This is a genomic window from Bacillus sp. AFS053548, from assembly GCF_002575105.1.
Taxonomy (GTDB): domain Bacteria; phylum Bacillota; class Bacilli; order Bacillales; family Bacillaceae_G; genus Gottfriedia.
Genome location: NZ_NUHI01000004.1, coordinates 1 through 57587, shown reverse-complemented (window position 1 = coordinate 57587; position 57587 = coordinate 1). Strand labels below are relative to the sequence as shown.

General features: G+C 33.4%; 55 protein-coding genes, 15 tRNA genes and 2 riboswitches. Of the genes, 27 read left to right on the top strand and 43 right to left on the bottom strand.

The genetic code is table 11. The features are described from left to right. Nucleotides 1-467: 467 nt before the first annotated feature. Both CN946_RS01865 and CN946_RS01860 read right to left on the bottom strand, forming a co-directional pair. Entirely contained in the window at nt 468-617 is a 150-nt protein-coding gene (locus CN946_RS01865) for a glycogen biosynthesis protein GlgD (protein WP_286131733.1), read from the bottom strand. Nucleotides 618-678: 61 nt separating this feature from the next. After that, nucleotides 679-948 (bottom strand): DUF2524 family protein, encoded by a 270-nt coding sequence (locus tag CN946_RS01860; RefSeq protein WP_286133786.1) that lies wholly within the window; start codon nt 946-948, stop codon nt 679-681. A gap of 186 nt (nt 949-1134) precedes the next feature. Here CN946_RS01860 and mnmL point away from each other — a divergent pair, with 186 nt between their 5' ends. The 6 genes from mnmL (at nt 1135) to CN946_RS01825 (ending at nt 6666) form a co-directional block, all read left to right on the top strand. After that, nucleotides 1135-2097, top strand: coding sequence for a tRNA modification radical SAM protein MnmL/YtqA (gene mnmL / locus CN946_RS01855; protein ID WP_098859650.1), 963 nt, complete (start codon nt 1135-1137; stop codon nt 2095-2097). Beyond that, nucleotides 2094-2669 carry a tRNA 5-(aminomethyl)-2-thiouridylate-methyltransferase MnmM gene (gene mnmM / locus CN946_RS01850; RefSeq protein ID WP_098859649.1) on the top strand — a complete coding sequence of 192 codons (576 nt, stop codon included), beginning with the start codon at nt 2094-2096 and terminating at the stop codon, nt 2667-2669. Before mnmL ends, mnmM begins: the two co-directional genes overlap by 4 nt. 197 nt (nt 2670-2866) lie before the next feature. Then, a complete protein-coding gene (locus CN946_RS01845; protein ID WP_098859648.1) occupies nt 2867-3343 on the top strand; it encodes a hypothetical protein in 477 nt (158 codons plus the stop codon). An 869-nt stretch (nt 3344-4212) separates the two neighbouring features. After that, nucleotides 4213-5376: a cation:proton antiporter gene (locus CN946_RS01835; protein ID WP_098859646.1), complete on the top strand. Its 1164-nt coding sequence runs from the start codon at nt 4213-4215 to the stop codon at nt 5374-5376. A 97-nt stretch (nt 5377-5473) separates the two neighbouring features. Further along, on the top strand, nt 5474-5803 hold the full coding sequence (locus tag CN946_RS01830; RefSeq protein WP_098859645.1) for a transposase: 330 nt from the start codon (nt 5474-5476) through the stop codon (nt 5801-5803). Next, entirely contained in the window at nt 5725-6666 is a 942-nt protein-coding gene (locus CN946_RS01825; RefSeq protein WP_141546847.1) for an IS3 family transposase, read from the top strand. The genes CN946_RS01830 and CN946_RS01825 overlap by 79 nt, the downstream gene beginning before the upstream one ends. Nucleotides 6667-6773: 107 nt before the next feature. On the opposite strand, the gene CN946_RS01820 is transcribed toward CN946_RS01825, so the two are convergent. After that, nucleotides 6774-7868 (bottom strand): tetraprenyl-beta-curcumene synthase family protein, encoded by a 1095-nt coding sequence (locus CN946_RS01820; RefSeq protein WP_098859644.1) that lies wholly within the window; start codon nt 7866-7868, stop codon nt 6774-6776. A 157-nt stretch (nt 7869-8025) separates the two neighbouring features. Here CN946_RS01820 and CN946_RS01815 point away from each other — a divergent pair, with 157 nt between their 5' ends. The 5 genes from CN946_RS01815 to speE all read left to right on the top strand — a co-directional run bounded on the left by CN946_RS01815 (nt 8026) and on the right by speE (nt 14078). Continuing rightward, on the top strand, nt 8026-8550 hold the full coding sequence (locus CN946_RS01815) for a gamma carbonic anhydrase (protein WP_098859643.1): 525 nt from the start codon (nt 8026-8028) through the stop codon (nt 8548-8550). A 457-nt stretch (nt 8551-9007) separates the two neighbouring features. Continuing rightward, a complete protein-coding gene (locus tag CN946_RS01805; protein WP_098859641.1) occupies nt 9008-9541 on the top strand; it encodes a phosphatase PAP2 family protein in 534 nt (177 codons plus the stop codon). 12 nt (nt 9542-9553) lie between these two features. Then, nucleotides 9554-10705 (top strand): glycosyltransferase family 4 protein, encoded by a 1152-nt coding sequence (locus CN946_RS01800; RefSeq protein ID WP_098859640.1) that lies wholly within the window; start codon nt 9554-9556, stop codon nt 10703-10705. 209 nt (nt 10706-10914) lie between these two features. Beyond that, nucleotides 10915-11751, top strand: coding sequence for an adenosylmethionine decarboxylase (gene speD / locus CN946_RS01795; RefSeq protein ID WP_098859639.1), 837 nt, complete (start codon nt 10915-10917; stop codon nt 11749-11751). Then, the gene (speE, locus tag CN946_RS23660; RefSeq protein WP_218012632.1) at nt 11748-14078 is read left to right on the top strand and encodes a polyamine aminopropyltransferase; all 2331 of its coding nucleotides are present in this window, start codon (nt 11748-11750) and stop codon (nt 14076-14078) included. Before speD ends, speE begins: the two co-directional genes overlap by 4 nt. A gap of 95 nt (nt 14079-14173) precedes the next feature. On the opposite strand, the gene CN946_RS01780 is transcribed toward speE, so the two are convergent. The 4 genes from CN946_RS01780 to CN946_RS01765 all read right to left on the bottom strand — a co-directional run bounded on the left by CN946_RS01780 (nt 14174) and on the right by CN946_RS01765 (nt 17040). Next, nucleotides 14174-14599 carry an OsmC family protein gene (locus tag CN946_RS01780; RefSeq protein ID WP_056473303.1) on the bottom strand — a complete coding sequence of 142 codons (426 nt, stop codon included), beginning with the start codon at nt 14597-14599 and terminating at the stop codon, nt 14174-14176. Nucleotides 14600-14637: 38 nt separating this feature from the next. Continuing rightward, nucleotides 14638-15333 carry a pirin family protein gene (locus tag CN946_RS01775; protein WP_098859638.1) on the bottom strand — a complete coding sequence of 232 codons (696 nt, stop codon included), beginning with the start codon at nt 15331-15333 and terminating at the stop codon, nt 14638-14640. A gap of 210 nt (nt 15334-15543) precedes the next feature. Then, the gene (gene fosB, locus CN946_RS01770; RefSeq protein WP_098859637.1) at nt 15544-15966 is read right to left on the bottom strand and encodes a metallothiol transferase FosB; all 423 of its coding nucleotides are present in this window, start codon (nt 15964-15966) and stop codon (nt 15544-15546) included. A 39-nt stretch (nt 15967-16005) separates the two neighbouring features. After that, nucleotides 16006-17040, bottom strand: a complete 1035-nt coding sequence (locus tag CN946_RS01765) for a DUF2332 domain-containing protein (protein WP_483295363.1) — start codon at nt 17038-17040, stop codon at nt 16006-16008. A gap of 119 nt (nt 17041-17159) precedes the next feature. Here CN946_RS01765 and CN946_RS01760 point away from each other — a divergent pair, with 119 nt between their 5' ends. Continuing rightward, nucleotides 17160-17669, top strand: coding sequence for a DinB family protein (locus tag CN946_RS01760; RefSeq protein ID WP_286133785.1), 510 nt, complete (start codon nt 17160-17162; stop codon nt 17667-17669). A 50-nt stretch (nt 17670-17719) separates the two neighbouring features. Here the strand turns inward: CN946_RS01760 and CN946_RS01755 are convergent, their stop codons facing one another. After that, nucleotides 17720-19027, bottom strand: a complete 1308-nt coding sequence (locus CN946_RS01755; protein ID WP_098859634.1) for an amidohydrolase family protein — start codon at nt 19025-19027, stop codon at nt 17720-17722. Nucleotides 19028-19100: 73 nt separating this feature from the next. Beyond that, nucleotides 19101-19200, bottom strand: a riboswitch (purine riboswitch). 97 nt (nt 19201-19297) lie between these two features. After that, a complete protein-coding gene (locus CN946_RS01750; protein WP_098859633.1) occupies nt 19298-19753 on the bottom strand; it encodes a MarR family transcriptional regulator in 456 nt (151 codons plus the stop codon). 161 nt (nt 19754-19914) lie between these two features. On the opposite strand from CN946_RS01750, the gene CN946_RS01745 reads away from it, so the two are divergent. Together CN946_RS01745 and CN946_RS23270 are read left to right on the top strand one after the other, a co-directional pair. Further along, nucleotides 19915-20889, top strand: coding sequence for a hypothetical protein (locus tag CN946_RS01745; RefSeq protein WP_098859632.1), 975 nt, complete (start codon nt 19915-19917; stop codon nt 20887-20889). 102 nt (nt 20890-20991) lie between these two features. Continuing rightward, a complete protein-coding gene (locus tag CN946_RS23270; protein WP_176522696.1) occupies nt 20992-21156 on the top strand; it encodes a hypothetical protein in 165 nt (54 codons plus the stop codon). A gap of 132 nt (nt 21157-21288) precedes the next feature. Here the strand turns inward: CN946_RS23270 and CN946_RS01740 are convergent, their stop codons facing one another. Continuing rightward, nucleotides 21289-22278, bottom strand: coding sequence for an NAD(P)-dependent alcohol dehydrogenase (locus CN946_RS01740; RefSeq protein WP_098859631.1), 990 nt, complete (start codon nt 22276-22278; stop codon nt 21289-21291). Between the two features lie 150 nt (nt 22279-22428). Beyond that, complete coding sequence (gene metK, locus CN946_RS01735; protein WP_098859630.1) at nt 22429-23625, bottom strand: methionine adenosyltransferase; 1197 nt, start codon at nt 23623-23625, stop codon at nt 22429-22431. Between the two features lie 208 nt (nt 23626-23833). Then, a riboswitch (SAM riboswitch) is annotated at nt 23834-23947 on the bottom strand. A 311-nt stretch (nt 23948-24258) separates the two neighbouring features. On the opposite strand from metK, the gene pckA reads away from it, so the two are divergent. Together pckA and CN946_RS01725 are read left to right on the top strand one after the other, a co-directional pair. Further along, complete coding sequence (gene pckA / locus CN946_RS01730; protein ID WP_098859629.1) at nt 24259-25845, top strand: phosphoenolpyruvate carboxykinase (ATP); 1587 nt, start codon at nt 24259-24261, stop codon at nt 25843-25845. 205 nt (nt 25846-26050) lie between these two features. After that, on the top strand, nt 26051-26581 hold the full coding sequence (locus CN946_RS01725; protein WP_098859628.1) for a hypothetical protein: 531 nt from the start codon (nt 26051-26053) through the stop codon (nt 26579-26581). Nucleotides 26582-26637: 56 nt separating this feature from the next. Here the strand turns inward: CN946_RS01725 and CN946_RS01720 are convergent, their stop codons facing one another. Further along, the gene (locus CN946_RS01720; protein WP_098859627.1) at nt 26638-27081 is read right to left on the bottom strand and encodes a carboxymuconolactone decarboxylase family protein; all 444 of its coding nucleotides are present in this window, start codon (nt 27079-27081) and stop codon (nt 26638-26640) included. A gap of 237 nt (nt 27082-27318) precedes the next feature. On the opposite strand from CN946_RS01720, the gene CN946_RS01715 reads away from it, so the two are divergent. From CN946_RS01715 to CN946_RS01700, 4 genes are all read left to right on the top strand, one after another. Continuing rightward, on the top strand, nt 27319-27807 hold the full coding sequence (locus CN946_RS01715) for an RrF2 family transcriptional regulator (protein WP_098859626.1): 489 nt from the start codon (nt 27319-27321) through the stop codon (nt 27805-27807). A gap of 175 nt (nt 27808-27982) precedes the next feature. Next, nucleotides 27983-28975: an ABC transporter substrate-binding protein gene (locus CN946_RS01710; RefSeq protein WP_420488215.1), complete on the top strand. Its 993-nt coding sequence runs from the start codon at nt 27983-27985 to the stop codon at nt 28973-28975. Nucleotides 28976-28987: 12 nt separating this feature from the next. Next, the gene (locus CN946_RS01705; RefSeq protein WP_098859625.1) at nt 28988-29752 is read left to right on the top strand and encodes an ABC transporter ATP-binding protein; all 765 of its coding nucleotides are present in this window, start codon (nt 28988-28990) and stop codon (nt 29750-29752) included. Next, on the top strand, nt 29745-30551 hold the full coding sequence (locus tag CN946_RS01700; RefSeq protein WP_286133784.1) for an ABC transporter permease: 807 nt from the start codon (nt 29745-29747) through the stop codon (nt 30549-30551). Before CN946_RS01705 ends, CN946_RS01700 begins: the two co-directional genes overlap by 8 nt. A 422-nt stretch (nt 30552-30973) precedes the next feature. Here the strand turns inward: CN946_RS01700 and ytkD are convergent, their stop codons facing one another. Continuing rightward, on the bottom strand, nt 30974-31453 hold the full coding sequence (gene ytkD, locus CN946_RS01695) for an RNA deprotection pyrophosphohydrolase (RefSeq protein ID WP_098859623.1): 480 nt from the start codon (nt 31451-31453) through the stop codon (nt 30974-30976). 166 nt (nt 31454-31619) lie between these two features. Between ytkD and ytzI the strand changes: the two genes are divergently transcribed. Further along, nucleotides 31620-31766, top strand: coding sequence for a YtzI protein (gene ytzI, locus CN946_RS01690; RefSeq protein ID WP_098859622.1), 147 nt, complete (start codon nt 31620-31622; stop codon nt 31764-31766). A 24-nt stretch (nt 31767-31790) separates the two neighbouring features. Next, a complete protein-coding gene (gene yidD, locus CN946_RS01685; RefSeq protein ID WP_056473280.1) occupies nt 31791-32045 on the top strand; it encodes a membrane protein insertion efficiency factor YidD in 255 nt (84 codons plus the stop codon). A 48-nt stretch (nt 32046-32093) separates the two neighbouring features. Here yidD and menC read toward each other — a convergent pair whose 3' ends face one another. The 6 genes from menC to CN946_RS01655 form a co-directional block, all read right to left on the bottom strand. Continuing rightward, on the bottom strand, nt 32094-33200 hold the full coding sequence (menC, locus tag CN946_RS01680; RefSeq protein ID WP_098859621.1) for an o-succinylbenzoate synthase: 1107 nt from the start codon (nt 33198-33200) through the stop codon (nt 32094-32096). 11 nt (nt 33201-33211) lie between these two features. After that, nucleotides 33212-34654 carry an o-succinylbenzoate--CoA ligase gene (locus CN946_RS01675; RefSeq protein WP_098859620.1) on the bottom strand — a complete coding sequence of 481 codons (1443 nt, stop codon included), beginning with the start codon at nt 34652-34654 and terminating at the stop codon, nt 33212-33214. A 407-nt stretch (nt 34655-35061) separates the two neighbouring features. After that, on the bottom strand, nt 35062-35880 hold the full coding sequence (menB, locus tag CN946_RS01670; protein WP_098429601.1) for a 1,4-dihydroxy-2-naphthoyl-CoA synthase: 819 nt from the start codon (nt 35878-35880) through the stop codon (nt 35062-35064). Further along, complete coding sequence (gene menH / locus CN946_RS01665; RefSeq protein WP_141546845.1) at nt 35877-36704, bottom strand: 2-succinyl-6-hydroxy-2,4-cyclohexadiene-1-carboxylate synthase; 828 nt, start codon at nt 36702-36704, stop codon at nt 35877-35879. Before menH ends, menB begins: the two co-directional genes overlap by 4 nt. A gap of 18 nt (nt 36705-36722) precedes the next feature. Further along, a complete protein-coding gene (gene menD / locus CN946_RS01660) occupies nt 36723-38462 on the bottom strand; it encodes a 2-succinyl-5-enolpyruvyl-6-hydroxy-3-cyclohexene-1-carboxylic-acid synthase (RefSeq protein WP_098859619.1) in 1740 nt (579 codons plus the stop codon). After that, nucleotides 38452-39858 carry an isochorismate synthase gene (locus CN946_RS01655; RefSeq protein WP_098859618.1) on the bottom strand — a complete coding sequence of 469 codons (1407 nt, stop codon included), beginning with the start codon at nt 39856-39858 and terminating at the stop codon, nt 38452-38454. The genes menD and CN946_RS01655 overlap by 11 nt, the downstream gene beginning before the upstream one ends. A 154-nt stretch (nt 39859-40012) precedes the next feature. Between CN946_RS01655 and CN946_RS01650 the strand changes: the two genes are divergently transcribed. From CN946_RS01650 to CN946_RS01640, 3 genes are all read left to right on the top strand, one after another. Next, nucleotides 40013-40936: a 1,4-dihydroxy-2-naphthoate polyprenyltransferase gene (locus tag CN946_RS01650; protein ID WP_098859617.1), complete on the top strand. Its 924-nt coding sequence runs from the start codon at nt 40013-40015 to the stop codon at nt 40934-40936. 99 nt (nt 40937-41035) lie between these two features. Continuing rightward, nucleotides 41036-41785, top strand: coding sequence for a TraR/DksA C4-type zinc finger protein (locus tag CN946_RS01645; RefSeq protein WP_098859616.1), 750 nt, complete (start codon nt 41036-41038; stop codon nt 41783-41785). Between the two features lie 107 nt (nt 41786-41892). Further along, complete coding sequence (locus tag CN946_RS01640; RefSeq protein ID WP_098859615.1) at nt 41893-42357, top strand: TspO/MBR family protein; 465 nt, start codon at nt 41893-41895, stop codon at nt 42355-42357. Between the two features lie 59 nt (nt 42358-42416). Here the strand turns inward: CN946_RS01640 and CN946_RS01635 are convergent, their stop codons facing one another. Next, nucleotides 42417-42617 (bottom strand): cold-shock protein, encoded by a 201-nt coding sequence (locus tag CN946_RS01635; RefSeq protein WP_056473269.1) that lies wholly within the window; start codon nt 42615-42617, stop codon nt 42417-42419. 473 nt (nt 42618-43090) lie between these two features. Between CN946_RS01635 and CN946_RS01630 the strand changes: the two genes are divergently transcribed. Further along, nucleotides 43091-43879, top strand: a complete 789-nt coding sequence (locus tag CN946_RS01630; RefSeq protein ID WP_098429608.1) for a TIGR00266 family protein — start codon at nt 43091-43093, stop codon at nt 43877-43879. An 81-nt stretch (nt 43880-43960) separates the two neighbouring features. On the opposite strand, the gene CN946_RS01625 is transcribed toward CN946_RS01630, so the two are convergent. The 8 genes from CN946_RS01625 to CN946_RS01590 form a co-directional block, all read right to left on the bottom strand. Then, nucleotides 43961-44755 (bottom strand): lipase family protein, encoded by a 795-nt coding sequence (locus CN946_RS01625; RefSeq protein WP_098859614.1) that lies wholly within the window; start codon nt 44753-44755, stop codon nt 43961-43963. 63 nt (nt 44756-44818) lie between these two features. Continuing rightward, complete coding sequence (locus CN946_RS01620) at nt 44819-47227, bottom strand: glycogen/starch/alpha-glucan phosphorylase (protein WP_098859613.1); 2409 nt, start codon at nt 47225-47227, stop codon at nt 44819-44821. A gap of 25 nt (nt 47228-47252) precedes the next feature. Further along, on the bottom strand, nt 47253-48686 hold the full coding sequence (gene glgA / locus CN946_RS01615) for a glycogen synthase GlgA (RefSeq protein WP_098859612.1): 1434 nt from the start codon (nt 48684-48686) through the stop codon (nt 47253-47255). Then, nucleotides 48680-49699, bottom strand: coding sequence for a GlgC family sugar phosphate nucleotidyltransferase (locus tag CN946_RS01610; RefSeq protein ID WP_097979327.1), 1020 nt, complete (start codon nt 49697-49699; stop codon nt 48680-48682). Before CN946_RS01610 ends, glgA begins: the two co-directional genes overlap by 7 nt. A gap of 48 nt (nt 49700-49747) precedes the next feature. Continuing rightward, nucleotides 49748-50875, bottom strand: a complete 1128-nt coding sequence (locus tag CN946_RS01605; protein ID WP_098859611.1) for a glucose-1-phosphate adenylyltransferase — start codon at nt 50873-50875, stop codon at nt 49748-49750. Next, complete coding sequence (glgB, locus tag CN946_RS01600; RefSeq protein WP_098859652.1) at nt 50823-52751, bottom strand: 1,4-alpha-glucan branching protein GlgB; 1929 nt, start codon at nt 52749-52751, stop codon at nt 50823-50825. Before glgB ends, CN946_RS01605 begins: the two co-directional genes overlap by 53 nt. Nucleotides 52752-53425: 674 nt before the next feature. Next, nucleotides 53426-54325 carry a DMT family transporter gene (locus CN946_RS01595; protein ID WP_098859610.1) on the bottom strand — a complete coding sequence of 300 codons (900 nt, stop codon included), beginning with the start codon at nt 54323-54325 and terminating at the stop codon, nt 53426-53428. Continuing rightward, nucleotides 54322-54876 carry a bifunctional transcriptional activator/DNA repair enzyme AdaA gene (locus CN946_RS01590; RefSeq protein WP_098859609.1) on the bottom strand — a complete coding sequence of 185 codons (555 nt, stop codon included), beginning with the start codon at nt 54874-54876 and terminating at the stop codon, nt 54322-54324. The genes CN946_RS01595 and CN946_RS01590 overlap by 4 nt, the downstream gene beginning before the upstream one ends. Before the next feature lie 356 nt (nt 54877-55232). Between CN946_RS01590 and CN946_RS01585 the strand changes: the two genes are divergently transcribed. Continuing rightward, the gene (locus tag CN946_RS01585) at nt 55233-55619 is read left to right on the top strand and encodes a hypothetical protein (RefSeq protein ID WP_286133783.1); all 387 of its coding nucleotides are present in this window, start codon (nt 55233-55235) and stop codon (nt 55617-55619) included. Nucleotides 55620-55954: 335 nt separating this feature from the next. Here the strand turns inward: CN946_RS01585 and CN946_RS01580 are convergent. The 15 genes from CN946_RS01580 to CN946_RS01510 form a co-directional block, all read right to left on the bottom strand. After that, a tRNA-Glu gene (locus tag CN946_RS01580) sits at nt 55955-56026 on the bottom strand. Between the two features lie 10 nt (nt 56027-56036). Further along, nucleotides 56037-56127 (bottom strand) — tRNA-Ser (locus CN946_RS01575). Nucleotides 56128-56133: 6 nt separating this feature from the next. Then, nucleotides 56134-56208, bottom strand: a tRNA-Asn gene (locus tag CN946_RS01570). Nucleotides 56209-56236: 28 nt separating this feature from the next. Next, nucleotides 56237-56313: transfer RNA gene (locus CN946_RS01565), tRNA-Ile, on the bottom strand. A 16-nt stretch (nt 56314-56329) separates the two neighbouring features. Next, a tRNA-Gly gene (locus CN946_RS01560) sits at nt 56330-56400 on the bottom strand. 6 nt (nt 56401-56406) lie between these two features. Further along, nucleotides 56407-56482, bottom strand: a tRNA-His gene (locus CN946_RS01555). A gap of 9 nt (nt 56483-56491) precedes the next feature. Next, nucleotides 56492-56564, bottom strand: a tRNA-Thr gene (locus tag CN946_RS01550). 88 nt (nt 56565-56652) lie between these two features. Next, nucleotides 56653-56728: transfer RNA gene (locus CN946_RS01545), tRNA-Phe, on the bottom strand. A gap of 8 nt (nt 56729-56736) precedes the next feature. After that, nucleotides 56737-56812, bottom strand: a tRNA-Asp gene (locus tag CN946_RS01540). Between the two features lie 3 nt (nt 56813-56815). Beyond that, a tRNA-Met gene (locus tag CN946_RS01535) sits at nt 56816-56892 on the bottom strand. Nucleotides 56893-57088: 196 nt separating this feature from the next. Continuing rightward, nucleotides 57089-57181, bottom strand: a tRNA-Ser gene (locus tag CN946_RS01530). Nucleotides 57182-57189: 8 nt separating this feature from the next. Then, nucleotides 57190-57266, bottom strand: a tRNA-Ile gene (locus CN946_RS01525). A 9-nt stretch (nt 57267-57275) separates the two neighbouring features. Further along, a tRNA-Met gene (locus CN946_RS01520) sits at nt 57276-57349 on the bottom strand. A gap of 38 nt (nt 57350-57387) precedes the next feature. Next, a tRNA-Ala gene (locus CN946_RS01515) sits at nt 57388-57460 on the bottom strand. A gap of 10 nt (nt 57461-57470) precedes the next feature. Further along, nucleotides 57471-57547: transfer RNA gene (locus CN946_RS01510), tRNA-Pro, on the bottom strand. Nucleotides 57548-57587 lie beyond the last annotated feature (40 nt).

The following is a 57587-nucleotide window of genomic DNA, read 5'->3' as shown; positions in this document are numbered from 1 at the left end:
GGCGAGACCTGAGCCTCCTCGTCACGTTCGTTCCTGCGGGGTCTCAGCCTTCCCGCATTTCCCATAGGAGTCGAGCACCCCTCCATTCCAATCAACTTATTCATCAAACAAGTCTACACTAAAAACCTAATTTAAAATCCTTTACTTTGAGTAAATAACAGTTTATTAATCAGTTTGTAGGTCAACTAAAAACGACATCAACTTTTTAACTAATCATATGAACTTTGTTCGAAAAATAAGGACTTAAGATTTTTAACCTCTGAAAAAATAAATAATTTTTAGAGTTTGTTGGGATTGTAAAACTACTCATTAAACATTTACAACCATAAATAAAACATCAAAAAATGACAAACTTATCATCAATAATGGTCACAGAATAGACGTTTTCCATATTGACAGTTCTATATTTCAACATACTTAAAAAAGAAGGCGCTGATGCCTTCTTTTAAGATTGCTTTTCTATTTCATTATCCCTGCTTTGATCTCTGTGGTTGACCTTTTTTAGCGTTATTTATTTTCACTTGGTCTACTGCAGAAAGTTCACCTGAGAACTCTGTATTCGTTTTATTTTTGGTTGTTTGTTCAGGGTTATTACTTTTTGATTTCTTTTTTACCACTTTTGGTTTCCTCCCAAGGATTGCATATTCTTGAACGTATTCTTGCATACTCTAATCTCCTTTAGTGCGGAGTTATAATCATCTGATGTTGTAGTTGTGTTAATTGTCTACGTAAACGATAGAACTCATCTTTATTTTCTGCATTTGCAAGGTTTGCAACTTTTTCAAGCTCAATAAGTGCTTCTTCAACACCTGCCTGTGCTTGTGAGTATTCAATATCATTATAATGCTCTTGTCTCATCCCAATTTCTAATTGTCCTACTGCGTAATCATACGCTTCTTTTGCTTTTTGTACTTGTTCTTGTCCGAATGCGCGATCTGTTATTCCCAAGAAAATACCTCCTTCAGACTTTAATGAAGTATCCGATATGTAGGTTACCTCAAGGATAGTATTTCCGAACCTTTCAATCGGAGTACAATCATTTCTTTACAAATAAGAAAGGTTTTTCCATTTGGTTTTCTTTTTAGAGCATGATAAAATCGATAATATTGACTTAAATTAAGGGAGGGATGAGGAATGACAAAAAACAATCCTTTTCCATATACAATAGATCATAAAAGATACCATTCGTGGAATTATCATTTAAGACAACAATTTGGCGAAAAAGTTTTTAAAGTTTCAATTGACGCTGGATTTGATTGTCCAAATAGAGATGGTACAGTTGCGTTTGGGGGTTGTACTTTTTGTAGCGCATCTGGTTCAGGCGACTTTGCAGGAGATCGAGCTGAGGATGTTGTAACTCAATTTCATAAAATAAAAGATAAAATGCATGAGAAATGGCAAAACGGAAAGTACTTAGGCTATTTCCAAGCATACACAAATACTCACGCACCAGTAGAAGTATTAAAACAAAAGTTCGAACCAATATTAGAGCAAGAAGGCGTAGTAGGTTTATCAATCGCAACAAGACCGGATTGTTTACCGGATGATGTCGTTGAATATCTTGCAGATTTAAATAAACGAACTTATTTATGGGTTGAATTAGGATTACAAACTGTTCACGAAAAAACTGCAAATATTATTAATCGTGCACATGATTATAAAACTTACGTAGAAGGCGTAGAAAAATTAAGAAAGCACAACATCCGTATTTGTTCACATATCATTAACGGGTTACCTCTTGAAACACCAGAAATGATGATGGAAACTGCGATGGAAGTTGCTAAGCTTGATATCCAAGGAATTAAAATTCACTTACTTCACCTACTAAAAGGTACGGCAATGATGAAGCAATATGAAAAAGGACTAGTTGAATTCATGGATTTTGACGCATATATTAAATTAGTCGTTGATCAGCTTGAAATCATTCCAAGTGATGTAATCGTACATCGAATTACTGGGGACGGTCCACCTGACTTATTAATCGGACCAATGTGGAGCTTAAAAAAATGGGAAGTACTGAATGCAATTGATCGTGAGTTTGAACGTAGAAATAGCTGGCAAGGTAAATACGCAAATAATCGAGTACAATTAACATGATTCTAGATCGTATTTTACCGTACGCTAGAAAGCTTCTCCAATCAACTGTTAAAGAAGGCGATATTACCATTGATGCCACAATGGGTAATGGTCATGATACAGTATTTTTAGCAAAATTGGTTGGTGAAACTGGACATGTTTACGGATTTGATATCCAAGAACTAGCTATTCAAAAGACGACTGAAAGAATAAACAATGAAAATTTAAGCAATCAAGTTACACTATTGCAAAGAAGTCATGCAGAAGTAAAAAAAGTAATCCCAACTTCATTACACGAGAAATTAAAAGGTGCAATTTTTAATCTTGGTTATTTACCTGGTAGTGATAAATCAGTTGTAACAGTCCCCGAGTCAACCATTTCTGCAATAGAACAAATACTCGAAATGATGGCTCCAGAAGGGATTATCGTAGTTGTAATTTATCATGGTCATGAAGGCGGAGAAGTTGAAAAAGATGCATTAATGAACTTTGCTCAAAACATCCCTCAAGACTTGGCACATGTATTAACTTATCGATTTATTAATCAAGCAAATAATCCTCCTTTTATATTAGCAATTGAAAAAAGGGCTTAAGAAAAAACTGTCTAATTTAAGACAGTTTTTTTATTTTCTCCCCCATTTTTTTTAAAAGTACTACATAGAATTTTGTTTTGACCCCCTCTTATCCATTATAAATACCTTAAAAATTCATTAAAAATTCATTAATGGTAAATTTTTCTTGGAAAATTGGTAAAGATAAAAAAATCAAACAAAGAAAGAAGGTTTTCAAAATGAAAAAAGCTATTTTTGCAGGTGCAGTAGTTAGTCTTTTTACACTTAGTACAATTACAGTAAATGCCGAAAACATCACGTCAGCAAATTATTATGTCCATCCACATCATGATCACGATGCAACAACAGAAGATGGTGAACATCATAGACATCATCATCACCATAAAGCAAATAAAATGTTAGAAAATCACAAAAAAGAAGTTGTTAAGTATATTTCAAATTACTTAAACCAACCTGAAGCTAATATAAATAAAGCTGTTGAGCAACATAAAATGGAAATGAAGAAGTTAGTTTTTATTGCAGTTGTAGCAAAACTTTCAAATAAACCTTTAGAGAATATCATCGCTCAAAAAGGTAAAACAAAATCATTCAAAGAAATATTAGATAATAATAATATTAAACGCGAACAATTTTTTGAAGAAATGAAAAGAGTTCATCGAGATATTTTTACTCAAATTGAACCAACTAAAAATTAAATTAAACAGAGCGCCTCTTAAGTTATTTACTTATTGGGCCTCTTTTTTTGTTTAAATTACTCGTTTTCTAATGAAGTTTTATAAACAAACCATCAAGTTTTTTATTAAGAACATATCCTTTTTAGTTAAAACATAAAATTTAATTATCTAGTAACTTTATCAATCTATAAATATTTACAAAAAATTATTAATACTATCTAATAACGGCGTATTCATGGAATCAATTGAATATTATGTAAAGATATAACCACTTAATTGATTTGTTCATACAAACCAATTCGTAGTTGATTGATCTAAACCAACTCTAGGGGCGTGAAGAGTTGACTACAAACCTAAACAATTGGAATAAAATATTTCGTAATGTTTTTCAGTTCATTTTACGGAATTCGAATTGGATATTATTATTAATTGGATTAATTGCATTCATCAATTACTGGTCAGTTTTTTATCTTGTTTCATTATACAGAGGATTTCGTACTGAATCTTCACAAGTTAATCAGATGACCCTTTGGGTAATTTATGGGTATTTCTACGGTTTCTTTGGGAGTATGATTTTAATTTATGTACACTCTTTCGTACTAAAACATATGTTATTTTTCCGAAAAATTAAAAGTGCCATTTCTTTTATACTCCTTCATTTTGCTTATTTTATTTCGCTTATTTTATTAATTCTATTAAACTAAGTTCCTATTTTTATTGTTAGCAATCTATTACTTAAGCTTGTTTTCTAATTCAATTTTAGTTTATACTTAGATTAAATTTAATGCATTGTTCGGAGGAGCCTGTCACGATAGGGATAAGTATGTACTATTTTACTTACCCTATTGTGGCAGGTTCTTTTTTTATGCGTTCAGACAGGAGATGAATTTATGCTTTACGTGCAACTTGCGATTATATTGATTGCCTCTAAAGTTTTTGGGGATTTAAGTACAAAGCTTGGTCAACCTGCAGTTTTAGGAAAGCTATTAATAGGAATCATACTAGGTCCAGCTGTACTTGGAATCATTACTGAAACAGAAACATTACATGAAATGAGCGAAATTGGTGTCATTTTACTTATGTTTATTGCAGGTTTAGAAACTGATGTTAATGAATTTAAACGAACTGGGAAAGCTTCTTCTTATGTAGGTGTACTTGGTATACTATTCCCTTTATTCTCAGGTTATCTTTATGGTATCTCCATAAACTTAAGTCAATTTGAAGCTATTTTTTTGGGACTGATTCTTTCTGCGACTAGCGTAAGTATTTCTGTGGCTACATTAAAAGAAATGGGTAAACTTAAAACAAAAGATGGTGCAACAATTTTAGGTGCTGCTGTAATTGATGATATTGTTGTCATCATAGCTTTAGCATTTGTTATGAGTTTCAGTGGTAGTGCCGTTAGTTTACCAATTCTTTTATTTAAAAAGTTTATATTTTTTACATTTGCCATATTAATAGGTTGGAAGATTGTACCTTGGTTCTTAAAAAAGTTTATAAAACTAAACGTTTCAGAAACACTAATCTCTGCTGCCTTAATAGTATGCTTCTTATTCTCAGCCTTTGCAGACCAAACAGGAATTGCTGCAATAATCGGAGCTTATTTCGCAGGAATATCGATATCCGTTACTAAGTTTAAACAAGAAGTTTTTGAAAAGGTCGAAACGATTGCTTACTCTGTATTTGTACCTGTGTTTTTCACTTTAATAGGTGTATCAGTTCAATTTACTGGGTTAAGCCATTCGATTCCGACTATTATTATGATAAGTATTATCGCTATTTTAACGAAACTAATTGGTGGAGCATTAGGAGCAAAATTGGCTGGATTTCCAACTAAAAATTCACTCGGAATTGGTTCAGCAATGGTATCACGAGGGGAAGTTGCCCTAATTATGGCATCAACTGGTTTAGCAAATAATCTTTTAAGTAAGGAAATGTTTGCGATCCTTGTTATAGTGGTATTAATCACAACAATTGTAACTCCACCACTTATGAAGATATTTTTCTCTGAAAAAAGTGAAGCTTTAAATAAAAAAAGTGAAGCTTTAAATTAATAAACGCGAAAAAGGATCGTTTGAAATTGTTATTATCCCCTTATAGTAGACAGTCAAAAAAAAGGATCGTACTGTCTATTATGGAGGGGATTTTTTTATGGGGAAAATTAGAAAAACTTATTCTAAAGAAACTAAGTTGAAAGCTATTGATTTGTACTTTGAAAAGGATATGGGGATTAGAACAATAGCTAAAGAACTAGATATAGGATATACGACCATTCAAAGATGGATAACTCATTACAAAAGAGAAGGAATCCAAGGATTAGAAGAAAAAAGAGGGAAATCAGACATTTTATTTAGAAGGAAAATCAAAAGAGATGATGAAAATGATGCTGAAAAGATCAACCGATTAGAAGCAGAGAACGCTTATTTAAAAAAGCTCTTAGCTGCGAAAAGGAGGATGATACAGGAAAAGAAAAATCAATAGAATACAGTATAATTCATGAGCTTAAGGATCAATTCACAGTTGTTATTTTATGTAAGATAGTAGGTGTTTCAAAGAGTGGGTACTACAAATGGTTAACACGTCAGAGTAGCCCTACTAAAAAAGATTTAGAAGATCAATCAATAGTGAAAAAAATTATTGAATGCCAACAAGATCCAGATATTAATTGGAGTTATGGCTATCCAAGAGTTAAAACTTGGCTGAGTAAGGTGTATGGACTAAAAGTGAATCATAAGAAAATATATCGTTTGATGAGATCAAATAAGATACAAGCTAAGATACGAAAAAAGAAATGGAAACACTTTGGACGCAAAGAAAAGTTTGTCCTTTCAAGAAACTATTTAAATAGAGAATTTTCAGCTAAACGTCCAAATGAAAAATGGGTAACAGATATTACCTACTTACTTTTTAACGGGAAGAAAATCTATTTATCTTCTATATTAGACCTATATAATAATGAGATTGTCGCTTATAAAATAAGTGAAAGAAATGACCTAAAGTTAGTGGCTGATACTTTAAAAGAAGCTATAAAAAATAGGGATGTAAGAGGTCTCATATTACATAGTGATCAAGGATTCCAGTACACATCAATTAGATATAACCAACTTTTAAACAGATACAATATTAAGGGAAGCATGTCTAGAAAGGGAAATTGTTTAGATAACGCATGTATGGAAAGTTTTTTTAGTCATTTTAAAACTGAATGTTTTTACCGTTATCGTTTTGAGACTTCGCAAGAGGTTAAAATAGCAGTAAAAAAATATATTAAGTTTTACAACAATAAACGATTTCAGAAAAAGTTAAATAACCTTAGCCCTATAGAATATAGGGCTAAGGCTGCTTAGATAATGTACCTTTTATTTAAGTGTCTACTTGACAGGGGTAAGACCAAATTAACGATCCTTTTTTACTGGAGTTTTCACATTGGTTTGCCTGTGTGGTGCATACCCCTTTATACTGATTCCTTGACCCTTCTATTGCTCGCCTTTAACTCTTTTAATTTAAAATATAACTTAGCATTTCCATAGAAAAAGAATGATGTTAAGCCACCGTTCTTAACAATCCCTCTTCTAATTCTTTTCATCTCGTCTGGTCCTGCCATTTTTTTATCAGCCAAATAAATACCTAGTAATCCTTGGCAGATCATTCGATGAAAACGATAGTCTTTTAAATCTTTTAAGGCTTGATCACTTTTAGTTGAAAAATACTCAATCCTATTTAACATGACATCTTTAGACGGGTAATAACTGCAGAAATTTAAATCTCCGCCTTCTTCGTCTTCCTTTTGATCAATTACATAATCTAGTAGTATATGAAGTCCTTGTACATAAGGGAAATAACTCTTATAGACTTGTTCAAATAATTTTTCAGAAATCACTTCGTTAAATGAATAAGAAACTAAACAAAAAATCCCAAGTGTTGAACCTGCGCACGCAGAGAATTCATACCATTCTAAGTCAGAAAGTTCTGGTTGATATTTTTCAAACCAATTTGTTAATCTAGGTACTCGTTCTTCTTTTTTTACATGCTTATGTATTTGTAACTTACAATAATAATCAGCAAGTTGAACTAAGTACTCTTTAATTCCCTCATAATGCTTCGATTGATTTAAACTACTATGACACTTTGAAACTAGTGCACGTAAATATCCACCATCGTCTTGTTCTTCTCGAAAGCGATAATACATTTGATCTGATTTTTGACATTTTACCGCATCAATCATTGACTCATGTAGTGCTTCAAAATCAACTGGATCAAGCGAAGTACTACGATCGCATAAATTATCCAAGTAATCACTAATTGTTTGATATGCAACGATAAATTCTATTACTGGTTTTAAATTCTTTTCAGAAAGTAATGCTAAAATTGCACCACCTTCACAATGGAATGTTTTTGTATCGATACTCATTAGTGCTTGTTTTCTAAGTTCTGGATCTGGGATTGTCGTTGCAAAATTTCTCCAATAGTTTAATTCCTGATGCACTAAAGGAAAAACAGCTTTATAAACTTTTGGCATTAATTGGATCGGATTTTTAGGTAGTGACATTTTTTCACTCCTCCCTATTTTTCATTAATTACATATTGTTAAAATAAGTTATACTCATATTGAAGTAAATATTATGGAGGTGAACTCGTTGCCTTGTTGTTTAGACAATTTCAACTAAACAATCATCGTATTTTTATATGCTTGGCAACGGTATAGTATGATATTACCATACAAAGGGAAGCAACCCAAAATCGAACCATCAGCTTTTATCGCTTCAACTGCAACTGTTACCGGTTCTGTCACAATTGGAGCAAATAGTAGTGTATTTTTTGGTGCAGTAATCCGTGGCGACGTTAATGATACAATCATTGGAAATGATGTAAATGTTCAAGATTTATCTGTTCTTCACCAAAGCCCAAAATGCCCTCTAATTTTAGAAGATGGCGTAACAATTGGACATAGTGTTATTTTACATAGTTGTACAGTTAAAAAGAATGCATTAGTTGGTATGGGTTCAATCGTTTTAGATGGTGCCGAAATCGGTGAAGGTGCAATGATTGGTGCAGGCAGCTTAGTTCCAGGCGGAAAAGTAATACCTCCTAACACATTAGCATTTGGTAGACCTGCAAAAGTAGTACGTGAATTAACAGAGGAAGACATCATTGATATGGATCGAATTCGTAGAGAATATATTGAAAAAGGACAATTCTATAAAAAAGTAGAAGAAAATCTGTCAAAATAATTTGAGGATATTTTACATACTGTGCTGTAATAATAGGAAAAAGAGAAGGACTGGATTAAAGCCTTCTCTTTTTTTGGGTTTACTGATAAATTTGGCCTGCTCTAATTTATTTTATGGTAATTTCATGTAATTACTGTTGTTTCGGCTCAGTTTATTTATGATTTGTGGTCTTTTTTGCAGATTTGCTAGTTTTATTTGTAGTTTCAGCTTTTTTATTTGCACCTTCAAGATTTTATTTGTAGTTTTAGCCTTTTTATTTGCACTTTCCCATTTTTTATTTGCACTTTTCACAAATTTATTTGATTTCAAGATTATTGTAAAACCTTGTTCCTCCCCGCTCCAATCCGTTTAATAAAAATTTACATATCTAAATTATTCATTTACAAAAGCTTCTATTTAAATCCATAAACCCTTTTTATAATGAAGTTACAAATATCAACATAATGGAGGATGAAAAATGAGCGCTATTCTTCAAAAGATTCACACATATGAATGTCAACTGTTTTATCGCGTTAATTCATTGTTCCAGAAGCGTTACTTGAATTTTTTCTTTCGTAATATTACACATCTTGGCGGAGCTACTTTTACAATTGCATCAGCATTAATTTTATTACTTTATTCCAAAGGTGAATTACATGAAGCATCAATCTTATGTTGTTGCACCCTTTCTCTTAGCCATATTCCTGTTCATTTTCTTAAACGTTTTTATCCACGTAAAAGACCTTATCTTAAACTAGAAGGTACTTTTGTGCTAAAAAATCCTTTAAAAGATCATTCCTTCCCTTCTGGTCATACAACGGCAATTATTTCTGTTGCACTTCCTATAATGATTTATTTACCATTTACGTCATTTATTTTACTTCCTTTAGTTTTGTGTGTCTCTTTCTCTCGAATTTATCTTGGCTTACATTATCCATCAGATGTGTTTTTCGGAATATTACTTGGTATATTTACTACATTTATTTCACAATTTTTTATCTATCATTTGTAAGGAGGAGAAGTTATGAGAGTAGCTATTTTTACAGACACCTATATTCCTCAAGTAAATGGTGTTGCCAAAACTTTAAATCGATTTACAAATTACTTAAAAGATCATGGCCATTCATATCATGTGTTTGCTCCTGAGGACTACGGTTTATCATCAACGCAAGATGTAACAAGATTAAAATCTGTACCATTTAAAATTTATCCTGAATGTAAAATTTCATTTCCAAACCTTTCTAAAATGAAAAAGACGCTTAAAGAATTTAATCCAGATATTATCCATATCGCAACACCATTTACGATTGGATTAAGTGGGCTCCATATTGCTAAAAAAATGAAAATCCCTTTGGTTGCTTCATACCACACAAATTTTGACCATTATCTTCAGTACTATAACTTAACATTCTTAGAAAATATTTTATGGAAGTATTTAGATTGGTTTCATAAACCGACTCAAAAAATATTTGTTCCTTCGAAGGATACATTCAATCATTTAGAGACAAAAGGTTTTAGCAATCTCTCTATTTGGACCCATGGCGTTGACTGTTCGATCTTTCGTCCAACTATGAATCATAATGAAATAAAACAAAAATATAATATTACGTCTAAATATACGGTTTGTTTTGTTGGCAGAATTGCACCTGAAAAGGATTTAGAAACCTTATCGAAAATAATAAACTACACTAAGCAACGTTTTAACAAAAATTTAACTTGGTTAATCGTTGGAGATGGCCCCAAAAAAGAAGAAATGATCAAGAAAACAGGTACTGATCAAATTATTTATACAGGCTACCTTCAAAAAAAAGACTTAGTTGAGATTTACGGTGTGTCTGATTTAATGGTCTTTCCTTCTGATACTGAAACATTTGGAAATGTAGTACTCGAAGCAATGGCGTGTGGAACACCAGTGATTGGTGCAAATGCAGGTGGAGTTAAAAATATAATTAGAGATTATTCAACTGGTGTCCTTTGTGAGCCACAAAATACATCTTCTTTTTGCCAAGCAATTGAGGATTGCTTACATGGAAGCGAGATGTTGAAGCATATGTCAAAAAAAGCAAGAGATTATGCATTAACACAGGATTGGAATAGTATCTTTAATCAATTAGTACTGGAATTTGAACTAATCTTTACACCACAACCACCAATCCTACTATCTAAAAAGGCTTAAGCATTTTCAGACTTTTTATTTTCTGAATATTTTAAATTAAACAACAAAAGACATTATCGATCAGTAACTCCTCAATCATCAACTTATGTGAATAATGAATAATTCAAAAACAAACAATATATATTGAGTAGTTACACTAGCGACTATTATACAGTCGCTTTTACTTTTCGTACGTACTTTTTTACTTTGTAAAATTAGGAGGACAATAGATGAATATTTCATCGTCAAATAATTTTCAACTTTATGGTTTTAATAACTTAACAAAATCACTAAGTTTTAATATGTATGATATTTGCTTTACAAAAACAAAAGCAGAACGTGAAGCATATATTCAATACATCGATGAACAATATAACGCTGACCGTTTAACAAAAATTTTAACTGAAGTTACACATATAATTGGAGCTCATATTTTAAATGTTGCAAAACAAGATTATGATCCCCAAGGAGCAAGTGTTACGATTCTCGTTTCAGAAGGTCCGGTTGATAATCCTTCATCTGAAAATTTTTCCGAATCACCTGGCCCATTACCGGAGCTAGTAGTAGCAGCTTTAGATAAAAGTCATATTACTGTTCATACTTACCCAGAATATCATCCGGATGATGGAATTAGTACGTTTAGAGCAGATATTGATGTATCTACTTGTGGAGAAATTTCTCCTTTAAAAGCCTTAAACTATTTAATTCACCAATTTGATGCCGATATTATGACAATTGATTATCGTGTTCGAGGATTTACTCGTGATGTTAGTGGTTATAAATTATTTATTGATCATGATATAAACTCAATCCAAAATTACATTCCTCAAAAAATAAAGGACATGTATCAAATGATTGATGTGAATGTGTTCCAAGAAAATATTTTCCATACGAAATGCAAGTTGAAACAATTTAATTTAGATAATTATCTTTTTGGTTACACAAAAGAAAAATTAGACGCGGATGAAATTTCACAAATAGAAGAAAAAGTGAAGTATGAGATGGATGAAATCTTTTACGGTAAAAATTTATGGAATGGTCCTGATGTGGAGGATATTGATGGATGATGGATCACAGTAAAACACCGCTTTTAACTGAATTAGTTCGTTATGCTAAGGAAGATATTACAAGCTTTGATGTTCCCGGGCATAAAAGAGGTAATTCACTCGAGGAATTAAGAGAGCTTTGGAGTGATATGGCTCTTAAGATGGATGTCAATTCTTCAAAGCGTGTTGATAACTTATCGCATCCAACAGGTGTAATCCAAGAAGCCGAAACTTTATTAGCAGATGCCTTTCATTCAGATAACGCTTATATGTTAGTAAATGGTTCGACTTCTGGGGTTCAATATATGATTATGAGCGCCCTTGAACACGGAGATAAAATTCTCCTACCAAGGAATGTACACAAATCCGCAATAAATGCTTTAATCTTAGCGGGTGCTAAACCAGTATTTATTGAACCAGAAATCGATTATGAGTATGGAATTGTAAATGGCGTTTCAGTAAAATCTGTTCTTCATGCCTTAGATTTAAATTCGGATGTTAAAGCCATTCTTATTATAAATCCAACTTATTTTGGAGCAACTTCAGATTTAAAACAAATTATCGACATTGGTCATTCCAGAGGGATTCCAGTTTTAGTAGACCAAGCCCACGGTGCTCACTTTTCGTTTCACCCTGATTTACCAAGTAACGCTGCCCTTCTTGGTGCTGACCTTGTTACCCTTAGTTTGCATAAAACTGGTGGTGCTTTAACACAAGCATCAGTTCTACTACATAATGATGGGATCATTACTAAAAATAGGGTTCGATCTACAATTAATTTATTTCAAACAACATCTGCTTCCTATTTACTTATGTGTTCAATCGATGTTGCAAGAAAGAAATTAGTATTAGAAGGTCATGAACGCTTTGAAAAATTACTCAATTTAACAAGAAAAGCTAAAGAAGAAATTAACTCCATAAAAGGATTAAAATGTATTACGCAAGATTCATATCGAAATGGAGTTGGAGTATTCGATTACGATGAGTTAAAACTCGTTGTTAAAGTTTCAGATTTAGGAATGTCTGGTTTTAAAGTATATGACATGCTTGCAGAAGAATATAAAATTCAAATCGAACTTGCCGAACCTAATGTCATTTTAGCAATTATCTCGCTAGGCGATAATGAAGACACCATCCAAACCTTAATTGATGCATTAAGAGACATTAGTGACCGATATTACGGTAAACTTCCAAAACTTGAAACAGATATAAGTGTTGCATTAAAAAATCCTAAAATGGTCATGACTCCTAGAGAAGCGTACTATCATCCAAAACGAATTATTTCAATTCATGATGCTAGTGGATTAATTAGTGGTGAATCAATCATGATATACCCTCCTGGTATCCCTCTTTGTATACCTGGTGAACTAATTTCAACTGAATTGATTCAGCATTATCTTTATTTAAAATCAGAAGGAACGATCACAATCAACGATGATGATGATCCTTATGTAATAAAGGTCGTCGATCGAAGTTTGGAGGAAAATTTAATGGATTTATGGTATACAGAAAATCACCAAGAAGATACGAAGTTCTCCATAAAGGTTCAAGAACATATTCATTCTGAAAAAAGTGAATTTCAACAAATCGATTTCTTTAGAAGTGAAACATTTGGAACATTCTTTACTCTAGATGGTTATATGATGGTGACTGAAAAGGATGAATTTATCTACCATGATATGATTACGCATGTATCAATGGCTGTAAATCCAAACATTAAAAAAGTACTAATTATCGGTGGGGGCGACGGTGGTACTGCTCGTGAAGTACTACGTTACCCAGGTGTGGAAGTTGTTGATATGGTAGAAATTGATGAGCGAGTAGTAAGGCTATGCCAACAATACTTACCATTAACAGCCTCAAAATTAGATCAAGATAATCGATTAACCTTATATTTCGAAGATGGCCTAAAGTTCGTACAAGAAGCTGATGAAGGTTATTACGATTTGATTTTGGTAGATTCAACAGATCCTATTGGGCCTGGTGAAGGGCTCTTTACAGTTGCTTTCTATAACAATTGCAAACGGGTATTAAGTGAAGAAGGTATTCTAATTAACCAGCATGAAAGTCCATACTACGCTAGTTACGCGCACGAAATGAAACGTGCACATTCCAAAATTAAAGAAACATTTCCGATTTCAAAAGTATATCAATTCCATATGCCAACTTATCCATCTGGTCATTGGTTATTCGGATTTGCATCAAAAAAATACGACCCAATTAAAGACATTAAAGCTGATGAATGGAATAAGCTAGGGATTGAAACAAAATATTATAATACAGATCTACATGTTGGGTGCTTTATGCTTCCTACTTATGTAAAAAAACAATTGGATAATGAAGAGTAAGTTTAAAAACCAGCAAAATGCTGGTTTTTATTTTGAAATGCCAATTAAAAAAGCTACCCCAAAAGTACTTTCACTTTAGAGGCAGCTACATTTAATTATAGTACTTCATTATCCTTCGTTCCATTTAAAGTGAAACTTGCTGTAATGTTAGCGTTTAAAGAATGAGCTACTGAGCAATATTTATCCTTTGATAATTTGATCGCTTTTCGAACTTTTTCTGTATCTAACTCTCCACCTAATATATAATGCAAGTGAATGTCAGTAAATCGCTTAGGATGCTCCTCAGCTCGTTCACCGTTTACTTCAATTTCGAATGAAGTTAATTTTAATCTCATTTTTTCTAGGATTAATACGATATCAATTGCAGTACAACCTGCGACTGCATTAATTAATAGTTCAACTGGTGTAGGTGCACTATTGTCTCCACCTAAAGACTCGGCAGTATCCATTTTTATCTCATGGCCAGATGGTGCAATTCCTGAAAAGGCTAACTTGCCATCCCATTTAATACTTGTTTTCATTACCTATTTCCCCTCCAATAATTAGATCATTTCATCTACTATTTTTTCATTTCTACTACTAAATAATGTGAAAAATCTTTTGATTTTATTTTAATATCTTCTTCAATTATTTTTGCAGCATCACTAGCTTCCATTAGTTCTCCATTCACAATGGCATTTCCTTCTAATAAGACTAAATACGCTTGGCGATCCTTTTTCATTTCAAAAGTAATTTCTTCATTTTCATTTAATGCAAGCGAGTAAATATTTGCATCTTGGTGAATTTTAATTGGGGCACTCCCTTCAACAGGAGATACCATATGATACCATTTTCCTTCTCTTTTTTCCCAATCTGATATTAAGTCACCGTAATTTGGAGTATGACCTGCTTTGTCAGGAATAATCCATAATTGAATTAATCTTAATAAATCCTTGCCCATATTGTGTTCACTGTGATACACACCCGTTCCAGCACTCATGTACTGAATATCACCACGTCCAATTTCATGTTTATTCCCCATACTATCAGCGTGAGTTAAATTCCCATTAATGACATATGTTATGATTTCCATATCACTATGTGGATGAGTACCAAATCCTCTGTGTGCTTTAATTAAATCATCATTTAATACTCTTAATACACCAAAGTTCATATTACTTGGATCATAATAATTTGCAAATGAAAAATGATGAATTGTTTTTAACCAACCGTGATCAGCTTGACCTAATTGTTTACTATTAATTGTTTCGAACATAGTTTATCGCTCCTTTTGTTTTTATCTTTAATTTGAGATATTATATTAAAGTATAATTCATCTAGATATCGTATTAACCTATCTGTTTAATACGTTTAATACGATGATTTCAATATCAATTTACCGAACTCTTAACTATATTGTATCAAAAAATATCTTTAATTCAAGATATTTATCGTAGAAAGTTTATTTAAACTTTCTATCCAACAACTAAATATAAAAATCCATATGTGGCTTTGCTTGCTTATAATATTCAATCCGATCTCGCAGGGTACCAGTATGAAATTCGAATTTATGTCCATCTGGATCAGTAAAATAAATTGAATTTTTATCTCGTTTATCTCTTTCACGACCATTCAATATATTTACCTTAAGTTGAACTAATTTATCATACATTTTTTCAAAGGAGTCTTCGTCTATTGTAAAAGCCATATGAGTATATGAATGATGAATTTCATTTCTAGGAATAGCTTTCTCTTCATTTAATGCAAGCCATATTCCATTCAAGTCAAAATAGGCTGTTGTTCTACCTTTCATTAAGAGAGTTGCATCAAATACGTTTCTATAGAAATCGATCGCTAGATCAAGATTAGATACTGAAAACAACAAATGATTGATTCCTTTAATCTCCATTTTTGCTCCCTCATTTCATTGCTATTTCTTAATGTTTTACTAAACCCTCCATTCAAACCATTTCCCGTGACCTTCTGTTTCACCAATTACTTCTTCATACTTTACCCCATCAATATAATAGTCAAGATGTAACATTCGATCCCAAATATTATTATATAGATGAAACACATCTCTATTTTCACCAATACCTTCAATAGTTTTTAGTAAACTTTGTTTTCCCTCAACTGGGATTTGATTTGCGACATGTGTATGAAAAATACATAGAATGGAATCATTTGATAGTTGTTTAACGACTTCTGGTAATATTTTAATCCCGTCTGCTTCTATTAAATTGATTTCATTTTCCTTCATACTTATAACGGCTTTTTCAAATAATTCTCTTCGTTCAAAATGCTCCGGCCAAATTAAGGCTTTTAGCCACAAATAGTCTTCTTCATTTGATAAATCATTTACGTGTAAATCTATTCCATATCGATCAACAACTGGAGGCACTTTATCTAATAATGGGAGATTAATTAGGCCCTTATCATTTACCTCCGAATTGATCAGAACATCCGATTTTATATTTCCATAAATAGTTTCGCTTGTGCTATAAGAATACTTATATTGATCCCATAATAGTTGAAGTCCAGCACTAGTTCCAATTTCTATTAACGAGATTGGTTTATTAACCTTTTGATAAATATAAGAAAAGCATGGATAAAGATATGCACAACGTCTCACTTCATTTGTTTGGACAATTTTCGTTTGAATAAGCTGAATAATTTCGTTTCTAAATTTTTTACAAAAATCCTGAAAATATGGATAGGAATCTTTTAATTTCTTTGGTGTTTCTACTAGGCTTGGATAGAACTCTTTTAACGGATGATGATTACCATTCAATAATAAATAATGAATCGAACCTAATAATAAATTTGGAATAGGTTGACCATCAAGCGCAAAAGTACATAAATCATGAATCTCTTCGTCTTCTGCAATTTTTAATGATAAATATTCATATAATCTACTAGAATTTTCACATTCATTTTTTGCAAATTGCTTAAAACGTTGCTTCAGCTGAATATTCATATTAATCACCCTTAATATTTTTATTTTTCAAACTTCTATTTACAAAATTTTACCATTAGTTATAATTTCTTTATTGTACTACTTACTCTTTAAATCTTAAATAAAAACGTTGGGGTGATTAATTGATGTCCAGACCAAATTCAAATGAATATAATCCACACTTTAAAGGTTATATTGAGCTAGTTCCTGAAGGTGACTTACAAGCTATTTTAAGGAAACAATTAGAGGAATCAAGAAACTTTTTTAAAGCAATCTCGAAAGAAAAATCTGAATATCGATACGCGGAAGGAAAATGGAGTATTAAGGAAGTTCTTGGACATTTAGTAGATACTGAAAGAATAATGTGTTATCGTCTTTTGGCAATTGCAAGAGGGGATCACAATCCATTGCCATCTTTTGATGAGAATGCCTATAATGAAAATGCAAATTTTAACCGACTTGAGCTAGAACAAATTATTAATGAATATCAAACTGTTCGTCAAGCGACTTTATCTATGCTAGAAAACTTATCTAATGAAACATTAGAAAATGAGGGAAATGTTCTAAATCACCCAACGACACCTCGTGCTATTGCTTATATTATTGCAGGCCATGAGTTACATCATTTAAAAATCATCAATGAACGATATTTTTAAATTAGAAAGAGCAGGACAATCCTTTTCCTGCTCTTCTTTGTTTACTTCTTTTAAGCAAATCTACTTTGTAATCGATTTACTTCTGCAATTACTTTTTCTTCATCAATTGTTAAACTAATACGCTCTTTTACAATTGCTTTCCCATCAATGAAAACATCACATACATCGCTACCACGTGCAGCGTATAGTAAGTGTGAATATGCATTACTTAATGGTTGTAAATGCTCTTTATCATATGGATAAATTGTAATAAAATCTGCCTTTTTATTGGCTTCAAGTGAGCCAGTATGTCCCATTCCTATAACTTCTGCGCCACCTCGAGTAGCCAAAGTTAATGCAGTTTGTGCTGAGAATTTCGTAGCATCTTTATACATTCCTTTTTGTAGCAGTGCAGCTATTCTCACTTCTTCAAACATGTCAAGATTGTTATTAGATGCTGTGCTATCCGTTGCTATACCAACTTTTACTCCAGCGTCTAATAAACTAACCACATCAGCAACGCCAGAACCTAACTTCAAATTACTAATTGGATTATGAGCAACTCGTACATCATATTCCTTTAGGATCGCTCTTTCTTCATCATTTAGAACTACACCGTGAGCCATTACTGTCGGCTGATTAAATACACCTAATTGGCGAAGATGTTCTACAGGTCGGTTTGAATAGCGGGCTTCAATATCTTGAATTTCATAATCTGTTTCAGATACATGAATGTGCATCATTAAATCATTTTCTTTTGCGATACGTGCACTTTCAATTAGAGCTTCTGGTGTACATGCATATGGGCTATGAGGTGCAACCATCGTTGTTAGACGGCCATCAGCAAACCTTTTGTAGTCTTTTGAAAATTGCTCAGCACCTTTAAGATTCAATCTTTGCTCTTCTTCTGTTCCAAAGCTAAATATCGAATATGAAAATGCTCCTCTAATTCCAGTTTCACCAATTGTCTCCATGACAACATTTGGATCGATTCCATTAGGGTTAAACATATCTGAGAATGCTGTAGTTCCCGACTTAACCATTTCTAAAATACCAAGTTGTGCACTTACAGAAGCAATTTCCGTTGTATATTGTCTTTCGATTGGCCATATTTTAGTTTCTAACCAAGGCTTTAGCAGCATATCATCTCCAATACCACGTAAAAGCGTCATAAGAATATGAGAATGTGTATTTACAAGTCCTGGCATTACCCATTTCCCTTGAAGATTCATTACTTGATCCGCATCCTTTATTAACTCTTCAGAATGATTTCCGACATAAGTAATAAATTGATCTTGAACGATCATCATACCATTATCGAAAATTTGATTCTCTTGATCCATTGTAAAAAAAGTAGCATTTATATAGACTGTTTTCATTATTTTTCCTCCCTAGTCACTTTCATAATTGTGCGAAAATAAAAAAAATCCTGATTACGAAGAAGGATGTAAATAAAATTACATTCTTTTTCGTAATCAGGATTTTACGGTTCCTGGTAGAGACCCTCATACCATATCAATGAGGTTATACAATTTTGTATGTTGTTATATTAAAACATAATATACGATTAATAAGTAATGTTCAAGGATTTCTAAAATTTAACAAAAATAAGCATACTTAATCGGGATTCCACCCTTTCAATATACTCTCTAATCTAATTTCCCAAGTATTTTTATGATCTTATGCATTGAGTAGTCTAAATCAAGTAAGTCTTCCTCATCAAGTTGTCCAATCCGTTCACAAAAAATATGATATAAGTCTTCCCATCGTTTTGTGACAATTTTTTTACCTTTTTCAGTAAGTATAATTTTTACACTTCGTTTATCATTCGGATCTTGAATCTTAGATACATATTCTTTTTCTTCTAATTTTATAATTAATGGAGTCATTTGCTGTTTTGAAATGCTTATATTTTGAGCTAGCTCTGTAATTGAAATTCCATCTACTGTTTGAAACAAATCTTCTAGTATATGATTTTGTAAATGAGTTAGCTCGGACTGCCTATTCTTTAAAGAATTTTTAGAGCCCGGCTTGTTGAACTTATTAAAAACTAGAGGAAGTAGTTGGATGAACTTTTCTGCGATTTGATTTGGATTTGAATTCATTTTATTACAAACCTTTCTAGGAAAAAATTTCTAAATTGACATATAGTAAATAAAAGTTTATTATTTATCCGAGATATAATTCAATAATATCATAATTATATAGGTTAATCCAACTTAACAAGTAAATAATTATTTACTATTTAACTAAAGGAGTGGTGTAGATGAATTCAACTGGATTAACTTTTGGTATCTATCCCCTTAGCGTAGCTGGTACACCTATAGGATTAGCTACTGGTCCTGATGATAACTATGAAAAAATAGCTTCTGCACTTAAAGAGCTAAAGGGCAATACTAATCAGCTTTTACCAAGAATGTATGCTGTCTATATGGGACCTGAAACAGAAGAAAAAGTATTTAACGCTCTAAATCGATATAAAAACGCAGGTTTATTAGGTGATTTAACAATTGGCTGCCTCATGGATCCAAGCTTATCATTGGATTATTGGTTAAATTTTGTTCGTAAAGTAATTAAAGAGTATAGCACCTTCCTTGATTCAATCCAAATCACGAATGAGCCTAATTTATCGTTTATGGATGGTTCCAAACCATATGTATTTGAAGCGCTTGTACAAGGCGTTCTAACTGTAAAAGAAGAAATTGAAAATAACAATTTACCTATTAAAGTTGGATTTGGCTCGGTTCCTGAGGGAGAAAAGACAGTGCCACATTTTTGGGAGAATTTAATGAAAATTGGTGGGGACGAATTAATTCACTCAATTGATTATGTAGGTCATAATTTTTATGTGGATGTATTTGAGGAACCATTAAAAATTGAGGAAGTTGCTGTTTCTGTAGAAAACATACTACGTAAATTTCGAGAAACATTGGATAGTAATGGATTCCCGTCAACTCTTCCAATCCACATTACAGAGAATGGATGGCCAACTGGCAAAAATCCATTTATACAAATCAAAAGGTCATATGAGCAACAATCAATCGTACTTGAGGTAATTATTCGAACAGTCTATTCACTGCGCCAGGAATTAAATATTACTCATTATGAATTTTTCGGTTTAAGGGATGCTGATAGTTCAAAAGACGACCTATTTCATCAATTTGGTATTATGAAGGATGATTATACGATTAAGCCTGCTTATCTCACCTTTAAAAAATTAATAAATGAATTAAGCGAGTAAAACCAATTACTTCTATAAATTTGAATGAAGTTAGTCAATTCGTTAAGACTAAAACAACGAGAGTTTCATTGACTTTCTACTATATATATGGAGGTAATAAAATTGAGCAAAAAAAATAACCCCATCAGAAACGAAGAACAAATGAAAATACAAGCAGACCTTAATAATCTCGATCCAGGTCATTCCGTGGATGAGCACCGTAAAATTGAAACAGCTAATATAATGTTAGCTGGAGAAGAAATCAGACAGCAAAATGAAAATCTATAAAAGAAATCCCTCAAAAGGTCATTTTGAGGGATTTCTTTGTGTAGATAAAAGGTCAGCTTATATTTCGAGACAACTACAAATAATAATAAGCACCGCACATACAGGCTAGGCAACAAATAAAGCGAGCGTTTGTCAAAAGTCTGAAATCCCTCGAATGTTAATAACGACATTCCCCATCTTATGCCCTTTTTCTACGTATCGATGTGCTTCAACAATTTGATCAAGCGGGTAATGGCGATCAATAACAGCTTTTAGCTTATCCGCTTCAATAAGTGCTTTTATATAGTTTAAATCTTCATTGTTCATATTTGCTACACCTAGTATGGCTTTTTTATTACTAATCAAATTACTCCATATAGCTTGAAAATAAACTGAAAGCTTCCATACCGCACTTAACAAATAGACGCCATCTTTGTTAAGCAATCTTTTACAATTAGAAAAGGAACTTTTACCTACCGTATCAAAAATAATATCAAAAGTTTTCTTACTCTTAGCCAGATCTTCATTTGTATAATCGATAACTTCATTTGCGCCTAAAGCCCTTACCAATTCTAAATTTGATGTACTACATAATGCGGTAACTTCTGTACCAAAATATTTAGCTAGCTGAATTGCATATGTTCCAACACTTCCTGAAGCACCATAAATAAGTACTTTTTGTCCATTTTGAATAATACTTCTCCTTAGAAAGTGTAATGCAGTAAGCGCCCCAACAGGTACAGCTGCAGCTTGCTCAAATGACATATTTATTGGTTTTTTAGCTAGAACACCTTCCTCATGTAAAGAAATATATTCTGCATTAGCTCCAAAAGTAAATCCACTATATCCAAAAACTTGATCACCTGTTTTAAAATTTCTTACGTTTTTGCCAACCGTGACTATTTCTCCTGCAAGCTCACAACCTGGTATTTGATTTTTCGGCTTAGTAAGGCCAAACATAAGGCGTGAAAGCAGCCAATACATATAAGGAAAATCGGAGCTTCGAAGTTTTACATCTCCTGCGGTTACAGTTGTTGCGTGTATTTTTATTAATACCTCATCATCTTTTATTTTTGGTTTCTCAACTTCTGTTATTTGAAGAACTTCTGGTGGACCATATTTTGTACATATAATCGCTTTCATAGGTTCCTCCATTACAAACTTTAATTTAGTCATTTAAACCTATGAAAAATGATTTTTAAGTATACCTATATGTAGAATAAAACAGTATGATTCTTACTAAACAAAAAAGACTGAATATAGCATATGCCATATTCAGCCTTAATCATTTTATTATAGACCTGCTTCAGTTTTTAAAACTTCTGCTTTATCAGTACGCTCCCAAGGAAGATCGATATCTGTACGGCCAAAGTGACCATAAGCAGCAGTTTGTTTGTAAATTGGACGACGTAGGTCAAGCATTTTAATAATTCCAGCTGGACGTAGGTCGAAGTTGTTGCGAATTACTTCAACTAATTTTTCTTCTGAAACTTTACCTGTACCAAAAGTATCAATAGCGATTGAAACTGGTTTAGCTACACCAATTGCATATGCTAATTGAACTTCAGCTTTTTCAGCTAAGCCAGCAGCTACGATGTTTTTCGCAACGTAACGTGCAGCGTAAGCAGCAGAACGGTCAACTTTAGTTGCATCTTTACCAGAGAATGCGCCACCACCGTGACGAGCATATCCACCGTAAGTATCAACAATAATTTTACGACCTGTTAAACCAGCATCCCCTTGAGGTCCACCGATTACGAAACGACCTGTAGGGTTGATAAAGAATTTCGTGTTTTCATCAATTAACTCAGCTGGTACAACTGGTTTAATTACAAGTTCTTTAATATCATTTTCAATTTGAGCTTGAGTAGCTTCTGGACCATGTTGCGTTGATACAACAATTGCATCAATACGAACTGGTTTGTTGTTTTCATCATACTCAACTGTTACTTGAGTTTTACCGTCTGGACGTAAGTATGAAACTGTTTCATTTTTTCTAACTTCAGTTAAACGGCGAGCAATTTTGTGAGATAATGAAATTGGAAGTGGCATTAATTCAGGTGTTTCATTAACAGCAAAACCGAACATTAAACCTTGGTCTCCTGCACCGATTGCTTCAATTTCTTCATCTGACATGCTACCTTCACGAGCTTCTAACGCTTGGTCTACACCTAGAGCGATATCTGCTGATTGCTCATCGATAGAAGTTAAAACTGCACATGTATCTGCATCAAATCCGTATTTTGCACGGTCATAACCGATTTCACGGATTGTTTCGCGAACGATTTTTGGGATATCTACATAAGTAGAAGTTGTAATTTCACCTGCAACAAGTACTAAACCTGTTGTAACTGAAGTTTCCGCTGCTACACGAGCATTCGGATCATTTGCTAAAATTGCATCAAGAATAGAATCTGAAATTTGGTCACAGATTTTATCTGGATGTCCTTCTGTAACTGATTCTGAAGTAAATAAACGACGTTGTGACATTGAGTCCCCTCCTAAATTGAATTGACGGATCTCTTTTTTCTCAACATAAGAATAAAAAGTTTGTTCCTATTCCTATGTTTCCCATTTAAGATAAAGATAACTCAGTGTAAATTACGAAATTGCCACTGTATTTAAGTTTTGAGCAAAAAAAAAGCCTTCCTCTTTTCAAATATTACCTGAGGAAAGGTTTCTTGGTATTTGCCTTTCGCTCTTATCGTCCAAGACATAAAAAAAGTCTTGCATCAGGTTCAGCACCTTTCACTAAAAGTGAGGTTGCTGGGTTTCGTAGGGCCTGTATCCCTCCACCTACTCGGGATAAGAGAGTATCCGTATGAAAAGTATCATATTAAAATTTCACTTTCTTGTCAACAATTTTCATCATAACTTAGACATAATTCTACAATAACTTTATCTCTACATTCATTTCTATTTAATGGGAAATTACTAATTACTATACTTACATTTAAATAACTTACTTCATTTAATAAGTAAATTTTACTCAAATTTATTTTTTAATCAAATTCATAACACATTTTGCCAACTAATAGTATACACTATTAAAATAAATGTGTTATACTATTTATCGAGATACCTACATGGCAGACAAATATATTTAAAGGATGGTATTAGTATATGAAGACAGTTGATGTAAACTTTGAATTAAACGAATTACTTACTAGTAATCAAGTGTATAACCAACTAAGCGTTTCTGAGTTAGTTGAAAAAGTCCTAACAAGACAAGAAGGAATTTTAACGTCAACAGGAGCAGTTAGCGTTTCAACAGGCAAATATACTGGACGTTCACCTAAAGATAAATTTATTGTTCAAGAGGCATCTGTTGAAAATTTAATCGATTGGGGTTCAGTAAATCAACCAATCTCTGCTGACGTATTCGAAAAATTATATAGCAAAGTACTTAACTACTTAAAAGATCGTAACGAATTATTCTTATTTAAAGGATTTGCTGGTGCTGACACTGAGTATCGTTTACCTATCCAAGTAATTAACGAATTTGCATGGCACAACTTATTTGCTCATCAATTATTTATTCGCCCAACTGAGCAAGAGCTTCAAACTCATGAAGCAGAATTTACAATTGTTTCTGCTCCGACATTTAAAGCAGACCCTGTAGTTGATGGAACAAATTCAGAGGCATTTGTTATTGTATCATTTGAAAAGAAAATTATCTTAATTGGTGGTACGGAATATGCTGGAGAAATGAAAAAATCTATTTTCTCAATCATGAATTTCCTATTACCACAAAATAATGTTTTACCAATGCACTGTTCTGCTAACGTTGGTAGCGAAGGTGATGTAGCATTATTCTTCGGACTTTCAGGAACTGGTAAAACAACATTATCTGCAGATGCAGACCGTAAGCTAATCGGTGATGACGAGCATGGCTGGTCAGATAATGGTGTATTCAATATTGAAGGCGGTTGCTACGCTAAATGTATCAATTTAACATTTGAAAAAGAGCCACAAATTTTCTCTGCAATTAAATTTGGTACAGTGTTAGAAAATGTTGTTGTTAAATCTGATAGCCGTTTAGCTGACTATGATGATACAACTTTAACAGAAAATACTCGTGCTGCATACCCAATGCAAGCAATTCAAAATATCATTGAGCCAAGTGTTGCTGGACATCCGCATGCAATTATCTTTTTAACTGCTGATGCATTTGGAGTATTACCTCCAATCAGTAAACTAACAAAAGAGCAAGCGATGTACCACTTCTTAAGCGGATTTACTAGTAAATTAGCTGGTACTGAGCGTGGTGTTACTTCTCCACAAGTAACATTCTCTACATGTTTCGGATCACCATTCTTACCGCTTCCAGCTGTAGAATATGCAAAAATGCTTGGTGAAAAAATTGAAAAACATAATGTAAATGTATTCTTAGTAAACACTGGCTGGACTGGTGGAGAATACGGCGTTGGTAAACGTATGAATCTTTCTTACACAAGATCAATGGTTCACGCTGCACTTGAAGGTGATTTAAACAACATTGAAACTACTCAAGATGAGTTTTTCGGTTTAGCAATTCCAACTCATGTACCTGGTGTACCTGATAGCGTATTAGTCCCTTCAACAACTTGGGAAGATAAATCAGCTTATGATCAAAAAGCTCTTGAATTAGTAACTAAATTCAAAGAAAACTTCAAAAAGTTTGAAGGCTTTGATGCTCAATTAGCTGAACTTGGTGGACCTTTAAAATAATCTAATACCTTAAAATGTAAGGGCTGTCCAAAAAGTCGGAATCTATGACTTTTTGGCAGCCTCTTTTTATTTTCTTTATTAAAAAACAACCTCACCTAACAAAAGGAAGTTATTAACATTTATAGAATAAGATTAAAATAACATTAAACAAACTGAACATGAATAATAATCACTATTTATTTATCGAATTAAATGGAGGATTAAAATGAGATCCATAAAGATATTAACTCTGATTTTTTCATTTACTGCAATTTTATTAACTACCTTTTTTTTATTCAATACTGGTACCTCGTCTAAAAATTTAGATAAGCATGATTCACTATCTTCTAAAAAAATTGAGCCAAATATTGAATCATTATCCAAAAGATATTATGAGATCAAAGATTCTGTGGATAATCAATTACTTTATGGAGTTGAATATTATTTAGTCTTATCAGTACCAGAACGTTATAAAAACGATATAGAAAATGCTCAAATAGAAATCCTACTACCTAAAAAAGTCCAATCAATATTTGGAGTCAACATTGAAGAAATAAATCATAATCAAGTATACGAAATCATAAATGGAAGAGCTGTTTTTAATCTTTCTAGTTCTATTGCTACTTCAAATATAACAATAGATCAAAAGAATTATATTAAAAATAATAATGATCTTTACACTATAAAAATTTATTCTAATAAAAATAAATTAATAAAAAGCGATGTTATAAAAGTACAAAATTTTAATAAGAATTGAAAAATCACATTAAAAAATGAGCCAATCTTCGGCTCATTTTTTATTTTATTAGGATCTTATTTTTCAGCTGGTCTATTCCCCATTGAAATAGAGATACGATTCCAACTGTTAATTTGATTAATCATGAATACAAGGTTTACATATTCTTCTTCGCTAAAGTGTTTACTTACACGATTATATAGTTCCTCAGGTACACCTTTATTCGAAATTAGTGTAATATGCTCAGTTAATTCCAAAGCTGCTTTTTCTGCATCTGTGTAAAAATCACAATCTCTCCATGCACTAACACAGTATAAACGTTGTTCAGTTTCTCCTATTTCCCTCGCTTCAGAGGAATGCATGTCAAGGCAAAATGCACAACCATTTATTTGTGAAGCACGAATTTTAATCAGTTCACGAAGTTTATGGTCTATAACCGTTGTTTTAATATACTTTTCCATTTCCATCATTATTTTAAATGCTTCTGGTGCTAATTTTGAATAATTAATTTGTTTTTCCATTTTAATTCCCCCTAAAAAAGTTAATTCTAAAAATAATTGAACTAAATGTAGTTTTTGGAAATATTAAATTAGCGACAATATTAATCGCCGATTTATATTATCTATATTAAAGTGTTTATTTCATTATGTCAAACACCTTTTACGTTTGAATTGCTCCTAAAAGTAATTGTTTGACAAAGAAATAAAAGATTTCTAAGATTAATTAAAAATAATCTCATTTATGAAGAAGGTGTTTTCATGCAGTATAGCGTTGGAGTTGAGTATGCACTTCACTGCCTTGTTTATTTAATTGACACTCCTGAAGATTCTCCAATTGGAATAAAGGAACTATCCTTCTTTCAAGGTGTTTCAGATACATATCTTTCAAAGATTTTTAGTAAGTTATCTAAAGCTGGTATTGTAAGTTCCGTTCCAGGAGTTAAAGGTGGTTTTAAACTAGCTAAATCTCCAGAAGAAATTTCTTTTTGGGATGTAATTGAAGCAATTGAAGGTTCTAAACCAATATTTCAATGTAAAAATATTAAAGATAACGGATATCTTTTTAGAGAAAAAGGTTGTACTCCAAGTGCCACCTGCACGATTAATTTAGTCATGCTCTCTGCCGAAGAAAAAATGCATGATTATTTACGTAATAAAACACTGTCATGGTTAAACAAAGAATTAGAAAGTGTTTTACCTAACGAAATACGTGAAGATACTCGAAAATATTTTTCAAAGAGTAGATAAAAAACCTCTCTAATTTCCTAAAAAGGAAGTAAGAGAGGTTTTTTCTTTGTTCAACTACCTCAGATTACAGATAAGTAACCGAGCTATTTTAGTAGAGTCAGTACTCCGCATTCACCCATTTTCTCCTATTGCATAGGCTAATTGTATATTTTCGATTAGGAGGGATTAAATGAAAATCAAATGGCTCGTTATTTTGTTTTTATTAGTTGCTTCTATTTTAGGTGCATGTTCGAAAGATAAACCTAAAGATGGGACCACAAAGGTGAGAGTTGCAGAAGTGACGCATTCATTATTTTATGCACCTCAATATGTGGCCATTAGTGAAGGAATCTTCAAAAAGCATGGATTGGATGTTGAGATCACAACTACTGCTGGTGGAGATAAAACTATGACTGCTGTATTGTCAAACGGTGCAGATATAGGATTAGTTGGGCCTGAAACAACAATATATGTATACGCTCAAGGTGCAAATGACCCAGTAAAAAGCTTTGCCCAATTGACTCAAACTGATGGAACATTTCTAGTAGCTAGAAATCAAACTGTACCATTTAATTGGGACCAATTAAGAGGCAAAACATTTTTAGGTCAAAGAAAAGGTGGAATGCCACAAATGGTTGGCGAATATGTCCTAAGTAAACATGGAATCGATCCACATAAAGATTTGAACCTTATTCAGAATATAGACTTCGCAAATATCGCGAATGCATATGCTTCAGGTACTGGAGAGTATGTTCAATTGTTTGAACCTACAGCAAGTATTATGGAAAAAGAAGGAAGAGGTAAAATCGTTGCTTCATTCGGCTTGGAGTCTGGAAAAGTTCCTTACACTGCTTTTATAGCAAAAGAAAGTTATTTGAAGAAGAATGCGAAAACAGCTCAAAAGTTTACAGATGCAATTTATGAAGCTGAACAATGGGTTGATACCCATTCTGCAGAAGAGATTGCAAAAAGTGTTGCACCATTCTTTAAAGATACACCTTTAGACATTTCAATAAAAGTTATTGATCGCTATAAGTCTCAAAATTCTTATTCAACAAATCCAATATTAGAAGAAGATGAGTGGAATAATCTTCAAAAAATTATGAAGAACTCTGGTGTATTACCAAAAGAAGTTCCACACTCAGTTTTAGTTGATACAAAATTTGCCGAAAAATCTACGGAGAAGTAGTAGGTTAACAAAATGAGTTATCTAACAGTTAATGATATTTCTCATGTATTTTTATCGAAGGAAAAGGCAATTAAAATATTGGATGGCTTAACGTTTGAAGTTGAAAAAGGTGAATTTGTATCTGTTTTAGGTCCAAGTGGCTGTGGAAAAAGCACACTTTTATCGATCATTTCTTCATTGCTTACACCATATGACGGTTCAGTAAAGTTTAAAGGTAAGCCTTATGATATAAAATCGGGAGAAATTGGTTACATGCTTCAGCATGACTATTTATTCCCTTGGAAAACAATTAAAGAAAATATTTTTCTAGGTCTACAGATTCTAGATAAGGATACCGAAGAAAATAAAAATCGAACGCTAGAATTGCTAAATGAAGTTGGATTAAAAGATTATGAAAATGCGTACCCAAGAGAATTATCCGGTGGGATGAGACAACGCGTTGCATTAGTGAGAACTCTTTCTACTAGCCCTTCAATTGTATTATTAGATGAACCATTCTCCGCTCTAGACTATCAAAATAAAGTAAAGCTTGAAGAATTAGTTTTCAACTTATATAAGAAGTTAAATACTACTGCTATCTTAGTGACTCACGATATTGAAGAAGCGGTAGCTATGTGTGATCGGGTAATTACGCTAACAAATGCTCCTACAAAAATATCAAAAATTTTCAATTTACCAGAAGAATTACGTATTCGCTCCCCTTTTGAAACACGACACCAATCACTCTTTTCTTCTTATGTTTCTGCGATTTGGAAGGAGTTGGAGAAACGTGGATAAAGTAAATGACGAACTAAAATCCTATCACGCCAGTATCGTCAAAAAAAATCGCCGTAAAAAGCTACTCATATTTTTCTTCCAACTATTAATTATTATTATCTTTTTTATAGCTTGGGAGCTTTTAAGTCATCGAAAAATAATTGATCCATTATTGTTTAGTTCACCTACTAAAATTTACGATTTACTCAGTGCAAAATTGGGAGATGGCTCTATTTATCATGATGCTATGACTACAATCACTGAAACACTCGTTGGATTTATTTTAGGAACAATTATCGGTGTCATTCTGGCAATCATTCTTTGGTGGTATCCATTTGCCTCAAAGGTACTTGATCCATTCTTAGTAGTCTTTAATGCCATGCCGAAAGTCGCGCTTGGTCCAATCATCATTGTAATTTTCGGTCCTTCATATTCGTCCATAATTGCAATGGGGATCATAATAAGCTTTGTCATAACAGCGCTGGTTATTTATCAAGCCTTCTTACAGGTAGATGAAAATTACGTAAAAGTCATTAAGAGTTTTGGAGCTACTAAAACTCAAATCTTTAAAAATGTCATCTTTCCTGCTAGTATACCTACCGTCATTTCAACATTAAAAGTAAATGTCGGATTGGCTTGGGTAGGAGTGATTGTCGGAGAGTTCTTAGTTTCAAAAAGCGGACTTGGCTATTTAATCGTTTATGGCTTCCAAGTATTTAATTTCACTCTTGTTCTAATGAGTGTATTGATCATAAGTGTATGTGCTGGTTTGATGTATATTATTGTTGAATTTATTGAGAGAAAAACGATAAAGAAATAATTTGGTGTAAACAAGCTCATTTAATATAGTGAGCTTTTTTCACGTTGTTTAATTTGCTCATGAACCCTTTATGAGGANNAGGAACCTATTTTCTTTTTTGAGCTGTTTTACTTCCCCATGACCCCCTCATGAGGAACCTATTTTCTTTTTTGAGCTGTTTTACTTCCTCATGCCCCCCTCATGAGGAACCTATTTTCTTTTTTGAGCTGTTTTACTTCCTCATGAACCCTTTATGAGGAACCTATTTTCTTTTTTGAGCTGTTTTACTTCCCCATGAACCCTTTATGAGGAACTTATTTTCTTTTTTGAGCTGTTTTACGTCCTCATGAACCCCTCATGAGGAACTTATTTTCTTTTCTCGCTGTTTTACTCACTCATGAATCCATTATGATTATTTAATTCCACACTAAAAAAAGCTCACCTTATAAAAGTGAGCTTTTTTTAGTATTCAAGTAACTTAAACTTTGTGAAAATACTTCGTCACGCATGATAAAACTAAATCGGCGATCTTTTTTTATGTTTGGTGGAAATTCGTCTAACAATACTGGGCCGTTTGTTTCAAAATAGTGCTTTTGTGTTAAAAGTTCTCCTATTTCGGCAAAATAAATATTTTTTATGATAATTTTATCCTTACCTGTAACACGGTATTGCCCTAAATAATTAATTTTAGATACATTTCCACCTGTTTCTTCTAAAACTTCACGTTTAGCTGCTTCTTCAGCTGATTCGCCTTCCTCTACTTTTCCGCCTGGGAATTCGTATCCTCTTCTTTGATGGTCTGTGAGTAACCATTGGTCATTGTATTTACAAATAACCCAAACATGTTTTGGATTGGGTGAAAATGGATGTTTCTCAAACGATAATTCAACTGTATTATGGTAAAAATCTTTAAATATGTACATTTTAACCTTCCTACATTCATACTTGTTTTTCCATTGTACTATTTCTATTAAAATGTTTCATCATTATTGAAATAATATTCCTGAAACTTTATGAAAATATTTGATTGCCTTGCATATTGGACAGTATACTATATCATAGTAGTATAACTATTTAGGAGGATATAGTATGACTGGAGTATTTGTTGTTAGTGGAATTATTATCGTTGTTGTGTTTGGTGCTTTCGTTCTCACTGTAAATAAAGGCTATGGTGTACAACATAAAGTCGATAAGCTAGAAGACGTAAAAATGAAAAATAACAATGATGAGAAATAATTCTAGCAGACGAAAGGTTTGTATATGAATAAAATTTTAATTGGAATCATTAGATTTTATCAAAAATGGATTTCACCTGCAACGCCACCATCATGTAGATTCTATCCAACTTGCTCTAGTTATGGACTAGAGGCATTACAAACCCATGGTGCGCTTAAAGGAACTTATTTAACGACTAAAAGAATACTTAAGTGTCATCCACTACATCCAGGTGGATATGATCCTGTACCTGATAAAATAAATAAAGAAACAAAAAAAGATACGGTCAAAGAAACTTGAAACAAATAACAAGTTAATTTGATCGTATTTTTTATTAGGTTATTTCTATTAAGAAGTAAATTTATAAATCTTTTTAGAAATGCTTTGGATTCTCTCTTCATCCACTTCTACCCCTAAACCAGAGCCAACTGGCACTTTAACTTTTCCATTTATTAAAGCTACCTCTGGAAAAATGAGATCATGCTCCCAATGTCTAGATGAAGCCGAAATATCTCCAGGTATTGTAAATCCGGGAAGAGATGCTAATGCAACGTTTTGAATTCTAGAAATCCCTGTTTCAATCATGCCTCCAACCCAAATTGGCATATTCTTTTCAACACAATAATCATGAATTTCAATTGATTTAGTTAATCCTCCGACTCTCCCAGGCTTTACGGTAATGATTTTGCAAGCGTTTAATTCATATGCAATTTGAACATCCTCTAATGAACATATACTTTCATCTAAACAGACTGGAGTAGAAATTTCCTTTTGAAGAATGGCGTGCTCGATGAATTGGCGTTCACCGAAGGGCTGTTCAATCATTAACAGATTAAATTCATCTAATTTTTTTAGTTTCGGAATGTCGTCAATTGAATAATCTGAATTGGCATCAATCATTAGAGGGATTGTTGGATAGCTATTTCGTATAGTTGATACAATTTCGTAATCATTTTCCTTTGAAACTTTAATTTTAAATCGTTCATAGCCTTCTTTTATATATGCACTAATTTGTTTCAACATTTTTATTGGCTCGTCTATACTAATTACAACCCCAACTGGTATCTCTGCCTTATTGCCCCCTAAAGCTTGTGCTAAAGTGATTGAATTTAGTTTACTATACAAATCCCAAAATGCACCTTCAAGCCCAGATTTAGCCATTTGATTGCCTTTAAATTGATTTAATTGTGTAGCGACTTCACTTGGATGATTAAACTGCTTTTTTAATAAGATCGGTATAAAGAAATCCTGTAAAGTATGAAGAGCTGTTTGAATCGTTTCCTCTGTATACCAGGGCTCTGAAAAAGCAACGACTTCTCCATAACCGCATATTCCGTTTGCATCTAATATTTTAACAATTATACTTTCACGTTTTTCATATGTACCATAGCTTGTTTTAAAAGGTACTTTTAGAAGCTGTTCAATTAAAAATAATTCAATTTGCCTTATCAACATGTTTATTCCCCTTATAGAAGCTTAAGTAGCTCTCTTCTAACTAGCTTATTTGTTGCATTTCTTGGTAGGATGTCTACAAAAAATATTTCCTTTGGAATTTTATACCCTGCGATTTTATCTCGACAATACTCGATTAGTTCTTCTTGAGACGGAGGATTAGAGGATTTACTAACAACAAATCCAACAGGTACTTTTCCCCAATTCGGGTCTTCTTTGCCTGTTACACCAGCTTCAATGACATCTGGATGCGATAATAATACTGATTCAATCTCTGCTGGATATATATTCTCTCCACCGGAAATAATTAAGTCACTTCGACGGTCAACTACAAATAAAAAACCATCCTCATCTACATAACCCAAATCTCCTGTATAAAGATACTCAGACGAATCAGATAACTTAGCAAGTTTATAATAACCTTTACTCACGTTAGGTCCTTTGACTACAATTTCTCCTACTTCTTTTGGTAAACAAGTTCGTTGATCGTCTCTTATTTCTAGCGTACATCCAAATAAAGCTTTACCTGCCGAACCTATTTTAGAAAGCATATATTCAGGAGAAAGCGTTGCAATTTGTGAACAAGTTTCAGTCATTCCGTAAGTTTGATAGACTGGGACATTTAATGCTCTTGCCTTTTGTAAAAGAGGTAACGGAGCAGGTCCTCCACCAAGTAAAGCTGCTCTTACGCTGTTTAAATCATTTGTACCCTCAACAATTGTTAAGAGGTCATTTAATACTTTTGTTACAACAGATAGAATTGTTACATTATGCTTTTTGACACAGTCCTTAATGGTAAGTGCATCAGCTTTATTCGTTAACACAATTTTCATGCCATAAATCGCACTTTTATATACAGTTGATAAACCACCCACATGGAACATTGGCAAACAGACTAGCCATACATCATTATGATCTAATCCTAAATTTAATACTGAAGCAATTGCGCTACTCCAATGATTAAAATAAGTTTGTAAAACTGCTTTTGGGAAACCTGTTGTACCAGATGTGTACATCATAGTTGCGATTTTATCGCCATCAAAATTAGACTTGATTGGAAATTCCTTAGATTCACTGTTCTCTATTTCATTTATATTTAACAGTTTTATATTTTCAGGAATCTTTACCGTATTTGATTTCGCTACGATTAAAAATTCAGAATCACTATTTTCTAATTGATATACTATTTCGTCATCACTTAATCTTATATTCAGTAAAATTGATGTTGCTCCGATATAATGAAGTGCATAAACAACTTCTATAAATTCAACAGAATTATTCATTAAAACCGAAACGTGAGATCCGTCTTTTATGCCAAAATGGTGAAATTTATATGCAAGATTTATAACTCGATCATGTAAATCCTTAAATGTAATTTCCTCCACATCTGTTGTAATTGCTATTCGATTAGGTGTTAATCTGACTCTCTCAAGCAAAAAATTCGGAATTTGATTCATCAAAAACACTTCCTGACTATTATCTAAATTTACAAAAGTTCATATTAAAAAACTCTCCGATCGGCGAGCCTTTAGGCGAAGAGGCGTAGTTGCACTTAACTTATTTCCTAAAATGGGCAACTACGTCGGGGTTTCTTCTCAGCTGCCAATTTATACTTTCTTAATGTGCAAAAAAAGCTTGATGATTTCTCATCAAGCTTTCAGACTGTTGGCAAACGCTCGCTTTCTTCGTTGCTTCGCCTGCCTACGGTGCTCATTACCGTCAAAGGTAACTCCGCTCCTCATCTGGCTTCGCGCCTCGAAAGACAAGCGTTTTCAATCAGTCTGAAAATCAAATTTTTAGGATATCTTGATTATAAACTTAAAAAGCTTGATGATTTCTCATCAAGCTTTTAAGTTCTTCCAAATCAAGGAAAACGTGGGAATTTATCGAAATCAGGTGTACGTTTTTCTTTAAATGCATCGCGGCCTTCTTTTGCTTCCTCAGTTGTATAGTAAAGAAGTGTTGCATCTCCAGCTAGCTGTTGAAGTCCAGCTAAACCGTCTGTATCTGCATTCATTGCTGCTTTTAAGAAACGTAGTGCAGTTGGACTCTTTTCAAGCATTTCTTCAGCCCATTGAACTGTTTCAGCTTCTAATTCTTCTAAAGGTACTACTTTATTAACTAAGCCCATATCTAATGCTTCTTGTGCATTATATTGACGGCATAAGTACCAAATTTCACGAGCTTTTTTGTGCCCTACAATACGAGCTAAATAGCCTGAGCCATAACCAGCATCAAAGCTACCAACCTTAGGACCAGTTTGTCCAAATTTAGCGTTTTCAGCTGCGATTGTTAAGTCACACACTACGTTTAATACGTTACCTCCACCAATTGCATAACCAGCTACCATTGCAATTACAGGTTTTGGAATAACGCGAATTAAACGTTGTAAATCTAATACATTCAGGCGAGGAATGCGGTCTTGTCCAACATAACCACCATGTCCGCGAACACTTTGGTCTCCACCAGAACAGAATGCTTTTCCACCTTCACCTGTTAAAATAATAACACCAATTTTTTCGTCGTCTCTTGCATAAGCAAAAGCATCAATCATTTCTGATACTGTTAATGGTGTAAATGCGTTATGTACGTGCGGACGATTGATTGAAATTTTAGCAATTCCATTATATGTAGAATATAAAATTTCTTCATACTTTCTTTCTTGTACCCATTCAATAGTCATGAAATATCCTCCTTTTCACTTTTCAATAAAAACCCAATTACTATTGTAGCAAATTTTTCCGATTCTTCCACATGAATTGCATGGCCTACATGTGGAATTTTAATAATTTCGCTATTTTCTAGCTTCTCGTTCATTTTCCCCATTATTAAGCAAAACTTTTCATCATATTCTCCACAAACTAATAAAGTAAGTTTTTTAAATTGCTTCAAGTCACTCCATAAAGATGGTTGAATGCCCGTTCCCATCCCTTTTAGACTATTACTTAAGCCAATTGGTGACTGATTTAATCTTCCTTGTTTAATCTTTTGTTGTGACTCTGATGTCAAATTCTTTTGAGTTGCAAATAAAGGAATGTTTTCCCAATAATTAACAAATACTTCAATGCCTTCATTTAGGATCATTGAAGATAAATGGTTGTCTTGTTCGATTCGAGCTAATCTTTCATTTTCAGTTTTAAGACCAGCCGTGCAGCTTTCTAAAATAAGCGATCTAATCTTAGTTGGATAGGCTAAACCGAAATAGAGGGCTAGTCTACCTCCCATCGAATAGCCTAATAGATGCACAGAATCAATTTGCTTTTGTTCTAAAAAATCATGTAAATCTTTAGCAGCAAATTCCATTCTGTACCGCTCATCATTAATTGGACAATCTGTCATTCCATGTCCTAATAAATCAATTGCTATTACATGAAAATTTTGTTCTAGTTTACTTATTAAACTTCCCCATGTCTCCTTTGAACCTGTGAAACCATGCAATAATAATATAGTTTGCCCTTGGCCAGATTCAATATATGAATATGCGACCTCATTTATTTTAATTTCCATGTACAAGAACACCTAATTTCATTTCTCGTATTCTGCTTTTACAATGCTCCAAACTTTTTGATGAAGATCATAATTTTCTTTACGATTTGTCTGAATTTCCATAACATGCAATCCATTATTCTTTTTAGCTAATTCATCTTCAAGTTCAAACCAATTATGAATTTTCGTATGAACTCCACCGAAAAGAGCAGTTGCATGCTCGAATTCTAATCCTAAAGGAGTTCCGAATAACTCTTCAAAATGTTTTTCTTCTTTTGATTGAGGTAAAAATGAGAAGATTCCTCCTCCATCATTATTAACAAGAATCACTCTTAAAGGTAAATGATGTAGTTTAGAAAGGACTAGACTATTTAAATCATGATAGAAAGATAAATCTCCAATTAATAATGTGACACTCTCACCAGCTGCTGCCATCCCCAATGCGGTTGCAATTGTCCCATCTATTCCATTTACCCCTCGATTACAAGCAATTGTTAACTTTTTAGATTGATTATGTAAAAACGTATCCACATCACGAATAGGCATACTGTTTGAAACAAACAATGTACTTTCTTCAAGTAAATTTTTTGCTAAAACTTGAACGATTTTCCCTTCAAAAAGTTCATCAAACTGTTCTGCTTGTTGTAGTCCATTTTTTGTTTTTTCATTAATTGTTTTCCATTTATTCAACCAATCTATTTCTAAACTACTTGTTTTCTGATATGACTCCAAAATTGCATTACAAAATTGGATATCATCACAAGAAATCATTTGAGTTGCTTTTAACGTCGGATCCCTCCATAAGTCTCCTTCATCAATTACAATTAGCTCGCAATCTTTTTGCTTTTGTATATATTGGCTAAACGTTTTAGATACAGGCATTGCCCCGAATCGTACGATAACTTCAGAATCAAGCGAATCAACAATGTCTTCAAATCGAAGAAATGTATCATATGTATCAATTACATTCGAGTCTTCATTACCACTAATCGTTCTGCCATTTGAAAGAGGATCACATAGAACTGGGTAGTCTAATAAATTCCCTAAAGATTTAATCTTCTTTAAAGCTCCTTCTTCAACATAAGGACCACAAACTAATAAGCCTTTTCTTTTTGATTGAAAAAGCTTGGTGAATTCATTACTTGCTTCACTTGAAATTATCGCAAGAGTTTCAGTAAGTATTGTGTGAGCAGAATTTTTACGCTTTCCAGCTGAGAATAAGTCATGAATCGCAAAATTAGGAACTAATGGTTCTCGAAGTGGCACATTCATATGTACAGGCCCTATTGGAGCGGTCACACATGAACGGTACAGTCGATTAACGCTTGAACGCGCGTATTCGTACATAGCTTCCGAAGCCTCTGGTAAGGCTAGCTCAATGAATTTTTTTACAAATGAACCGTATAAACCAATTTGATTCATAGCTTGTGGTGCACCTATATCTCTTAGCTCATGTGGTCGATCGGCTGTCAGTACGATTAATGGAATTCTAGATTCCTTTGCTTCAGAAATGGCTGGCATATAATTAGCAGCAGCTGTTCCTGAAGTACAGATTAAAACTGTAGGCTGTTTCGTACTTTTAGCGATTCCTAAAGCAAAAAATGCTGCGCCTCTTTCATCTACTGCAATATAAGCCTTTAATTTTGGATGTTCATTTACTAACATCGATATTGGTGTAGAGCGTGATCCAGGACTTATTACAACGTTTTTAATATTTAATGCACTTATTTCATCTACAAGAGCACCAATATACTTTGTTAGTGCTTCATTATCTTTCATTTCGTAACCCTCCTAATGCATTTAGCATTGGCAGAAACTTTACACCAGTTTCAAAAAATTCTTCCTCTGGTTCTGAATCTTGTACAACACCACAACCGGCATATAATTTTGCTTTATCTTCTTTAATTAAGGCACTTCGTATGCCTACAGCAAAATCACCATTTCCATTTAAATCAATCCACCCTATCGGTGCACCATACCATCCCCTGTCCACAGGTTCAAGTTCACGAATTAATTTACATGCCTCTTCCTTAGGAAATCCTCCAAGTGCAGGGGTTGGATGTAATGCTTGAATTAATTCAAATAAAGAAACATGGTTATATAATTTCCCTTCAACTGGCGTGAATAAATGCAATAAGCTTTTAGTCGCCATTATTCTTGGTGTTGAAGGTATTGATAATTCATTACAATATTGTTGTAGTGTTTCTCGTATATAGTTTACAACAAAGGCATGTTCGCCATTATTTTTTTTACTATTTAATAACCAATTGGCGGCTTCTGTATTCTCTTCCTTAGTTATTCCTTTTGCGGCAGATCCTGCAAGACACATCGAAGAAACTGTATTATTTTTCTTAGAAATTAATCGTTCAGGTGTAGCGCTAATAAATACAGTATCTTTTAATTGATAAGAAATAACATAGTTTACATTTCTTGTTGCTTCTAATTCATAAATTACTTTAGTTGAATTTACTTCTGCAGAAAATGTTGCATTTAAAGTTCGATTTAAAACAACTTTTTCTAATTCTTCGTTTTTCATTTGATGAATTGCTTCTTTTACGCTTTGAATCCATTCATTTGGTTCAAATTCATCTTTGTTAATACATTCTGATTGTGTAAAGCTTGGTTGCTTCATTCCAAACTTTTCTAAAAAGTCATCATATTCTTTATATTGAAGCAATAAATCCTCTACTGTAGTTTGTTCATTAATTTCATAATTAGAGGTGATGAATGTCCCTTCGTTTGTAACCGTCACCATTAATTTAGGTACATAGAAATGAGAGGTACCAAAATTCTTCCAATCTTGATCATTTTTATAGTTATCAAAAAAAGAGAAACCCCCAAGAGCTATCGGTCCTGTACCAAAGCAATTTTCTTGCTCGATATACACTTGCTCTCCAAAGCGTTTCCATTCTTTTTCTATTGCAGAATACTGTTCTTCTGTACTATGATGAAAAGGAACTAAAGTACCAATTCCTGTGAGAATTAACGAGTTTTCTTGGTTTGACCAATAAAAGCGTTCAGTAAAACCCAATTCTTGATAAAAATGGTAAACACTTAGGGGATGGATATTCATTATTTTTTCCACTTTACAAATGAAGCGTTTTGAACAAGCTTTTGCCTTTTGAAGAGAATGCTCAAAGAAGGCAATCGATTCCAGTTGACCTGTTCTAAGCATAATAGTTCCCCCTAGCTTAAATATACGTTAAATACATGATATAACTAAAGATACAACGATGAATGTAGACTGTCAATTTTATGAAGTTCGTCCATACTTTTTTAAAGTAAAATGACCTACATTTTCAAATAATATTAAAAAGGAGGATGTTAAAATGCAACCAACAGTTCAATCTCCAACTTCCTCAACAGGTTTTAGAACATGGTGGAATTTATTAAGGCCACATACATTAACCGCAGCGTTCATTCCTGTTGCGATTGGAACAATGTTAGCGCACATAGCTCACTCATTTCATTTACTTTTATTTCTTTCAATGCTTATTGCAAGTTTACTGATCCAAGCCGCTGCAAATATGATTAATGAATATTATGATTATAAAAGAGGGCTAGATCATGAAGGTTCTGTCGGTATCGGTGGAGCAATCGTAAGAGATGGAATTAAACCTTCAACTGTTTTAAATCTTGCTTTTACTTTTTTTGGTATAGCTCTTCTATTAGGCATTTATATTTGTATTCAAAGTAGCTGGTGGATCGCAGTTATTGGACTTCTTTGTATGGCAGCAGCATATTTTTATACTGGAGGACCACTTCCAATCGCATACACTCCATTTGGTGAGTTAGTAGCGGGCTTTTTTATGGGAGTTGTAATTATTGGTATTACTTACTATATTCAAGCTGGAAATTTACCATCAAATGTGATCTTACTTTCGATACCTACTTCAATTACAATTGGAGCAATTTTAACAGCAAATAATATTCGTGACCTAGATAATGACAAAGAAAATGGACGTAAAACACTTGTTATCTTATTAGGTAAAAAGAATGCAATTATCTTTATTGGTTCATTATTTGCAGTTGCATATGCTTTAGTTATTTTATTTGTTATCATGAATTTAATTACACCTTTTGCACTTATTTCATTAATAAGTATTCCCGTTGCAATAAAAGCAACAAAAGGATTTATAGGTAAGACCCAACCTATGGAAATGATGCCAGCCATGGCAGCAACAGCAAAAACAAATACTATAATGGGATTCCTTCTTGTTTTAGGCTTAATAATTGGAAATATTTTTTCCTAATTAAGGCAGAACAATTCCTCAAAAAACTTAATTCATGTTTTCCTCCTTTTTGAACAAAATATGGATAGTCATATTCATTTATTGAAAAGGGGGAGCATGATGCTTTCACAATCACAAATCCAAACATTTAAAAACGAACTACTGAAACAAAAAAAACATATAGAAGAAAGACTAAATGATCCAGCTTTTACACCATATTCACTTAGAGATTCAGTTGATGAACTTTCACTTGCAGACAACCACCCAGGTGATTTAGGTACTGAATTATTTGAGCGCGAAAAGGACATATCTCTTCATGAGCATTTAAGAAACGAACTAGATGACGTTAATACAGCGTTACAAAGAATTGAAAATGGAACATATGGTATATGTGAAGTAAGTGGTGAAGAAATACCTTTTGAACGGTTACAAGCTCTTCCTACAGCAAAAGCGATGATCGAACATACTCACGATCAGCATATTTCAAGTTCTAGTATAAGATACGATCGTCCCGTTGAGGAAGAAGTATTAAACCCTCCATTTAGTAGAGATCCTAAAGATCGCTCAATGATGTATGACGCCGAAGACGCTTTACAAGATGTTGAAAGATATGGAAATTCTCAAACACCGTCAGATTTTGAATTTAATAATATTGAGGAATATGGAAGTACATTTACTGAGAGCTATGAAAATGTAGGTTATGTTGAGGAATTTGAAAACTTTATCGGTACTGATATTTACGGAAAAAATCAAACTGTCTACCCTACAAAAAAACATGAACAATTTGAACAAGATCTTGATGACTATGAAGAACAAGCTTTAAACGGAGAATTATCTGAAATTGATGTAAAAGACATTGACAAGTACTAAATGAGTTAAAATTTCATTAAAAACGATTACTACAAAGTAGTCGTTTTTTTTATATTTTTAAATTAAATACATATACTTAATCAAGACAACTTACTTGAGGAGGTTTTATGAATATTAAGTTAATTGTTTTATTTTTCTCCTTATACTGTTTATTTTTTATTTCTTCTATTTTATTTCCGGTCGACTTCGTTTGGTATAGTCATCTAATTAAACCTAGCTATACTCCTTCAGGAAAAACAATCGGTATCATTTGGGCATTCTTATATTCTTTCATTTCTTTAAGCGTATGTATAATCGTTTCTTTAGGAGAATCCTTTAAAAAAGCAAAATGGCTTTATATTATATTTATTATTAATTATGTATTTAACCAGTTGTTTAGCTATTTTCAATTCAAACAAAAAGATTTACTAATGGCTACAATTGACTGTGGACTCGTCTTTGTTACGGCAATTCTTTTAACGATCATCGCATATAAACATTCAAAAACTTCATTTGTATTACTCATTCCTTATTCTATTTGGTCATTATTTGCAACCTTTTTAAACTACAATATCTACGTACTAAATAGATAGATTTTTAGATTAATATAAAAAAGGCATCCTAAAAATGGATGCCTTGAACATAACAAAAATTATTTTTTGTTTACGTTAGCTGCTTGTGGTCCACGGTTTCCTTCGATGATTTCGAATTGAACTTCTTGACCTTCTTCTAAAGTTTTGAAACCTTCGCCTTGAATTGCAGAGAAGTGTACGAATACGTCGTTTCCACTTTCAGTTTGGATGAAGCCAAAACCTTTTTCGCTGTTAAACCATTTAACTTTACCGAATTCCATCGATAATACCTCCTAAAAATACATATATACACTATTAATGCGTGCATAAAAGAGGGGTAAAGAAAAAGAACGTCATTGTCCAATCAGCTTAGGATTGCTACAACATTGAAAGTGGTCAAAACTTCTTTTCAAGACAAAGAAAAATGAGCGTTACTAAAAATTTTGTAGTGCAAATGTATCGTTAATTTCTTACCTTCAAATAAATATGCAGTTAATAGTAAATTAAATATATCATATCTAAAAAAGTGCGTCAATGACACTCAGGCTTAATTGAGAGAATTTTTTATATAATTCTTATAATTTATCTTTTATACATTTAGACCGATCTAGCTTCCTATAAAAATGGAATATTTTCTCATTAAATAGTCAAAATAAATGAGGATTATGTAATAATTTATCAAATTTTTTATTATTAAATAACTAGATTTTAGTATTAGAATATTTGTATAGTTAAACTAAAAGGAGGCATAAAAATGAAAAATTCTCATGAAGTTACATATAAGATTCATGGCCATGATATGCAGTTTGTACAAGTAGAGCTTGATCCAAAGGAAACAGTCGTTGCTGAAGCTGGAGCAATGATGATGATGGATGATGGTATCGAACTTGAAACAATTTTTGGTGACGGTTCACAGCAATCAGGTGGATTATTTGGAAAATTGGTTGGAGCTGGTAAGCGCCTTGTTACAGGTGAGAGCTTGTTTATGACTAGTTTTACAAACCGATCTAGCTCAATAAAAACAGTCAGTTTCTCGGCACCATACCCTGGAACAATCATACCTTTAGATCTACATGAGTATGGAAATAAAATTATTTGTCAAAAGGATTCTTTCTTAGCCGCGGCAAAAGGAACTTCAGTTGGGATCGAGTTTAGAAAGAAATTAAGTACCGGCCTATTTGGTGGCGAAGGCTTCATCATGCAAAAACTCGAAGGTGATGGCCTTGCTTTCTTACATGCTGGTGGTTCAATTTACCAAAAAACTCTTCAACCGGGTGAAAAAATTAAAATCGATACCGGATGTATTGTTGGCTTCACTGGTGATGTTAATTATGAAATTGAATATGTTGGAAATGTAAAAACAGCACTTTTTGGAGGAGAAGGTCTATTCTTCGCAACATTACAAGGTCCTGGAACAATTTGGGTTCAATCATTAACTTTAGCAAGATTAGCTTCTAGAATTGGTCAATACTTACCAAACTCATCTAAAGAAGAAGGAAGTATATTAGGTGGCCTTGGAAATCTACTGGATGGTAATGATTAATTCAGACTACTTTAAAAGCGTTTTTTTGTTTACATACAAAAAACTAGTCAACGAAATCTTGACTAGTTTTTTTCTGTACTTTTAGATTACTTCTTCTTCTACTGGTTCTGCCTCACGTAATTTGTAAGTAAAGGTTGGAGTATAATCATAATCCAACTGCATCTTCTTAACGCCTTCAATATAAGTCGATAGATGGTGACTATCCTTAATAGACCCTTTATTTAGAGAAAAAGTGATTGGATGTTTCACTTGAACGTATTCTAAATAAATGTTTAATGGCTTCACTTCTACTTTAAAGGGTGGGCTTAAAGGGACCATATCATATAGATTTACAAATCTTAAACTATGCCTAACATTTTCATCGTAGTTTTCTTTAAACTTTATATTTCCTACTTTTGGAGAGCCAAATGAATAGACATTCGGGTTACAAATTCCAGTCATTGCTATTTCATATCCTAATAACGTGGCCAATGAACCACCTAAGCTATGCCCCGTTATGAATATTTTTTTTGAAAGAGCCTTTTCCTTCACAATTGCTAAAAGCATTTCTCGACAAGATTGATAAATTGATAGAAACCCCGAATGGACACTCCCACCGTTCATCACATAAGGAAATAAGGCTTGATCAATTTTTAAATCAACTAACCAATCCAAATCTGATTTCGTTCCTCGAAACACAATGATTACAGATTCATTATTTTCAATAATATAGCCAAACCATTCTAGTTGGCTAATTGCACATGCTTTAATTGTATCTACTAATGAATAGCTTGCTGGAATCATAAATTTACCATCATTATCAAACTGAACATATGCCTGTTCAATGCAAAGTAATAGTTCTAAGGCCTTATCATAGTCAACTGAAAGGAATTTCAACGTATCTCTCCTTTCTCGCTTTTCATCATTATATGAAAAACCTCCTAATAATCTAAGAGGAGGTTAGGAATGGTGTAAGGTTCTTTGATGAATATTCCATATTTCTGATGCGTATTGACGAATCGTGCGATCACTAGTAAAAAATCCCGATTTCGCAACATTGTTAAGACTTTTTATAGCCCAATCCCTTTTGTTTTGATACGTGTGATTGATACATTCATGCGCTTTTACATATGAAGAGAAATCTCTAAGTAAGAAATACTCATCGTTATAAGACATGAGCGAATCAAAAATTGGTTCAAATTCTTCTCTTGGTAACGGAAATAATCCATGTAGCATTTGATCTAATACCTTTTTTATTCGCAGATCATGATGGTAATAATCACTGCTTTTATATCCACCGTGTTGGTAATAATTTAATACCTCGTCAGCTGTAAGTCCGAATGTAAAAATATTCTCCTCGCCAACTTCTCTTAAAATTTCAATATTAGCACCGTCAAGTGTACCAAGCGTTAAAGCACCATTCATCATAAATTTCATATTCCCAGTACCCGAAGCTTCTTTACTTGCTGTCGAAATTTGTTCACTAACATCCGCTGCTGGAAAAATAATTTCCCCTAATGAAACTCGGTAATTTTCAATAAAAATTACTTTAATAAATTGACTTATATAGCGATCATTATTAACAATGTCAGCCACTGAATGAATTAATTTAATGATCTTTTTAGCAAAGTAGTAGCCAGGAGATGCCTTTGCTCCAAAAATAAAGGTTCTAGGATGCATTTTAAAATGTGAATCTTCCTTCAAACGATTATATAAATACATGATATGTAAAACATTTAATAATTGTCTTTTATATGCATGCATACGCTTTACTTGAATATCAAAAATTGAATCTGTATCTAATGCAATTCCATTTGTATAGTGAACATAATTTTCGAGAACTTCTTTTCTCTTTTTCTTTACATTCATAAATTGCGTTAAGAATGCATCGTCATCTTGATATTCTAATAGATTCTCAAGTTGAGTTGGTTCGTGTATCCAGCCGTCTCCGATCGAATCATTTATTAAGCTACTAAGCTCAGGATTACATTGGAGTAACCATCTTCTATGAGTAATACCATTTGTTTTATTATTAAACTTAAATGGTTCATACTCATAAAAAAGCTTCATTTCTCTTTGTTTTAAAATTTCAGTGTGGATCTCAGCAACTCCATTAACGCTCTTACTGCCTACAATTGCTAAATGAGCCATTTTAACGACTCCATGGGCAATAATAGCCATTTGTTCAATTCGATCCCAATCACCTGGGTATTTGTTCCAAAGCTCTTTACAATATCTCTCATTTATTTCTTCTACAATCATATAAATTCTTGGTAATAAAGGCTTAAATAAATCAACCCTCCATTTTTCAAGTGCTTCCGACAAAGTTGTATGATTCGTATATGAAATCGTTTGAGTTGTAATTTCCCATGCTTCATCCCAGGATAACTTTTCAACATCGATTAAAATTCTCATTAACTCTGGAATTGCTAAAACTGGATGTGTATCATTTACATGAATAGCAATTTCTTCATGGAGCTTATGAATATTACCATATTGCTCCTTATATGAATCTACTATTCTTTGAATACTTGCAGAAACTAAAAAATATTGCTGTTTTAGACGTAATATCTTTCCTTCATCATGTGTATCATCTGGATATAAGAATTCTGAAACTGCTTCAGCCTCTCGCTTATATTTCATCAGTGATTTATTTGAGGAATGAGTAGATGCTTCAGCACTCCATAATCTTAATGTATTTACCGTGTTTGTATGATAGCCGATAATCGGTAAATCATATGGTACCGCTGTGATTGCTTCTGCACCATGAAGGCGGAATTCCAATCGATTTTTATTATTAAATGATTCTACTTCTCCACCGAATAAAACTTCAATTGCTTCATCATCTCTTCGAACTTCCCAAACATTTCCGTATTTCAGCCATTGTTCAGGTAGCTCGACTTGATATCCATCAACAATTTTTTGGTCAAATAGGCCATGTTTGTAGCGGATGCCACATCCATGACCAGGCAAGTCTTGTGATGCTAGAGAATCCAGAAAACAAGATGCTAGCCGTCCAAGTCCACCATTCCCAAGACCAGCATCGCTTTCAAACTCCTCAAGAGCACTTAAAGAAATTCCTAATCTCTCAAGGCCAGTTTCACATAACTCTCTAAGCCCTAGATGAATTAAGTTACTTTTCAAAAGCTTTCCTAATAAGAATTCAATTGATAAATAATAAACTTGTTTTTTTCGCTCTAAGCGGTATTGTTCACTCGTACCTAACCAATTACCGCTTATATGTTCACGAATCATCGTTCCAAGTGTTTGAAATTGCTCTTGAGTAGTGCTATCTGCAGTACTCTTTCCATGCATACTTTCTAGCTTCTCTTTAAAACCCCACTCAAACTCCTCCACACTAGAAAACATGGAATCACCTCGCCCTAAAAGATTTTTACTTTGAAGACTGCATATATAGTTTTGCATATTCTTTAGCTGATTTTAACCAACTTGAATCTCTTCTAATTGCATTCCTTCTGACTGATTTCCAATGTTTTTTATTCTCATAGATACTCAATCCACGTTCAATTGTGTGAAGCATATCGTGAGCATTATAGTTAGTAAAAGTAAAACCATTTCCACTCTTTGTCTCTTCATTATATGACTGGACAGTATCATTTAGCCCCCCAGTCTCTCTTACGATTGGAACACACCCGTATTTCATCGCAATAAGCTGACCAAGTCCACATGGCTCAAATAGTGAAGGCATAAGGAATAAATCTGCACCTGCATAAATCTGATGAGCAAAGCGTTCATCAAATCCAATATAAGCTCTAACTTTTTCGTAGTAGTTATGTTCCATTGCTTTAAAAAAGTTCTCGAATTCTTCATCACCAGAACCCAAAATTACTACTTGGACATTATAATCCATAATTTGAGAGAATACGTGTTGAATAAGATCAATGCCTTTTTGACCTGTTAATCGGGAAACCATAGCAATAATAGGAGTATTTTCATCTATTTTTAATGCGAGTGACTCCTGTAATTTCAATTTATTTTCTGTCTTATTTTCGATTGTAAATTCATCGAAATTAGAGTGAATTTTCCGATCCGTAGCTGGATTATAAATTGTTTCATCAATTCCGTTAACAATCCCAAAAAGTTTGTGATCTTGCTCACGTAATAGTCCATCTAATTGCTCTCCGAAAAATTCATGCTTAATTTCTTCTTTATATGTTGGACTAACAGTTGTTACGAAATCACTTGAAATAATTCCAGCTTTCATAAAGTTGATACAATCGTAAAATTTCAAATAGTCATCGCGAAAATATTGTTCATCAATTCCTAACATATCGTCCATTACTTCTTTTGAAAATACGCCTTGGAATTGAAGGTTATGGATTGTAAATACAGATTTCATTTTTGGATTAATATCTTTAAATACGCCATACTCTTTCATGAAAAATGGGATCATTGCTGTATGCCAGTCATGACAGTGTATAACATCAGGTATAAAGTCTAATTCTTTAATACATTCAATTGCAGCTAGAGAGAAGAATGCAAAACGCTCTCCATCATCAAAATGACCATACAACTTATCACGATTGAAATAGTACTCGTTATCAATAAAATAATAAGTTGTTCCTTCTACTTTCAATTCAAATAAACCACAATACTGTTTTCTCCAGCCTAGATTTATAGATAGCTCTTTTACTAGCTTAGCTTCATCTCTATATTTAGCGGGAATTAACGAGTAGAATGGAAGCATTACTCTTACATTCGTATTTAGTTTATTTAAATACTTAGGGAGAGCGCCTGCAACATCTGCAAGCCCTCCCGATTTAACAAATGGTACACATTCTGAAACAATATATAAAACATTTACCACTGAATCAACGCTCCTTGGACTGAACCTTTTTGAAGCACTACTGGCTCACTTAAGCTTCCTTTTATTTCAACACCATCTTCTATTCGAACATCTTTATCTAATATAACGCCATCTAATATACAATTATCTCCAATGTTTGATTTTTGCATAACAACACAATTTCGAATAATTGTATTTTTTCCAATTTTCACAGCTCTTGAAATAATACTATTTTCAACCGTTCCTTCAATTTCACATCCATTAGCTACAATTGAATTTTTTACAATTGCTTCTTTTGAATATTTTGTTGGTGGCTCATCTTTAACCTTAGTAAAGACAGGATAAGATTTTAAGAATAATTGATTCCATATCTCAGGATTTAATAATTTCATACTTTGCTCGAAATAATCCTCAATTGTTTGAATAATTGAAACTTGTTGAGGTATTTCATACGCACTTAGTTCAACCTCATTATTTTGATCGCGTACAACGTCCATAATTGTTTCATAGCCTTTTTCGTGGAAGTTTTCAAAAAGCTTTAACAATAACTCTTTTTCAAGGATATAGATATTTAAAGATTTACCGAACTGCTTTAACTCAGTAATTTGTGCATTTGTTTCGATATGTCTCTTTAAAACTGGTCTAAAATCCACAGAGCAAATCGTATAAGTATTTGCTACTACTACATACTTTTGAGTAGAACGTTGTAAAAATTGAATATGCTTTTCGATGAAATCGAATGTACCAAAAGCTCCATCAGTTGGTTCTGGCGTAAAAATAAATAGTCCATCCTTTTTACGATTTAAGTCCCAATGTTTACCAGAGCCTAAGTGATCAATAATTGATCGATAAGGTTGATCAGGAAATACAGCGACACTCGTAATACCAGAGTTCACCATATTACTTAACATAAAATCGATTAAACGATATCGACCTGCATAAGGAAGTGTTGCTAATGGTCGATGCTGTGTTAACGGCTTTAAAGATTCAAAATGTGTTGACGCCTCAATTATTCCTAGCATAGTATGTTTCATCAAATAACCCTCTCAATCTATTTTTCTATTTGAGGAATGAGCCACCTCTTATTCTCCGCTTGTAACTAGAATAACCTCTTCATAATCTTTCTCAGGACCTAAAAGGCTTCCATCAGGAATAACCATTCCAGGAGCTACTACTGCACTTTCAATACGAACATCTTTTCCAATAACACAACCCGGCATAACGACAGAATCTTTAATCATACTGCCTTCTCCGATTGTTACACCTTGGAATAATACAGAATGTGATATAAAGCCTTCAACAACACACCCCTCATTAATTAGAGAGTCTTCAACGATTGCTGTAGGTGCAATATACTGTGGCGGTTGATTTGGATTAACTGAATATATGCGCCAATCACGGTCATATATATTTAGTTCACTATCTTCATTTAACAAATCCATATTTGCTTCCCATAAGCTTTTTACTGTACCAACGTCTTTCCAATAACCTTTGAAAGGATAAGCAACTACTTTTTTCTTTTCTTCTAATAAAAGCGGAATAACGTCTTTACCAAAGTCATTACTTGATTCTGGATTACGATCATCCATCTCTAAAAATTCTTTTAAAACATTCCATTTAAAAATATAAATTCCCATTGAAGCTAAATTACTCTTCGGATATTGAGGTTTTTCTTCAAATTCTATAATATCCATTTGATCATTTGTATTCATAATTCCGAAACGGCTAGCTTCATCAATCGGAACTTCGATAACTGAAATCGATACATCTGCCTCTTTTTCAATGTGATAGTCTAGCATTTTACTATAGTCCATCTTATAAATATGATCACCTGAAAGAATCAAAACATATTCAGGCTGATATTGCTTTAAATAATTTAAATTTTGATAAATTGCACTTGCAGTACCTGTATACCATTTAACTCCAGATGCTTCTGAATATGGTGGTAAAACAGTTACCCCACCATTTAAGCGATCTAAATCCCATGCACTTCCTATACCAATATATGAGTTTAGTACTAGTGGCTGATATTGAGTTAGCACCCCAACAGTATCAATACCTGAATTTGTGCAATTACTTAAAGTAAAATCTATTATTCGATATTTACCTCCGAAAGCTACGGCTGGTTTTGCTAGTTCTTTTGTTAAAGAACTTAATCTACTCCCTTTTCCCCCTGCTAGTAACATTGCTACGCATTTTTTCTGAACCATTGCTGCTAATCCCCTTTCGCATTTTAACTGGACGAATGATTGTAAAACTAAAGGCAGGTAATGCTATTTCAATACTGTATGGTAAACCATGGAATGGTATTTCTTCTGATTCAATGGCAGAACGATTTATTTTACTATCGCCACCAAATTGAACATAGTCACTTGAAAGCAATTCTTTATATCGATGCTTTGCAGGTACTCCAATTCGATATGTTTCATAAGAAATTTCTCTAAAATTACAGATTACGATGACATAATCCTCTTTGTTTTTTCCTTTACGGATAAATGAAAATACACTTTGATCTGCATTATTTGCATCAATCCATGAAAATCCATCCCAATGATTATCAACTTCATAAAGTGATTTATTTTTTTTATAAATTGATAATAATTCTTTGAAATATTTGTTCATCTTGGAATGATATTCATAATCTTTAATCATCCAATCAACTTGCTCTAAATCCTTCCACTCATCAAATTGCCCAAATTCGCTTCCCATAAATAGAAGCTTCTTACCTGGATGAGATAAATAATAACCAAATAGTACCCTTAATTGAGCAAATTTTTCCTCATATGTACCTGGCATTTTATTTAACAGAGATTTCTTACCATGTACTACTTCATCATGTGAAAAAGGTAAAACAAAATTTTCTGAGAAGGCATATAAAAACGAGAAAGTCATCTGATTATGATGATGCTTTCTTTCTGTTGGGTGAGTCTCCATATAAGTCAAAACATCATTCATCCAACCCATATTCCACTTAAAATTAAAACCTAATCCACCTTCATATGTAGGTGCAGTAACTAATGGCCAATCAGTAGAATCTTCAGCAATCATTAATACTTGTGGATCATGTTCAAATACCGCTTCATTTAATCGTCTTAAAAACTGAGTTGCAAAAGGATTCTCTTCATTTCTATTTTTCCAATATAAAATATTTGCAACAGCATCTACTCGGAAACCATCAATATGAAAATATTCCATCCAATATAGAGCGTTTGAAATAAGAAATGATTTTACTTCCGGTTTTGATAAATCAAAATTAGCTGTTCCCCATACTTCATTTTCTCTAGCATCATAACCTTCATATTCATATGTCGGTTCACCATCAAACATGTATAATCCATGAGAATCCTTACAAAAGTGACCAGGCACCCAATCCATAATGACTCCTAACCCGTTCTGGTGACATTCGTCTATAAAGCTCATTAGCTCATGAGGATTTCCATATCGACTAGTAGAAGAAAAATATCCTACCCCTTGATACCCCCAAGAACGATCATATGGATGTTCAACTAATGGTAATATTTCAATATGTGTAAAACCATGATCTTTTACATATGGAATTAGTTCTGTCGCTAGTTCTGCATAAGTGTAGAAATCACCGTTTTTCTTTTTTTTCCAAGAACCTAAATGTACCTCATAAATTAAAACTGGTTCTTCATATACTGACTTTTTAAATTTCTGCTTACGATATTTTGCATCTTTCCATTTATACCCCGAAAGATCATAAACGATTGAAGCTGTGCTTGGTCTTAGTTCACTATAGAAAGCAAAAGGATCACTTTTTAATAAAACTTCACCACGCTTGGTTGAAATTTCATATTTGTATATCGTCCCATGACCAATTTCAGGGATATATATCGTCCAAATCCCTTGATCGTTCAACTTTTCCATTTTATGTTCAGAACCATTCCAATTATTAAAGTTCCCAACAACTGAGACACCTTTCGCATGTGGAGCCCACACTGTAAAAATAGTTCCAACTTTATTCCCTTTTTTTACAACATGTGCCCCAAAGCATTCATGGCTATGGAATAAACTTCCCTCATGGAATAAATGCACATCAAACTCAGTTGGCCGTGTCAAAAGCAACATCCTCACCTCATTACAATCTCTTAAATTCTTCTATCTCTTAATATTCTACAAATATATATATTCACCTTGTTTTTATGCAAAAAAAATTCAAAAACTTTTTTCGGAAAATGAATAACCATTCATGAAACCGTTGTCATTATTGCGTTTGTCGTAAAAATGTCGAATTTGTCGAACGAATACCGACGCATATTTATACATCATATTTTGAATTTCCCTTGTAACAATTTGTAAATTTTTGATTTTTCATAAAATTTCATACATATTTCACACTTTTCTAACATATAAACTTTATTTTTAAAAAGAATTGTAGAATATTGTCGGATTAAGGCGAAGAGATTTTTTTTGAAAAATATTTAGGAACCACTAGCAAATTATTTGGAAATTTAGATGTAAAAGTTATAATAATCTCTAAACCGAATTCAATTTATGCGGTGATATGGAAGACCAAGCAACAATACATATTGATCAAAATAGTGAATTTAAATTACCTTAGCATTTCAACAAAAATTATTGAGATTCATGTAAATTCGTTTCAAAGTTACTAAAGCTTGAGTATATTTACCTACATTGGTAGTTCTTATTATTAGCTCAATAAAATAACAATCGTAATATAGTAAAAAGGATCTTCGTTTTTACGAAAATCCTTTTTTGTCTTATTATTTATAAGCTTATTAGACTTGCATTCGCTTACTTGATGTTATTACACGTAAACGAATATCTGAAATCAGGAATACACCAGATAAAATGACAAGAAAACCGAACAACATCCCTAATGTAAAATGTTCCTTCAAAATAAGAACTCCCCAGATTAATCCAAACACAGGAATCAAAAAAGTAACACTTAATGTTTTGGTAGGCCCAATACTTTCTATAAGATAAAAATACAATAAATATGCTATAGCAGTACAAAATAATGCTAATCCTAGAACTGCCAAGATCGCAACTCCTGATACTTTGTCTTTAGATGCTGTGAAATTTAGAAATGTAAAAGGTAAAAGTAAAATTGCAGCACCAATTTGTTGACCAGCTGCAAGTGAAAGTGGTGGTACCCCATCAAAAGCTTTCTTTGCATACACACCTGCAATTCCATATGAAATAGTCGACAAAACTGCTAGTCCAATGGCTATTTTAACCTCATAAGTAAACGGAATTGAACTCCATCCTACTAACAAAATCACTCCTATTACTCCTACTATTATTCCAGTTAACTTTCGTATACTCAACCTTTCTTTCGTCCATAAAAAAACAACCAGCGCTGTAAATATTGGCGTCAAAGAGTTTAGAATTGATGACATTGAGGCTGGTAAATATAACGCTGATGTAGCAATTAATGTAAATGGAATTGCTGCATTTAATGCCCCTATTATTAAATATTGTCTCCATCTATTTTTAAAGAGTAATGACTTTTTAGTAATAACCAAATAAAGCACCAGTGCAAACGCAGCAATTATAACTCTTCCCTGAATTGTTAAAATTGGTCCGAAAACAGGTGAAGCTATCCTAATAAATAAAAATGAAGCTCCCCATAATGCGGCCAGGCTCAATAAAGCTATTCCATCTTTTAACTTCATTTATTTAACCCCTTTCTGAATGTAGTTGGAGTGTAATTAAAATGATGACGAAACATACTTGAAAAATGTGCCGAGCCTTTAAAACCAAGATTATGCGCTATTTCAGTTATGGTTTTCTCAGTATCTCGCAATAATCTCAAAGCTTCTACCATTCTTAACCTAGTTGCGTATTCTAACGGCGATAAACCTGTGGATTTTTTAAATAATCTTTGCAAATGAAATTTACTTACTCCAACTTCAATTGCTAATCGATCCAATGTTAAGCTATTTCGATATTCTTTTTCAATAAAATGTTTAGCTGATAAAATAATATCCTCTTCATTTGAGTGAAGTAAATCAGGGCGACACCTTTTACATGGACGGTACCCATCTTTAATTGCCAAAGAAAATGACGGATAATATGACACATTTTCTTCTAATGGGGTTCTTGACTTACACGAAGGTTTACAACAGATTCCAGTAGACTTAACTGCATAAATAAACACTCCATCGTAGTTTTCATCGCATGATTCAACTGCATCCCACATGACCTGATTATTTAATCCGTTCATTTAATCACCTCACTTTAGCTATTCACATTTTAACACTATGATCATGCACTTGCTTTCAATTTCTTGCTTTCTAATTTCTTTGGAAAAAGGATAATAGTTAGTAGACCATCTGATCATTTTGAATAAAACCTACAACTTTCCAATCTCAGTAGGCCTCTTTATTTCCCAATAATTTTACAACCTTAAAAAATGAAAAACATAACTGAGCCTACTTTTTAAATACTAAATGATATCATTTTTTACTTTAACAAAAAACAACTTAATAACTGGCTGTATAATACACTCTAGTAATAGTATTTGAAGTATAATAAAAAAAATGAATATTAACGACGTTGTAACTAAAGGGTGAAGATATAATGATGTTGGAATTTAAAATGAGTGAAAAGGCTATAAGTTTTGAAAATGAAGAATATGTGACCAGAATGAAGATTAATGGCAAAGGAGAAGGGCGAGACCGTGGAGAACTAAGACTGAGATGTGCTGTTTCCATTACTTTATTTGTAAAAGAGACAGAAAACATATTGAATCTACGCGGGAATATTTATTGGGATGCAGCTTACCCAAAAGCACATATTTTTTTTACAGGTGGGAGTTTAGTTGATTTTATTGAGGAACAAGGATATGAATATAACGAGTTTAAAGAATATTGGAGTCGAGTGAAACGGTTAGCAACTAATGTCTTTTCAGATGATGATATTAAAGCGTATCAAAAAGTGTTAACAAATGATCAAGTAACTGTTTAAAGCAAAGTTTACTAAAATTCGGATTAACAATTCAGTTAGTCCGTTTTTTTCATATACATGGGAAATTTAATTATTAAATTACACTTTAAAGAGTATTAAGCAAAAACAACAACTTTTTTCTTTTCCAAGTATATGAAATAGGCTTCTAACTTGAGGTACTAAGATAAAAGCTCTAAATTAAAACGATAAGGCCCTGTACATCTTAAAACGAACGAAGAACCTTCTAATATAATGGACAGAGGCGGACTCAGTAAATATCGCTATCTGAAGTCCAAATAAAAGACAAATAAAAAACTCAGTTACCTGTGTTATCACAAATAACTGAGCTTTAGATATGACCCGTACGGGACTCGAACCCGTGTTACCGCCGTGAAAGGGCGGTGTCTTAACCGCTTGACCAACGGGCCAAAAAAAATATGGCAGAGAAGAAGGGATTCGAACCCTCGCACCGGTTACCCGATCTACACCCTTAGCAGGGGCGCCCCTTGAGCCACTTGGGTACTTCTCTATCATATGGCTCCGCAGGTAGGATTCGAACCTACGACCACTCGGTTAACAGCCGAGTGCTCTACCACTGAGCTACTGCGGAAAAATTAATTATAAATTTATAAATTTAATGGTGGGCCTAAATGGACTCGAACCATCGACCTCACGCTTATCAGGCGTGCGCTCTAACCAGCTGAGCTATAGGCCCATTAAATTTTATAAAAAGCGGGTGATGGGAATCGAACCCACGACCGAAGCTTGGAAGGCTTCTATTTTACCATTAAACTACACCCGCAAAATATGGGGCGACCGATGGGAATCGAACCCACGAGTGTCGGAACCACAATCCGATGCGTTAACCACTTCGCCACGACCGCCATAAAGAGTGCCGACTAGAGGACTTGAACCCCCAACCTACTGATTACAAGTCAGTTGCTCTACCAATTGAGCTAAGTCGGCTTATTAAAAGTTATATTAATTTTAATTTTGATTGTTGCCATATTTAGTTCATCTTTTAGTCCTCCTTGTCTCAGGAAGAATTTCAAGATGGTGGCTCGGGACGGAATCGAACCGCCGACACGAGGATTTTCAGTCCTCTGCTCTACCGACTGAGCTACCGAGCCATCTCAAATGGCGGTCCCGACCGGGATCGAACCGGCGATCTCCTGCGTGACAGGCAGGCATGTTAACCGCTACACCACGGGACCATTTGGTTGCGGGGACAGGATTTGAACCTGCGACCTTCGGGTTATGAGCCCGACGAGCTACCAGACTGCTCCACCCCGCGATAATGTGGATACTATTTAATATAGTTCCATGAAAGTTATTTTGTTAAGACCATCCCAATCTCAGGATGTTTATGCAAGTAGCAGCTCGATTGGTATGCTGAAGTAATTTCTTCGAAGCATATTCGTTCGTGCTCCACCCTGCGATAATGTGGATACTAACTAAGTTAGATCCATTAATATGAAATTTAATAAAAATGGAGGAGTAAGAGGGATTCGAACCCCCGCGGGCTGTTACACCCCTGTCGGTTTTCAAGACCGATCCCTTCAGCCAGACTTGGGTATTACTCCATTATAAGTGGTGGACCTTGTAGGACTCGAACCTACGACCGGACGGTTATGAGCCGTCTGCTCTAACCAGCTGAGCTAAAGGTCCTTAAATAAGTAGCGGCGGAGGGAGTCGAACCCACGACCTCACGGGTATGAACCGTACGCTCTAGCCAGCTGAGCTACACCGCCATAATAAGTTTCTTTAAGTTTCTTTAAGTTTCTTTAAGTGGAGCCTAGCGGGATCGAACCGCTGACCTCCTGCGTGCAAGGCAGGCGCTCTCCCAGCTGAGCTAAGGCCCCATGTTTTAAATGGTCGGGAAGACAGGATTTGAACCTGCGACCCCCTGGTCCCAAACCAGGTGCTCTACCAAGCTGAGCCACTTCCCGTTCAGAATGACAGGTGAAATAATATGGCGCGCCCGAAAGG

What these genes read in the sequence shown, in the direction of transcription:
- mnmL (WP_098859650.1), top strand. Translation starts at nt 1,135, where the DNA reads ATGACAAAAAACAATCCTTTTCCATATACAATAGATCATAAAAGATAC.
- mnmM (WP_098859649.1), top strand. Translation starts at nt 2,094, where the DNA reads ATGATTCTAGATCGTATTTTACCGTACGCTAGAAAGCTTCTCCAATCA.
- CN946_RS01845 (WP_098859648.1), top strand. Translation starts at nt 2,867, where the DNA reads ATGAAAAAAGCTATTTTTGCAGGTGCAGTAGTTAGTCTTTTTACACTT.
- CN946_RS01835 (WP_098859646.1), top strand. Translation starts at nt 4,213, where the DNA reads ATGCTTTACGTGCAACTTGCGATTATATTGATTGCCTCTAAAGTTTTT.
- CN946_RS01830 (WP_098859645.1), top strand. Translation starts at nt 5,474, where the DNA reads ATGGGGAAAATTAGAAAAACTTATTCTAAAGAAACTAAGTTGAAAGCT.
- CN946_RS01820 (WP_098859644.1), bottom strand. Translation starts at nt 7,868, where the DNA reads ATGTCACTACCTAAAAATCCGATCCAATTAATGCCAAAAGTTTATAAA.
- CN946_RS01815 (WP_098859643.1), top strand. Translation starts at nt 8,026, where the DNA reads ATGATATTACCATACAAAGGGAAGCAACCCAAAATCGAACCATCAGCT.
- CN946_RS01805 (WP_098859641.1), top strand. Translation starts at nt 9,008, where the DNA reads ATGAGCGCTATTCTTCAAAAGATTCACACATATGAATGTCAACTGTTT.
- CN946_RS01800 (WP_098859640.1), top strand. Translation starts at nt 9,554, where the DNA reads ATGAGAGTAGCTATTTTTACAGACACCTATATTCCTCAAGTAAATGGT.
- speD (WP_098859639.1), top strand. Translation starts at nt 10,915, where the DNA reads ATGAATATTTCATCGTCAAATAATTTTCAACTTTATGGTTTTAATAAC.
- speE (WP_218012632.1), top strand. Translation starts at nt 11,748, where the DNA reads ATGATGGATCACAGTAAAACACCGCTTTTAACTGAATTAGTTCGTTAT.
- CN946_RS01780 (WP_056473303.1), bottom strand. Translation starts at nt 14,599, where the DNA reads ATGAAAACAAGTATTAAATGGGATGGCAAGTTAGCCTTTTCAGGAATT.
- CN946_RS01775 (WP_098859638.1), bottom strand. Translation starts at nt 15,333, where the DNA reads ATGTTCGAAACAATTAATAGTAAACAATTAGGTCAAGCTGATCACGGT.
- fosB (WP_098859637.1), bottom strand. Translation starts at nt 15,966, where the DNA reads ATGGAGATTAAAGGAATCAATCATTTGTTGTTTTCAGTATCTAATCTT.
- CN946_RS01760 (WP_286133785.1), top strand. Translation starts at nt 17,160, where the DNA reads ATGTCCAGACCAAATTCAAATGAATATAATCCACACTTTAAAGGTTAT.
- CN946_RS01755 (WP_098859634.1), bottom strand. Translation starts at nt 19,027, where the DNA reads ATGAAAACAGTCTATATAAATGCTACTTTTTTTACAATGGATCAAGAG.
- CN946_RS01750 (WP_098859633.1), bottom strand. Translation starts at nt 19,753, where the DNA reads ATGAATTCAAATCCAAATCAAATCGCAGAAAAGTTCATCCAACTACTT.
- CN946_RS01745 (WP_098859632.1), top strand. Translation starts at nt 19,915, where the DNA reads ATGAATTCAACTGGATTAACTTTTGGTATCTATCCCCTTAGCGTAGCT.
- CN946_RS01740 (WP_098859631.1), bottom strand. Translation starts at nt 22,278, where the DNA reads ATGAAAGCGATTATATGTACAAAATATGGTCCACCAGAAGTTCTTCAA.
- metK (WP_098859630.1), bottom strand. Translation starts at nt 23,625, where the DNA reads ATGTCACAACGTCGTTTATTTACTTCAGAATCAGTTACAGAAGGACAT.
- pckA (WP_098859629.1), top strand. Translation starts at nt 24,259, where the DNA reads ATGAAGACAGTTGATGTAAACTTTGAATTAAACGAATTACTTACTAGT.
- CN946_RS01725 (WP_098859628.1), top strand. Translation starts at nt 26,051, where the DNA reads ATGAGATCCATAAAGATATTAACTCTGATTTTTTCATTTACTGCAATT.
- CN946_RS01720 (WP_098859627.1), bottom strand. Translation starts at nt 27,081, where the DNA reads ATGGAAAAACAAATTAATTATTCAAAATTAGCACCAGAAGCATTTAAA.
- CN946_RS01715 (WP_098859626.1), top strand. Translation starts at nt 27,319, where the DNA reads ATGCAGTATAGCGTTGGAGTTGAGTATGCACTTCACTGCCTTGTTTAT.
- CN946_RS01705 (WP_098859625.1), top strand. Translation starts at nt 28,988, where the DNA reads ATGAGTTATCTAACAGTTAATGATATTTCTCATGTATTTTTATCGAAG.
- ytkD (WP_098859623.1), bottom strand. Translation starts at nt 31,453, where the DNA reads ATGTACATATTTAAAGATTTTTACCATAATACAGTTGAATTATCGTTT.
- ytzI (WP_098859622.1), top strand. Translation starts at nt 31,620, where the DNA reads ATGACTGGAGTATTTGTTGTTAGTGGAATTATTATCGTTGTTGTGTTT.
- yidD (WP_056473280.1), top strand. Translation starts at nt 31,791, where the DNA reads ATGAATAAAATTTTAATTGGAATCATTAGATTTTATCAAAAATGGATT.
- menC (WP_098859621.1), bottom strand. Translation starts at nt 33,200, where the DNA reads ATGTTGATAAGGCAAATTGAATTATTTTTAATTGAACAGCTTCTAAAA.
- CN946_RS01675 (WP_098859620.1), bottom strand. Translation starts at nt 34,654, where the DNA reads ATGAATCAAATTCCGAATTTTTTGCTTGAGAGAGTCAGATTAACACCT.
- menB (WP_098429601.1), bottom strand. Translation starts at nt 35,880, where the DNA reads ATGACTATTGAATGGGTACAAGAAAGAAAGTATGAAGAAATTTTATAT.
- menH (WP_141546845.1), bottom strand. Translation starts at nt 36,704, where the DNA reads ATGGAAATTAAAATAAATGAGGTCGCATATTCATATATTGAATCTGGC.
- menD (WP_098859619.1), bottom strand. Translation starts at nt 38,462, where the DNA reads ATGAAAGATAATGAAGCACTAACAAAGTATATTGGTGCTCTTGTAGAT.
- CN946_RS01655 (WP_098859618.1), bottom strand. Translation starts at nt 39,858, where the DNA reads ATGCTTAGAACAGGTCAACTGGAATCGATTGCCTTCTTTGAGCATTCT.
- CN946_RS01650 (WP_098859617.1), top strand. Translation starts at nt 40,013, where the DNA reads ATGCAACCAACAGTTCAATCTCCAACTTCCTCAACAGGTTTTAGAACA.
- CN946_RS01645 (WP_098859616.1), top strand. Translation starts at nt 41,036, where the DNA reads ATGCTTTCACAATCACAAATCCAAACATTTAAAAACGAACTACTGAAA.
- CN946_RS01640 (WP_098859615.1), top strand. Translation starts at nt 41,893, where the DNA reads ATGAATATTAAGTTAATTGTTTTATTTTTCTCCTTATACTGTTTATTT.
- CN946_RS01635 (WP_056473269.1), bottom strand. Translation starts at nt 42,617, where the DNA reads ATGGAATTCGGTAAAGTTAAATGGTTTAACAGCGAAAAAGGTTTTGGC.
- CN946_RS01630 (WP_098429608.1), top strand. Translation starts at nt 43,091, where the DNA reads ATGAAAAATTCTCATGAAGTTACATATAAGATTCATGGCCATGATATG.
- CN946_RS01620 (WP_098859613.1), bottom strand. Translation starts at nt 47,227, where the DNA reads ATGTTTTCTAGTGTGGAGGAGTTTGAGTGGGGTTTTAAAGAGAAGCTA.
- CN946_RS01610 (WP_097979327.1), bottom strand. Translation starts at nt 49,699, where the DNA reads ATGAAACATACTATGCTAGGAATAATTGAGGCGTCAACACATTTTGAA.
- CN946_RS01605 (WP_098859611.1), bottom strand. Translation starts at nt 50,875, where the DNA reads ATGGTTCAGAAAAAATGCGTAGCAATGTTACTAGCAGGGGGAAAAGGG.
- CN946_RS01595 (WP_098859610.1), bottom strand. Translation starts at nt 54,325, where the DNA reads ATGAAGTTAAAAGATGGAATAGCTTTATTGAGCCTGGCCGCATTATGG.
- CN946_RS01590 (WP_098859609.1), bottom strand. Translation starts at nt 54,876, where the DNA reads ATGAACGGATTAAATAATCAGGTCATGTGGGATGCAGTTGAATCATGC.
- CN946_RS01585 (WP_286133783.1), top strand. Translation starts at nt 55,233, where the DNA reads ATGATGTTGGAATTTAAAATGAGTGAAAAGGCTATAAGTTTTGAAAAT.